The 50,608-nt window shown below is 69.9% G+C and carries 37 protein-coding genes, 3 pseudogenes and 1 CRISPR repeat array; of the genes and pseudogenes, 20 read left to right on the top strand and 20 right to left on the bottom strand.

Going from position 1 to position 50,608, the window contains the following annotated elements; all coding sequences use genetic code 11:
- Nucleotides 1-285: 285 nt before the first annotated feature.
- Both AC6EXY_RS25825 and AC6EXY_RS25820 read right to left on the bottom strand, forming a co-directional pair.
- Nucleotides 286-1,134 (bottom strand): helix-turn-helix domain-containing protein, encoded by an 849-nt coding sequence (locus AC6EXY_RS25825; RefSeq protein ID WP_499818315.1) that lies wholly within the window; start codon nucleotides 1,132-1,134, stop codon nucleotides 286-288.
- Nucleotides 1,122-1,628, bottom strand: a complete 507-nt coding sequence (locus AC6EXY_RS25820) for an SRPBCC family protein (RefSeq protein WP_101832526.1) — start codon at nucleotides 1,626-1,628, stop codon at nucleotides 1,122-1,124. Before AC6EXY_RS25820 ends, AC6EXY_RS25825 begins: the two co-directional genes overlap by 13 nt.
- Between AC6EXY_RS25820 and AC6EXY_RS25815 the strand changes: the two genes are divergently transcribed.
- Nucleotides 1,627-2,058 (top strand): transposase, encoded by a 432-nt coding sequence (locus AC6EXY_RS25815; RefSeq protein WP_341477236.1) that lies wholly within the window; start codon nucleotides 1,627-1,629, stop codon nucleotides 2,056-2,058. The two genes, AC6EXY_RS25820 and AC6EXY_RS25815, sit on opposite strands and share 2 nt — an antisense overlap.
- On the opposite strand, the gene AC6EXY_RS25810 is transcribed toward AC6EXY_RS25815, so the two are convergent.
- Nucleotides 1,957-2,229 (bottom strand): ATP-binding cassette domain-containing protein, encoded by a 273-nt coding sequence (locus AC6EXY_RS25810; protein ID WP_207770352.1) that lies wholly within the window; start codon nucleotides 2,227-2,229, stop codon nucleotides 1,957-1,959. The two genes, AC6EXY_RS25815 and AC6EXY_RS25810, sit on opposite strands and share 102 nt — an antisense overlap.
- A 133-nt stretch (nucleotides 2,230-2,362) precedes the next feature.
- On the opposite strand from AC6EXY_RS25810, the gene AC6EXY_RS25805 reads away from it, so the two are divergent.
- The 3 genes from AC6EXY_RS25805 to AC6EXY_RS25795 all read left to right on the top strand — a co-directional run bounded on the left by AC6EXY_RS25805 (nucleotide 2,363) and on the right by AC6EXY_RS25795 (nucleotide 4,882).
- A complete protein-coding gene (locus AC6EXY_RS25805) occupies nucleotides 2,363-3,505 on the top strand; it encodes a sensor histidine kinase (RefSeq protein ID WP_101832525.1) in 1,143 nt (380 codons plus the stop codon).
- Complete coding sequence (locus tag AC6EXY_RS25800; protein ID WP_101832524.1) at nucleotides 3,502-4,158, top strand: response regulator; 657 nt, start codon at nucleotides 3,502-3,504, stop codon at nucleotides 4,156-4,158. The genes AC6EXY_RS25805 and AC6EXY_RS25800 overlap by 4 nt, the downstream gene beginning before the upstream one ends.
- A 241-nt stretch (nucleotides 4,159-4,399) precedes the next feature.
- Nucleotides 4,400-4,882, top strand: coding sequence for a DUF6326 family protein (locus AC6EXY_RS25795; RefSeq protein WP_243407648.1), 483 nt, complete (start codon nucleotides 4,400-4,402; stop codon nucleotides 4,880-4,882).
- Between the two features lie 371 nt (nucleotides 4,883-5,253).
- On the opposite strand, the gene AC6EXY_RS25790 is transcribed toward AC6EXY_RS25795, so the two are convergent.
- Together AC6EXY_RS25790 and AC6EXY_RS25785 are read right to left on the bottom strand one after the other, a co-directional pair.
- Nucleotides 5,254-5,445 carry a transposase gene (locus tag AC6EXY_RS25790; RefSeq protein ID WP_243407651.1) on the bottom strand — a complete coding sequence of 64 codons (192 nt, stop codon included), beginning with the start codon at nucleotides 5,443-5,445 and terminating at the stop codon, nucleotides 5,254-5,256.
- Nucleotides 5,446-5,541: 96 nt separating this feature from the next.
- Nucleotides 5,542-5,739, bottom strand: coding sequence for a hypothetical protein (locus AC6EXY_RS25785; RefSeq protein ID WP_133150708.1), 198 nt, complete (start codon nucleotides 5,737-5,739; stop codon nucleotides 5,542-5,544).
- 444 nt (nucleotides 5,740-6,183) lie between these two features.
- Here AC6EXY_RS25785 and AC6EXY_RS25780 point away from each other — a divergent pair, with 444 nt between their 5' ends.
- Entirely contained in the window at nucleotides 6,184-6,507 is a 324-nt protein-coding gene (locus AC6EXY_RS25780; RefSeq protein WP_207770351.1) for an antibiotic biosynthesis monooxygenase family protein, read from the top strand.
- 109 nt (nucleotides 6,508-6,616) lie between these two features.
- Entirely contained in the window at nucleotides 6,617-6,925 is a 309-nt protein-coding gene (locus AC6EXY_RS25775; RefSeq protein ID WP_499818316.1) for a hypothetical protein, read from the top strand.
- 21 nt (nucleotides 6,926-6,946) lie between these two features.
- Here AC6EXY_RS25775 and AC6EXY_RS25770 read toward each other — a convergent pair.
- Nucleotides 6,947-7,027, bottom strand: a pseudogene (locus tag AC6EXY_RS25770) (acyl-CoA dehydrogenase family protein); the annotation flags it as partial.
- 689 nt (nucleotides 7,028-7,716) lie between these two features.
- On the opposite strand from AC6EXY_RS25770, the pseudogene AC6EXY_RS25765 reads away from it, so the two are divergent.
- The 4 genes and pseudogenes from AC6EXY_RS25765 to AC6EXY_RS25750 form a co-directional block, all read left to right on the top strand.
- A pseudogene (locus tag AC6EXY_RS25765) lies at nucleotides 7,717-8,469 on the top strand (hypothetical protein); the annotation flags it as partial.
- Nucleotides 8,470-8,987: 518 nt separating this feature from the next.
- Nucleotides 8,988-9,584, top strand: a complete 597-nt coding sequence (locus AC6EXY_RS25760) for a dienelactone hydrolase family protein (protein ID WP_101836280.1) — start codon at nucleotides 8,988-8,990, stop codon at nucleotides 9,582-9,584.
- Nucleotides 9,585-9,960: 376 nt separating this feature from the next.
- Entirely contained in the window at nucleotides 9,961-10,380 is a 420-nt protein-coding gene (locus AC6EXY_RS25755; RefSeq protein WP_243408151.1) for a transposase family protein, read from the top strand.
- Nucleotides 10,377-11,249: a hypothetical protein gene (locus AC6EXY_RS25750; protein WP_243408152.1), complete on the top strand. Its 873-nt coding sequence runs from the start codon at nucleotides 10,377-10,379 to the stop codon at nucleotides 11,247-11,249. The genes AC6EXY_RS25755 and AC6EXY_RS25750 overlap by 4 nt, the downstream gene beginning before the upstream one ends.
- Here AC6EXY_RS25750 and AC6EXY_RS25745 read toward each other — a convergent pair.
- Nucleotides 11,143-11,634 (bottom strand): flavin reductase family protein, encoded by a 492-nt coding sequence (locus AC6EXY_RS25745; RefSeq protein ID WP_499842419.1) that lies wholly within the window; start codon nucleotides 11,632-11,634, stop codon nucleotides 11,143-11,145. The two genes, AC6EXY_RS25750 and AC6EXY_RS25745, sit on opposite strands and share 107 nt — an antisense overlap.
- Before the next feature lie 184 nt (nucleotides 11,635-11,818).
- The gene (locus tag AC6EXY_RS25740; protein WP_101836282.1) at nucleotides 11,819-13,423 is read right to left on the bottom strand and encodes a tryptophan halogenase family protein; all 1,605 of its coding nucleotides are present in this window, start codon (nucleotides 13,421-13,423) and stop codon (nucleotides 11,819-11,821) included.
- Between the two features lie 682 nt (nucleotides 13,424-14,105).
- Here AC6EXY_RS25740 and AC6EXY_RS25735 point away from each other — a divergent pair.
- The 7 genes from AC6EXY_RS25735 (at nucleotide 14,106) to AC6EXY_RS25705 (ending at nucleotide 24,808) form a co-directional block, all read left to right on the top strand.
- A complete protein-coding gene (locus AC6EXY_RS25735; protein WP_165818687.1) occupies nucleotides 14,106-14,972 on the top strand; it encodes an AfsR/SARP family transcriptional regulator in 867 nt (288 codons plus the stop codon).
- Nucleotides 14,973-15,065: 93 nt separating this feature from the next.
- Nucleotides 15,066-16,550, top strand: coding sequence for an aldehyde dehydrogenase family protein (locus tag AC6EXY_RS25730; RefSeq protein ID WP_279354741.1), 1,485 nt, complete (start codon nucleotides 15,066-15,068; stop codon nucleotides 16,548-16,550).
- On the top strand, nucleotides 16,547-18,361 hold the full coding sequence (locus AC6EXY_RS25725; RefSeq protein ID WP_499818317.1) for a non-ribosomal peptide synthetase: 1,815 nt from the start codon (nucleotides 16,547-16,549) through the stop codon (nucleotides 18,359-18,361). The genes AC6EXY_RS25730 and AC6EXY_RS25725 overlap by 4 nt, the downstream gene beginning before the upstream one ends.
- Before the next feature lie 2 nt (nucleotides 18,362-18,363).
- Nucleotides 18,364-19,137: a thioesterase II family protein gene (locus tag AC6EXY_RS25720; protein ID WP_101836286.1), complete on the top strand. Its 774-nt coding sequence runs from the start codon at nucleotides 18,364-18,366 to the stop codon at nucleotides 19,135-19,137.
- A 14-nt stretch (nucleotides 19,138-19,151) separates the two neighbouring features.
- Nucleotides 19,152-19,373: an MbtH family protein gene (locus AC6EXY_RS25715; protein ID WP_101836287.1), complete on the top strand. Its 222-nt coding sequence runs from the start codon at nucleotides 19,152-19,154 to the stop codon at nucleotides 19,371-19,373.
- Nucleotide 19,374: 1 nt separating this feature from the next.
- Entirely contained in the window at nucleotides 19,375-20,580 is a 1,206-nt protein-coding gene (locus AC6EXY_RS25710) for a cytochrome P450 (RefSeq protein ID WP_101836288.1), read from the top strand.
- A gap of 82 nt (nucleotides 20,581-20,662) precedes the next feature.
- The gene (locus AC6EXY_RS25705; protein WP_499818318.1) at nucleotides 20,663-24,808 is read left to right on the top strand and encodes an amino acid adenylation domain-containing protein; all 4,146 of its coding nucleotides are present in this window, start codon (nucleotides 20,663-20,665) and stop codon (nucleotides 24,806-24,808) included.
- A 170-nt stretch (nucleotides 24,809-24,978) separates the two neighbouring features.
- Here the strand turns inward: AC6EXY_RS25705 and AC6EXY_RS25700 are convergent, their stop codons facing one another.
- Nucleotides 24,979-25,392: a hypothetical protein gene (locus tag AC6EXY_RS25700; RefSeq protein WP_101836290.1), complete on the bottom strand. Its 414-nt coding sequence runs from the start codon at nucleotides 25,390-25,392 to the stop codon at nucleotides 24,979-24,981.
- A gap of 81 nt (nucleotides 25,393-25,473) precedes the next feature.
- Between AC6EXY_RS25700 and AC6EXY_RS25695 the strand changes: the two genes are divergently transcribed.
- Nucleotides 25,474-26,298 (top strand): transposase, encoded by an 825-nt coding sequence (locus AC6EXY_RS25695; RefSeq protein ID WP_499818319.1) that lies wholly within the window; start codon nucleotides 25,474-25,476, stop codon nucleotides 26,296-26,298.
- A gap of 48 nt (nucleotides 26,299-26,346) precedes the next feature.
- Here the strand turns inward: AC6EXY_RS25695 and AC6EXY_RS25690 are convergent, their stop codons facing one another.
- The 11 genes from AC6EXY_RS25690 to AC6EXY_RS25640 form a co-directional block, all read right to left on the bottom strand.
- A complete protein-coding gene (locus tag AC6EXY_RS25690) occupies nucleotides 26,347-26,622 on the bottom strand; it encodes a hypothetical protein (RefSeq protein ID WP_101836292.1) in 276 nt (91 codons plus the stop codon).
- Between the two features lie 205 nt (nucleotides 26,623-26,827).
- A complete protein-coding gene (locus tag AC6EXY_RS25685; protein ID WP_243408154.1) occupies nucleotides 26,828-27,877 on the bottom strand; it encodes a threonine aldolase family protein in 1,050 nt (349 codons plus the stop codon).
- Nucleotides 27,874-28,530: a DUF2461 domain-containing protein gene (locus tag AC6EXY_RS25680; RefSeq protein ID WP_101836293.1), complete on the bottom strand. Its 657-nt coding sequence runs from the start codon at nucleotides 28,528-28,530 to the stop codon at nucleotides 27,874-27,876. The genes AC6EXY_RS25685 and AC6EXY_RS25680 overlap by 4 nt, the downstream gene beginning before the upstream one ends.
- Entirely contained in the window at nucleotides 28,527-29,945 is a 1,419-nt protein-coding gene (glyA, locus tag AC6EXY_RS25675) for a serine hydroxymethyltransferase (protein ID WP_101836294.1), read from the bottom strand. The genes AC6EXY_RS25680 and glyA overlap by 4 nt, the downstream gene beginning before the upstream one ends.
- Nucleotides 29,942-33,286 carry a non-ribosomal peptide synthetase gene (locus AC6EXY_RS25670; RefSeq protein WP_101836295.1) on the bottom strand — a complete coding sequence of 1,115 codons (3,345 nt, stop codon included), beginning with the start codon at nucleotides 33,284-33,286 and terminating at the stop codon, nucleotides 29,942-29,944. The genes glyA and AC6EXY_RS25670 overlap by 4 nt, the downstream gene beginning before the upstream one ends.
- Nucleotides 33,283-35,223 (bottom strand): AfsR/SARP family transcriptional regulator, encoded by a 1,941-nt coding sequence (locus AC6EXY_RS25665; RefSeq protein WP_499818320.1) that lies wholly within the window; start codon nucleotides 35,221-35,223, stop codon nucleotides 33,283-33,285. Before AC6EXY_RS25665 ends, AC6EXY_RS25670 begins: the two co-directional genes overlap by 4 nt.
- An 838-nt stretch (nucleotides 35,224-36,061) precedes the next feature.
- Nucleotides 36,062-39,478, bottom strand: a complete 3,417-nt coding sequence (locus tag AC6EXY_RS25660; protein WP_499818321.1) for a non-ribosomal peptide synthetase — start codon at nucleotides 39,476-39,478, stop codon at nucleotides 36,062-36,064.
- A 65-nt stretch (nucleotides 39,479-39,543) separates the two neighbouring features.
- On the bottom strand, nucleotides 39,544-41,022 hold the full coding sequence (locus tag AC6EXY_RS25655) for an MFS transporter (RefSeq protein ID WP_499818322.1): 1,479 nt from the start codon (nucleotides 41,020-41,022) through the stop codon (nucleotides 39,544-39,546).
- A 68-nt stretch (nucleotides 41,023-41,090) separates the two neighbouring features.
- Entirely contained in the window at nucleotides 41,091-43,667 is a 2,577-nt protein-coding gene (locus AC6EXY_RS25650) for a non-ribosomal peptide synthetase (RefSeq protein ID WP_207770599.1), read from the bottom strand.
- Nucleotides 43,664-46,876, bottom strand: coding sequence for an alpha/beta fold hydrolase (locus AC6EXY_RS25645; protein ID WP_165818689.1), 3,213 nt, complete (start codon nucleotides 46,874-46,876; stop codon nucleotides 43,664-43,666). Before AC6EXY_RS25645 ends, AC6EXY_RS25650 begins: the two co-directional genes overlap by 4 nt.
- Before the next feature lie 69 nt (nucleotides 46,877-46,945).
- The gene (locus tag AC6EXY_RS25640; RefSeq protein ID WP_101836300.1) at nucleotides 46,946-48,082 is read right to left on the bottom strand and encodes a winged helix DNA-binding domain-containing protein; all 1,137 of its coding nucleotides are present in this window, start codon (nucleotides 48,080-48,082) and stop codon (nucleotides 46,946-46,948) included.
- Nucleotides 48,083-48,630: 548 nt separating this feature from the next.
- Here AC6EXY_RS25640 and AC6EXY_RS25635 point away from each other — a divergent pair.
- Both AC6EXY_RS25635 and AC6EXY_RS25630 read left to right on the top strand, forming a co-directional pair.
- A pseudogene (locus AC6EXY_RS25635) lies at nucleotides 48,631-48,807 on the top strand (IS256 family transposase); the annotation flags it as partial.
- A 152-nt stretch (nucleotides 48,808-48,959) separates the two neighbouring features.
- Nucleotides 48,960-49,970 (top strand): IS5 family transposase, encoded by a 1,011-nt coding sequence (locus tag AC6EXY_RS25630; RefSeq protein ID WP_133150909.1) that lies wholly within the window; start codon nucleotides 48,960-48,962, stop codon nucleotides 49,968-49,970.
- 226 nt (nucleotides 49,971-50,196) lie between these two features.
- Nucleotides 50,197-50,469: a CRISPR direct-repeat array (repeat unit 29 nt; unit sequence GTCCTCCCCACGCCCGTGGGGGTGATCCG).
- Between the last annotated feature and the right edge of the window lie 139 nt (nucleotides 50,470-50,608).

The raw sequence follows: 50,608 nt of genomic DNA, 5'->3' as shown, positions 1-50,608 counted from the left end.
GGACACACCCGGACCCTACGGGCCGATCAACCACGCCACACCAACACCCCAGGACTGCCAAGCCATCAAAACGTCCCAGCCGGCCGGGGAACGAAAAACAAACGATCTACGAGACCTGACCAGTTACGTTCCGTGCTGCCCATTTGACTTCGAGTGCGTTTGTGGCGGACGCCGAGCTCGGGGCAGGCGTCGCACCAGGCGTGGGGAGCGGTCGTCGATCACGTCCGCACAGGATGTTGGTGGTGGACAGTCAGATGCCGAATGAGTTCCTCAGCGCCCCGATTGTCAGCGGGCTTCGCTGAGCCGGGACGCGCGCATGAGATCGAGTTGGTCGGCGCCGCGGGTCCCCGGGGCTGCCGTGTAGGTGACGATGCGCAGGTCGACGCCGGGCACGGTCAGCACGTCGCAGTCCAGGGTGACCTCACCCAGCTCGGGATGTCTGATCGTCTTCAGGTCCCCGGTCAGCTGCTCCATGCCCGCCACGGCCCACAGTTCACCGAAGAACGGCGAGACCGTGCGCAACCCGTCCACGAGCGCGGCCAGGTCCGGGTCGGCGGGGTAGCGCGCGACCGCTTCGCGCAGGTCCGCGACGATCGCGGTCTCGAACGCGTACGGTCCGGCCGCCGATGAGACGGGGCGCAGGTGCCAGCGACCCTCTCCCGTGCCGAAGAGGGCGCGGGCGAGGTTGCGTTCGGCGGGTGGCAGGCCGGCCGGGTCGCCGTGCAGAGCCGTCCACATGTCGTTCCACCACAGCAGGCTCCAGTCGGCGGCGAACACGCCGATCGGGAGGTCACTGAGGCGGTCGACGAGGCGGCGGATACTCGGCGGCACGTGGGTGCCGACGGTGTGGTCACGCGGGGCGAGCAGGCCGGCGGCGCGGAAGAGCTGGTCGCGTTCGGCCGCGGTGAGCCGCAGCGCGCGGGCGATGGCCGAGACCACCTGCGCGGACGGGTGGGTGGCCCGGCCCTGCTCCAAGCGCAGCACGTACTCGACGGACAGGCCGGCGAGCTCGGCGAGCTCCTCACGGCGCAGCCCGGGAGCGCGGCGGCGGGCCGACCGGGCGTAGCCGGCGTCGGCCGGGTCGAGGCGGTCACGCCAGCCGCGCAGCAAGGCCCCGAAGCTCAGGTCGCGCACTCCTCCATGGTGCCACCGGGCGTTTCCTGCACCACGGTCACCATCCGGGCGAGCGCGGCACGCATGTACCGGGTCCAGAGCAGCTTGAACGGCCCCGCGACGACCCAGCGGCGGCCAGGCAGCGGCCGGAAATCGTAGGTCCACCGGATCGACGTACCGGTGCCGTCGGGCAGGAACGACCACTCGCCACGCACCCCGGAGACCAGCTTGGCTAGCACGTTGGTGAACCCGCTCAGCTCATAGGCGAACCCGTGCCCCTCCACGACCTCGGCGAGCCGCTCGTCGGCCTTTGAGCCGTCGGTGAACCAGGTCTGGCGCGAGGTCCCCGGCCGGTCCCACGTACCGGTCTGGCCGCGCACCTCCGCCACACCGGGAAACGGCCCCCACGGCTTGAACACCTGAGCGAGATCGATCGGCACGATGACCCGGTAGGTGTGCGCGGGGCTGGACGTCGTATGGGCGAAGACAGTGATCGGAACACTCTTTTTCGTCATGCCACAAGCATCACGGGCCATGCCCGCCCGAGGCAGACACCTGCCAGTACATACCCTCGCGCAGCCCTCGACCCGAGTTCGCGTCCCAGCTTGTCGTTCAAGTGGGGAGTGTAAGAACAAACGGGGCTCACCTCAGTTCTACCTGGTCACCAGCCTGCCCGCCGAACAGGCCCACCCCCGCCACCTCGCCGCTCGGGCTCGTGGGCACTGGACGGTCGAGGCCGTCCACCACGTCCGCGACCGCGTGCTCGACGAGGACCGCCACGCCGTCCGCACCGGCAACGCCGCTCTCGCCTGGGCCATCGCCCGCGACACCGCGATCAACGCGCTACGCCTGACGGGCCACCAGAGCATCACCCAGGCCATGCGAGCCACCGCCCGCAGACCCGAACGCGTCCTCCAGATCATCAACCTGATCAGCGCAACCTGACTTTGACGGCGCCCTGGGGCTCAGGCCGACCATGATCCGCATGGTTGTCGACTTGCCGGGCCCGTTGGGGTCGAGGAAGCCAGTCACGCGGCCCGGTCGGGCGGTGAACGAGACGTCGTTGACGGCGGTCACGCCGCGATAGCTCTTGGTCAGGTGGTCAACAGTGATCATGACCGGAAGCCTCGCCGCGACCGGCCTTCCGGCACATCGGCGTCGAGGCCGGACCCGCCTCTGTCATTGGGGGGAGCGGCGTCTCGTTCTTTCGGTGGGTCTCCGACGCCTGGGTTGTCTCTAGGCTGGGTGTGTGTTCACTACCGGCCTGCGCTCGCTCTGGGACGAGCCCCGCGCCGCGGACGCGCCCGAACGGGTGTGGCTCGACCGGGTGCTGGTCGGCGTGGTGATGGTGGCGGCGTTGCTCGAAGGAACCCTCCGAGAGGAGGTCACCTGGCGGCCGGTCATGACGATCGTGACGGTCGGACTTGCGCCGGTGCTGCTATGGCGGCGTACTCACCCGTTGGTCTGCGTCGTGGTGGGCTTCGGCACCGGGATGGCGTTAGGACTGGCGAGCTGGCTGGGCGGGACCCCAGGCGTGGGCCTAGACACGATGATCTACATCCTGGTGCTCGTCTATTCGCTGGTCCGCTGGGGCTCAGGGCGTCAGATCGTGATCGGGCTGCTGGTGGTTGCGGTCGCCGCGGTGTTCAGCTTTGCGACCGACTACACCGGGCCAGCCGAGCTCTTCGGCGGGTTGGCGGTCCTGGCGGCGGCGGCGGCGGGCGGAGCGGCGTTCCGCTACCGCGCCGAGAGTCGGCGCCGGGCGCTCGACCAGGTCCGCAGCCAGGAGCGCGTCGGTCTCGCGCGCGAGCTGCACGACTCGGTCGCCCACCACGTCTCGGCGATCACTCTGCAAGCGCAGGCTGGCATGACGATGGCCGCGAAGCGACCTGAAGCGGCGCTCGAGGCGCTTGCGATCATCGAGGGGGAAGCGTCGCGGACGCTGGCGGAGATGCGAGCGATGGTCCGGGTGCTGCGTGACGGAGCGCCGGCGGAGTACGATCCCCAGCCCGGCGTCGCCGACCTGGTGTTCCTCGCCCGCCGCGAACCGGACCCCGTCGTCGACGTGGAGTTGGCGGGTGATCTGGCCGGACTTCGGCCCCAGGTCGACGCCGCCGTGTACCGGATGGCGCAGGAGGCGCTGACCAACGCGCTGCGGCACGCCCGAAACGCCTCGCGTGTGGAGATCAGGGTCGTCGAGGGCGCAGGAAGGCTGCGGCTCCGCGTGACCGACGACGGCCAGATCGACCCGGCGCGGCCAGCGACCCACGGTTTCGGGCTGCTGGGGATGACCGAGCGCGTGCAGCTGCTCGGCGGCACGCTACGCGCTGGGCCGGCGCCCGAGGGCGGGTGGGCGGTCGACGCCGAGTTGCCGATGGAGTTGCCCCTATGACGACGCGCGTGCTGGTGGCAGACGACCAGGATCTGGTGCGCACCGGCCTGTCGATGATCCTTGACGCCCAGCCCGACATCGAGGTCGTCGGCCAAGCCGCCGACGGCAACGCCGCCGTCGAGCTGGCGCATCGGCTCCGCCCCGACGTGTGCCTGGTCGACATTCGGATGCCCGGGCTGGACGGCATCGAGGTGACCGAGCTCCTCGCAGGGCGGGGCGTCGCGGACCCCATCGCGGTGGTGGTGATCACGACGTTCGACCTGGACGAGTACGTCCACGGCGCGCTTCGGGCCGGAGCCCGAGGATTTCTCCTCAAGGATGCCGGGCCAGAGTTGCTGGTGCAGGCTGTCCATGCCGCCGCCGTCGGCGATGCCCTGATCGCGCCGAACATCACCCGCAGGCTGCTAGCGACCCTTGCCGCGGGGGCCTCATCGAAACGCCGTACCCAACCGATCGAGCCGCTCACCCAACGCGAGGAGGAGGTGCTGAAACTGGTCGCTGTCGGCCGCACGAACGCGGAGATCGCCGCCGAGCTGTTCATCAGCTTGACGACCGCCAAGACCCACGTCGCGAGCCTGCTGGCCAAGATCGGCGCCCGGAACAGGGTCGAGATCGCGATGTGGGCCTACGACACCGGCCGGGTGGGGCACTGAACCGAACCTGACGTACATGCACGACGACTGGTCCCGGCCGGGGGCGACCGAGGCCCACAACGAGCGCAGCGCCTTCGTCACCTTCTGTCCAGTGTAGGGACAGCGCGGCAGCGGGGGGTCAGCCGAAAGCACGAGAGAGAGACCATCTCATCGGCCAGGCGAACTCCGGCCTCCGGGCCGGTGTGCCCGCCGCCGGGCTCAGCGATCGTGGACGTACCGATCCTCACCGACGACGGAGCCCATGATGAGAACGCGTCAACCCACCACCACACTGGAAGACCAGCCGATCCCGGTCAGAGCCAAGCTCGCCGCGGCGTGGACCAGCTTCATGTTCCTGTACGCCTACGTGGACATTCTTAACTTCTTCACGCCCGGCGTCATCGAAGACATCCTCGACGGCAAGGTCTTCGAGTTCGACCTCTCCCAGACCTTTTCGACCACGGCGCTGACCCTAGTGGCCATCCCGATCATCATGGTCGTGCTGTCGATGACGCTGCCCGCCCGGGCGACCCGCATCACGAACCTCATCGTGGCCTCGCTCTACGTTCCCGTCACGGCATTCAACGCGGTGGGCGAGTCCTGGCTGTACTTCTACGGCCTTGGCATCGTACTGGAACTGATCCTACTCGCCCTCATCGTGCGGTACGCCTGGACCTGGCCCCGCACCGCACCGTCGGCGACCAGCCCGGACCGTGAAACCGTTCGCGCCCAGCAGCAAGCGTGAACCCAAGAACGGTCCCCGTCCTGTTCGGAGCCATCTGCCTCGGTGCCGCGGTGTGGGCCGGGTGACCGGGGAATCGGCGCGGGGTTGAGCGCGGCCGTCAGGCCGCTCGACTCCTGATCTTTCTGGTTCGGGAATGCGGTTCCTCTCGGGTGGGGGTTGGTGCGGGTTTCGTCTCCATTTCCGTGTCCGTGCCGGTGGCAGGTTCGGCTGCCAGTCATCCCTTCGCCACTGGGGCATGGAGCGTTGCGACCGCGGTCGGCGGGGGTCAATCAGAACAACGACCACGTCACCGGGGTGGGAGTCATGACCTGCACGGCCACGCCGCCGACCGGGAGCGGACCGCTCACGCCGTCGGGCGCAGCGCGCGGACCTCACCGTCGCGCAGCGCGCAGTAGACCAGCGTGAGCAGCTTGCGGGCCGCGGCCACCTTGCCGATGTTCGTGCCCCGGCGCCTCGATGGCGGCCCAGCGGACCAGGGTGGAGCCCTGCTTGGTGATGTGGCCGCGGTGCACGGTGGTGTCGGACTCGCGGTGACGCGGGGTCAGCCCCGCCCAGCTGGCCAGATGTGCCGGGCTGGGGAACCGGCTGACGTCGCCCGTCGTTGTCAGGGCTGCTTCCTGCCCTCCCCGGCGCCTCCCGGATCAGACTGCCCTCAGCTTCTACCCGGCTGCTGCGACAGCCAGGCGGCGGGGTCCTTCCACCCCCGCACGGTCACTCAGCGCTTCGTGGCGCACCGTCATGTCCCAGTGCACCTGGGAGACATCCAGCCGGCGTAGGAAGTCACGGACGACCGGCAGCGCGCCGAGCATCTTCTCGACGCTCGGCGGCCCGTAATCCACCACGGCCGTCACAGCCACGAACCGTTCCAGGCCCGCCACTCCAGGACCCGGCAGGCCCGACACGGAACAACCAAAACATCACGCGACAGGCCCACCGCACGCACGTGGGAAACACGGGGCTAGTGTGTGCAAGCCAGGGATGGTACCCATCGTGCTCGCGCAGGATCAGGCTTCTCACCAGCGTCTTTTCGTGAGTGAGGCTGACCCCGGGTCCGTACCCGCGTTGCACACAGCGCAGGCTCGGACGCAAGTACGCCGGCCACCAGCCAACCCCGTGCCACGTCGGCTAAATGATCGATTCCAAGGGTCAGTGGTCGGCAATCAGGGATCGGGTGATGGTCCGCCGGTGGCGAAGGAGCCCCACCATGCGCAGGCGGGTCCTGGACATAGTTGCGTCGCTCGCCGGGTAGCGTGACCGGATCATCTTGACCTGAAGTGTGGTTGAGGTTTCACGATGGTGCGGTGACTGATAACGGAATCACCCTGATCGACGCGTGGGAACTGCCCGAGGACCGGATCGAGGAGTCCATCGCACGCTGGCGGGAGCGTGTCGGACTCATCCACGCCGCCCCCGGTTTCCGAGATGCGCGGCTGCACCGCAGACTGTTTCCGGAGTCCCGGTTCGGCCTGGTCAATGTGGCGCACTGGGACAGCATCGAAGCCCGGGACGAGGCGCTGGCGAATCCCAGCTTCACCGCGTCGGCAGCCACCGCGACCAGCTATGCCACCGTGCACGGCGGCTGGTATGAGGTGGCGGCCGAATTTCTGGACGCGGGAACGCGGTGAAGGCGACCCGCTACCTGCAGGTGTGGCGGGAGGCCCGCAAGGAGGCCCTGTCGCCGGCCGAGCAGGCATCACCGCTGGCCCGCGGCCCTACGACCTGCGGCACGCCGCGGTGTCGGGCTGGCTGAACGCCGGCGTCCCCGTCACCCAGGCAGCCGCGTGGGCAGGCCACTCGGTGCGCGTCCTGCTCCTCGTCTACGCCCGCTGCATCGTCGGTCAGGACACGATCGCCAAACAGCGCATCGACGCCGCCCTGGCCGCGACCAATGGCACGGAGAGGCCATCGGTGACCGTCGAGGCTTCCCGAACTCAGCCACCACTCAGCCACAGACCCCCGGACACCGATGGACCCAGCCGCTCCCAGCCGGACACCCCGACTCCGCCGACCGAGCCGTTATCAGCCCCCGATCTTGGCCTCTGACCTGCGAAAACACCTGCCTTGTCAGGGGCGGGCGAGGTGGCGGGCGATGACCATCCGCTGGATCTGATTGGTGCCCTCGAAGATCTGCATGGCCTTCGTCTGCAATGATCGACACGTGTCGTGAGCTGCGGTGATGTCGGTCTGCTGGTGATGGCGGTTGCGCGTAGCCACGCCCTGTCCACAGCGGCGTGGAGGGAACCGCGGAGCCCGCGTGCCCGATCCGTCGTGCACCTCGCCGGGGCCGGCAGGAGGGCCGACGCGGCGAACGCCGTCAGAGCCGGGTGAGGTCGATGCGGACGGGGAAGGGGGCGGCCGCGTCGATGACGCCGGTGAAGACGTCAAAGGGGCCGGTAGGTTCCGCTTGTCGGGTCGAGGACGTGGGTGTGGGTGACGGGGACGCCGGCGGCGGGCTGCTCAACTCGCCAAGTAGTTAGGTGATGCCGGCTTTGGCGTACTGCTCGGCCTTGACGATCCGGTCGGTGGCCAGGTGATACGACATATCGCGGACGGCGGCGCAGGCAGGAGATCAGGTTCGTGTTCGGTGCCGGAGATCCTGCGCGTCGAGTCGGCGCCGGCTGGCGTGGGATGAGTGTCCGAGGGGGGACTCGAACCATTACCCCACCACCGGTCACCCTCTCCGATGACCTCGTCCTCGCAGGTCAGCGGGGGTACGACCGATGAACACACCGGTCGGCGAGCACGTTTCCGATCATACCGAAAGCCGGGCTACGACGGGTGCACTTCCGTCGGCGGCAGAGCCGGGAGCGGCAGCTCGCGGGGTGACCGTGATCATGGGCGGGGTTGTCGGCCTGAGCTTCCTGTTCGCCTTCGGCAACGTATGGCTGCTGGCGCTACGGCTCGGGGTACCCGCCTATGTGGCTCCACTGGTCGCGCCGTCGGTGGACCTGTCGGTGGTCGGCCTGCTCCTCGGGATCCGGCACCTGTCCGCGCACGGAGCCCGTCCTGAGCAGCTGCGTCCAGCTCGAAGGCTGCTGGTGTTCGCCAGCATGGTCACCCTCGCGTTGAACGTCTCCGAACCGATCATCACCGCGGAGTACGGCAAGGCCGCGTTCGACAGCGTCGGATGCTGGCTCCTCATCGGCTGGGCCCACGTCGGACCACCTCCTGCAAGCCATGCACGAACTCGGACGGGCCGAGCCGGACACGATGGCAGAACGGCCCAGTGCAGCGGTGGACGCGGCGGCACTCGAGGAAATCGGCGGCCTGGACAACGGGGGCGTCCAGGATCCGGCTATGGCGCCGGGACTGGGGAGAGGACCCTCGACATCGGCGGCTGCAGGAGTGGAACGGCCACACTGCGACGGTGAGGGTGCCGCTGACGGGCTGTCATCTGTGCCCGCACAGCGCAGGACTGACCAGAATCTGCGGGCCGTCACGGACGGTGTCCTGCTGCAGCGTGCACGGCGGAGGACACCCTCTACTGGGAGCAGCACCATCGGCCGATCTCCGCCGAGGTTCTCCGGCAGCGCCTGAAAGTCGGCTCGAAACGGGCGCGGAGTCTCGTGGTGCAGCTACGTGCCGACGCACACCGGACACTGGAAGAACACGCTGTCGAGGCCGACCTTCCAGCAAGCGACCATGGCCCACTCGATTCGGCAGACGCGGGTCAGGACCCGGCTAACGCTGTCGACCAGGTGCGGGAGGTGAACCGGCTCGGGTCGCGTCCGTTGGCCCAAGCCAGCTGACCGCTACAGTCAGCGCGCCGAACCAGCCGAGCATCGACTGGCCCCTGGGCTTCTCGTTGGGGGCCAACGCAGGAGACGAACGGGTTGTATGCGCCCGTGTGGCCGATCGGCGCGGTCGTGCTCGATCCCGCGACCGAGGCAGCGGCGGCGACGTTCGCTGCCCAAATCTCTCCCCCGGGCGCCTAAACCAACATCAACCCGGTCCGAGCTGTATCGGGACCGGTTGGTCCCGTACGACTGCGGCGACCTCGTCGACGGGGCTGCTCGGAGCGCCGGCCACTTGCTTCTATGCCAAATGCGGCGGAGCCGTGAGGGTGTGCTCACGTGCAGGCAGGGCGAGCTGGTAGAAAGTTCCCATGGCAGAGATCGTTGTGTTTCACTCCGTGTTGGGCGTGCGGAGTGGTGTGACAGAGGTCAGCGAGCGCATGCGTTTCGCCGGACACGTAGTCCATGTCCCTGATTTGTACAACGGAAAGGTCTTCGACGACTACCCGTCCGCTTTTCAGTGGATCGAGTCGATCGGCGGTGTCCCGGAGCTTGTGAACCGCACCCAGGCGGCGGTCGCGGGGATGTCCCGGGAGCTCGTCTACGTCGGGTTCTCCAACGGCGGCCTGTCCGCGGAACTGCTGGCGGCGACCCGTCCGGGCGCACGGGGGGCGGTGCTGATGCACGCGGCGGCTCCGCTGGCGGCGTTCGGAGCGTCCGAGTGGCCTGTTACCGTGCCGGTTCAGGTGCACTACGCCGTCGAGGACCCGTTCCGCCACGAGGACGCCCTCGATGCGTTCGGCGCCGCCGTCCGCGCTTCGGGCGCCGGGTACGACTTCTTCGAGTACGACGTTTCCGGGCATCTTTTCACCGACCCGAGCCTGCCCGACGAATATGACAAGGAGGCCACCGAGCTGATCACCGAGCGCATACTGGCATACCTGGAGCGGATCGACAGGGTCGGCTGAGCGACCTCGTACGGCGGCCTCCCCCCGGTCGCGTCCAAGGTGGCTTCCGGTCCTGTCGGCCGATGAGGCGGCCTGAGGCGCGGCGTCGATCCTACCCCCGGCCCGTTTCCTCAGGCAGCTCGGGGTACGCATATCCTCGAAATCCCAGGTATCGGTGCCGGCGAAGCATCTCGATGCCCGGGCCGAGGAGTGCTTCCCCCGGTCATCCCCAGGGCTGCGACAGAGTCGTGATCGGCGTGTCGGCTGGCATCACGGGCTGGTAGCGGCTATAGGTGGCGGGGCGGAACGGGACGACAACAGGCGGACGCGGCGCCCATGGGATGATCGAGCTTCCTACACCATGATCGTCCAAGAGTGGGGCCGCGTCCGTGCTTCAGTGTCGCCTATCCGCGCCCTGCTTGCGGGCCGGGCCGTCGAACAGGCCGCAGCGCTGCTCGAGGTGCTGGGCGCGGTGCCGGATCGGCGGCGGGCGCGGGGGCGTCGCTATGGGCCAGCGTCGGTGCTGGCGCTGTGGTTCACCGGTGTTCTGGCTGGTCAGCAGACATTCACCGCGGTCTGGGAGTGGGCAGCGGACCTGCCGGCGGAATCGCTGGCCGGGTTCGGGCTGACCCGCGGGGTCCCGTCCGAGCGCACGATCCGCCGCCTGGTCGCCGGCTGCGACCCGGCCGGGCTGGACGAGGCGCTCTCGGGCTGGATCGCCCGGGCCGGGGACGACACGGCGCCGGGGCTTCGGGGGCTGGCCTTCGAGGCAAGACGCTCAGGGGCGCCCGGTCGTTCACGGAGACGGGCACGATGATCCAGGAGGCGGTGGTCGAGGCGGTCTGGCACAACACCGGTGTCGCCGCCGGCCACCAGCGGGTCGTCGGCGGCGACGAGATCGCCGCGGTCGAGGCGCTGGCTGGCCGGCTCGATGCGACCGACGTGCTCGTCACCGCGGACTCGCTCCACCCCCACGAACGCCTCGCCCGGAAGATCCGCGCCAGGAGCGGCCACTGGCTCCTCGTGATCAAGCTGAACCAGCCCACCGTCCACGCGAACCTCACCCGGCTGCCCTGGGAGCAGGCCCCGGACCTGGTCACGATCACCGAGAAGGCCCACGGCCGGGTCGAGGTCCGCTCGTTGAAGGTCCTGACCGTCACCACGCCGAGGCTCGTCGGTTTCTGGGGCACGAAACAGGTCGTCGAACTACGCCGACGTACCCGACGCAAGAAGACCGTCACGTCGAAGCCGGCCTACTCCGAGGAGGTGTTCTACCTGGTCACCAGCCTGCCGCCGAGCAGGCCCACCCCCGCGACCTCGCTGCCCGCGCCCGCGGGCACTGGACCGTCGAGGCCGTCCACCACGTCCGCGACCGGGTCCTCGACGAGGCCCGCCACACCGCCCGCACCGGCAACGCCCCCTGGACTGGGCCATCGCCCGCGACACCGCCATCAGCGCGCTACGCCTCACCGGCCACAAGAGCATCGCCAAAGCCATGCGATCCACCGCCCGCCAACCCGAACGCGTCCTCCAGATCATCGCCCTGATCAGCGAAAAGAGACTTTGACGGCACCCTGGGTCATCCCGACATCGCCCTGTGGGCGGGCACGGCTGCCGCGTCTGACCAGCGGGCGTAGCGTCGACGCCCGTACAGCAGTGGTTCCGCGGCGTCTTCGCGGATGGTGACCTGGTGCACCGTTCCGAAGATCACGGTGTGGTCGCCGACCGCCACGGTGTGATCGATCAGACAGTCAGCGGTGGCGTGGACATCTGCGGTCAGATGCGGACCGTGGGCGCCCAGAGGCAGTCGCCAGTCGACGTGGTCGAACCGGTCATGTGCGCCGGAAGCGAAGAGCTCGGATACCCGACCGGCCTGCTCGTGCAGCAGGTTCAGCGCGAAGCCGCCCCGCTCGAGCGCCGCCGAGAGGGTGGGTCCGACGGTCCGCAGACAGACCAGCAGGGTGGCCGGACGGAGCGCGATGCTACAGAGGGAGCTGCAGGTCATCCCGCGCGGGAGCCCGTCGGAACCGAGTGTGGTGAGCACGCCGACGCCGGTGGGGAATCCGGCCATTAGGCTGCGCAGATCCACCTCGGGCGCGGCGGTCTGGGAGGGAGTGGTCCCGGATGCGTCGGCATCCGGTGGGCAGGAGGCGGAGGGCAGGGGCGTGGATTGGTTCATCTCGGACTCCTGAGGAGCGGACATGGTGCGGGCTGGCCGTCGTATCGGGGGATGGGTGCCGCCGGCCCGCACCGGATCAGGCACCGTGCAGCTGTCGTAGGTAGTCGTAGGCGCTGGGCAGGGTCTCCAGAAGGTTCTGCTGCTGGCGCTTGACGGTCTCGAAGAGCGGTTCCGCGCCGGCGACGGATTCCGGTTGGTGGGCGAGAGCGGGCAGCGGCGCGTCCGGGTGCAGGCCGAGGCCGGAGAAGATGCAGTAGTAGCTGCCGTTGGTCCAGAAGTTGCGGAACTCGGCCTCGAAGTTCCCGTAGTAGGTGCTCTCGTCCGTGATCGGCGAGTTGATCGGAAGTCCGGCCCGGTAGGCGGAGATCTTCTTCTGGATGTTCTCCGGCAGTCTCAGGTTCTTGTTGGCCTGCCAGAAGGGTGTGTCGTTCCGCGGCGCATAGTAGAAGTGTGCCTGGATGAAATCGCGCGTGTCGTCGAACATCAGCTCGATCTCGTGGTTGAAGCTGTCTATCAGGCCCTGGCTGAAGTTCCGGTCCGGGAAGTGCTTGGCGAGCTGGTAGATCGCTGCGGTGATGAAGTAGATGCCCGTCGACTCCAAGGGCTCCAGGAAGCAGGAGGAGAGTCCGATGCCGACTACGTTCTTCACCCATGCCCGGCGATTGCGGCCGACCCGGAAACGGATGTGGTTGAACTTCGCCTGCTCGGGGTCGAGGTCCCAGAGGTTGCAGAATTCCTGGGTGGCGGATTCCTGGTCGGTGAACTTGCTGGAGTACACGTAGCCGGTGCCGAAGCGGCCCAGCATCGGGATCTTCCAGGTCCAGCCGGAGGACATCGCGATTGCCGAGGTGTACGGCTCGATGCCGTATCTTTTGTCGTCGTGCGGGACGGCAGTGGCCACCGCGCTGTCACACAGCAGGTGGTCGCCCATGTCGATGAAGGGCTCCTCCAGCGCCTGGTTGATCAGCAGTCCGCGGAAGCCGGAGCAGTCCACGAACAGATCGGCCTCCAGGGTAAGGCCGCCCTTGGTACGCAGGGCTGTCACGTATCCGTGGTCGTCCTGCTCGACGCGTACCATCGCGTCCTGTACGTGGTGCACGCCCTGCTTCTCGGTGGCGAAGCGGCGCAGGAAATCTGCCACCAGCTGTGCGTCGAAATGCCAGGCATAGCGGGTCGCCGGGCGGCCGTCCAGCCAACGGGGTGCCTTGAGGGCGTCCATCACCGGCGGTTCGCGGAAGCAGGCATAGTCGAATGGCTCGGTGGTTCTTCCCTCGTATTTGCGCTTGAACCAGAAGTGGGACAGCGGCGTCTGGCCGTAGTCCGGGAGCAGCCCGAACGGGTGGTAGAAGTGATCTGGCCCACCGTTCCGCAGCTCACGCGCCGTGGCCTGTGCGGGGCCCTCGGTCCGCCAGTTCACGAAGCGGACGGCCATCTTGAAGCTGGCATTGCACTCGCGCATCCAGTCGTCCTCGCTGATGCCGAGGAAGTCGAAGAAGGAGCGCTGGAGGTTGGGCACGGTGGCCTCGCCGACCCCGATTCGGGGAATAGTCGGTGCCTCGAGCACCGTGATACCGACGGTGCCCTGAAGAGCCTTGCCCAGATAGGCGGCCGTCATCCAGCCGGCTGTGCCTCCGCCCAGAATGACGACCTTCTGGATCCGGTTGTCGGGGTTGGCAGTCATGCGCAGGCCTCGTTTCTGGTCGGCGGAGCGGGAGGAACGACCGTCCGGAACAGTGTGGGCAACGCCCCTATGCCGGACCTACAAAGCCTGTATGTAAAGGCGGGGGCCTGTCGCCGGTGGTGTCTTCGTGGGTGGGCTGCCAGATGAGGAACTGTTCGAGTGCGGTGCCCTCGGGTGGTGGGGTGCGCCTCCGGTCTGGGCGCAGGCGTTCAGGCAGGCGGTGAGGTGGGCCAGGGGCTCGTGGCCGTTGCGTTCGGCGGTGGCGATGATCGTCCAGACCCGGGCAGCCAGGTGCGCGGTCGATGCGGCTTGCGCGCCGTAGTAATTTCTCCGGCCGACGACCGGGGTTCTCAGCGCCCTTTCCGGGGTTGTTGTCCAGGGCGAGGTCGGGGAAGTCGCGGTGGCGGGCCAGTCCGTCCCATTCCCGGTCCAGGGTGGCGAGGACCTTACGGGCGGGGCCGGGTGCAGGCCGGGGGCTGCGGCTGGCCATCCCAACACCCGCCACAGCCGCCACCCGCCACAGGACGGAACGAGCCGCCCCGCAGCATCACCGAATACTTACGCCTGTATAGAACCCTGATAGACGGCTGCCAGATGCTCTTCCATGGCGAATCAGCGGGCGTTCCGGCGCGGGCGCGAGGACGGGCGCGTCGCCGGACCGGACGGGAACCAGGAGGAAGCCATGACCGCGGTGGTGAACGATGGTGTGCGGCATGCGGTGGAAGTCCGCTTCCTGGGGGACTTCTCTTTGTTCATCAAGGGCAGCCCGGTCGAGCGATGGCGGGCCGGGAAAGCGCGAAACCTGTTTCAGTACCTCGCCCTCCGCTTGGGACAGACTCTCACCAAGGACCGGCTGTACGAAGCTCTGTGGCCTGATTCCCCGTGGCCCGCGGGTCGCAGCTCGCTCAAGGTCGCCGTACATGCGCTGCGCCGTGTCGTGGGCGCCCATCCGGACCACCCCGGAGACTCCGGGATCCAGCTGGTCTCCCGTGACTTCGGGTATGCGCTGCAGATCGCGGACCTGTGGGCGGATGTCGACGAGTTCGAGGAGTTGGTGTACGCCGGCCTCCGGGTGTCCGGAGAGGACGGCGAGGTGGCCCGCGCCCGGCTGCGTGCCGCACTCGAGCTCTACCGCGGTGATTTCCTCCAAGGCGAGACCGCCGACTGGATCGTCGAACAGCGTGAGTACCTCAAGTCGTTGGCCCTGAGAGCCCTGGCGGCCCTCCGAGCCGATGCAATGGGCCGGCAGGGCTTCGCCGACCTGATCGACATCTGCCGGCGGACGCTGGAGATCGACCGGCACCATGAGGAGAGCTACCGGGCCCTGATGGCCGCGCATGGCAGCAGGGGTGAACTCGGGTGCGTCCGTAGCTGGTACGAACTGTGCGCCCGCCGCCTGCGTACCGAGCTCGCCGTGGAGCCCGCCCGCGAGACCGAGCGGCTGCTGCACTCCCTGCTGTCGCGCGCCGAAGCACCGGCGTCGCCGGACGGGCCGAGCATGGTGCGTCCCCGCCCGCACCTTTCCCTCCCCGCCACGATCGCCAGTTAGCGAGGACTCGACATGACCGTATTGACCACACCGCACCAGCCCGGTGGGCCAGGGGGGGAACTTGGTCGGCCACCGCATCACGGCGATCAGTGGATCGGTGGCCGTTGGGTCCTCTCCGACGCCACCGAAGGCCTGGAGGTGACCGACCCCAGCACGGAGGAGGTACTCGCGACGGTCCCCGCGGGCACCGCGGGGGACGCGGACCGGGCTGCACGCGCCGCGGCCCAGGCCTTCCCTGGCTGGTCGACGACACCCGCACCGCAACGGGCTGCCGTGCTCCGCAGGATGATCGCCGGGCTGGAGAGCCGGGCTGCTCGCTTCGCCGAGCTCATCACCGCCGAGGTGGGGACGCCGGTCCAGGTGTCGCGCGCCACCCAGGTCGGACTGGCGTTGGGCATGGCTGCCCACTGTGCCGAGGTGCTGGAGGCCTATGCGTTCGAGCAGCGCGTGGGGCATTCGCTGGTGATGCGCGAACCGTCCGGTGTGGCTGCGTGCATCACCCCCTGGAACGTGCCGCTGCTGCTGACCGTGCAGAAGGTGCTGCCCGCCCTGGCCGCGGGCTGCACCGTCATTCACAAGCCCAGCGAGGTCACTCCGCTGCACGCTCGGCTGCTCGCCGAGGTGATGGCCGAGGCCGACCTTCCGCCAGGGGTGTTCAACATGGTCGTCGGAACCGGCGAGGTGGTCGGTGCGGCGCTCTCCGTGCACCCCGACGTCGACCTGGTCTCGCTGACCGGGTCGACCCGGGCCGGGCGTCACGTGCTCGCCCTCGGCGCGGAGCACATCAAGCGCGTCCATCTCGAGCTCGGCGGCAAGAACGCCAGCCTGGTGCTCGACGACGCCGACCTCGACGCCGCGGTGCGGGCCACGGTCGACCAGGCGCTCTTCAACTCCGGCCAGGCCTGCCTACAGTGGGGTCGGCTGCTCGTGCCCCGCGACCGCCAAGACGAAGCGGTGGGCGTCGCGGACGAGGCGATGTCCGGCTATGTGGTGGGGGACCCTCGCGACCCGGCGACGGACCTGGGTCCCCTGGTCTCGGCGGCCGCACGCGGACGGGTCAACACGCACATCCGGCGCGGGGTCGCGGGCGGCGCCCGGCTGGTGCGCGGCGGCCCGGACCAGCCCGTGGGGCTGGACGTCGGGTACTACGTGCGGCCCACGATCTTCGCCGATGTCGATCCCCGGTCCGCGCTCGGCCAGGAGGAGATCTTCGGCCCGGTGCTGTGCATCATGCCGTACGACAGTGAGGACGAAGCGATACGGATCGTCAATGACACGCGCTACGGGCTGCACGGCGCGGTCTGGTCCGGCGACGGCGCGCGGGCTGAGCGGGTCGCCCGGCGCTTTCGCACCGGGCTGGTTGACATCAACGGCGGACCGTTCAACCCCGCGGCCCCCTTCGGGGGTTTCAAGCAGTCCGGGATCGGGCGCGAGTGCGGGACCGCTGGGCTGGACGGCTTCCTGGAGACCAAGTCACTGCAGCTGCCCCGGCCATCGACCGGGCAGACCGTCGGCCCGCGGCTGAAGGGGCTGGAGACAGCCACCCCTGACCGGCCCGCGGAGAGGGACGAACGATGACTGGACCGTCGCGGCGGCCGAGCGTGCTCGAGGTCGTGGACCGCTGGGCGCGCGAGCGGCCCCAGGAGACGGCGGTGAGCGCACCGGACGGCGTCTTGACCTACGCCGGACTCGCGGCCCATGCGGTGCGGTTCGCCTCCGCTCTCGCCGCCGTGGGCGTCGGGCGGGACGAGGCTGTCGGTCTGCTGCTCGGCCGGTCCCGGGAGAGCCTGCCCGCTCTGCTCGCGGTCTGGCGGATCGGTGCCGTCGCCGTGCCCCTGGACACCGGGCATCCGGTCGAGCGACTGCGCTACATTCTGCGGGACGCCGACGCCACCGTGCTCATCGCCGGACGGATGCCGGAGGGGCTCGACCTCACCGGGGTGCGCACCGTCCACCCTGAACAGGCCGACGGCGCGGCCTTCACGCTGCTGCCCGAGACCGACGCCGCGCCGGACGCCTGCGCCTATCTCGTCTACACCTCCGGAACCACCGGTCGCCCCAAGGGGGTCGAGGTCACCTACCGCGGCCTGGACACGTTCGTCGACGCCATAGCGGGGATCGGGCTCACCGCGGGCGGGCTGGGCCTCAACGCGGTCTCCCCGGCCTTCGACGGCTGGCTGTGGTGCTCGCTGCTCTACCTGGTCCACGGGCAGGGCGTCGCCTTGGTCGATCTGTCTCTCGAGGGGCTGCGCGAGGCTGCCGCCGGCGGTGGCGAGATCCTCCCCGCCGGACTGCGCACCGCTTCGCTCACCCCGTCGCTGCTGGCCGCCCACGGAGACGCACTCGGCGACGCCGAAGTCGTCGTGGTGGCCGGCGAACCATGCCCACCCACCCTGGCCGACCGGTTCGTGGCCGGGCGCCGCTTCCTTAACGTCTACGGACCGACGGAGACGACCATCGCCGCCACCTGGGCGGACAGCGCGCGGGGCGACGATGTGCGGGGCATCGGCCGTCCTCTGCCGGGATATCGCGCCTATGTCCTGGACGACTCCCTGCGTCCGGTGCCGTCAGGCGCCCAGGGCGAGCTCTACGTCGGTGGCCCGGCGGTCGCCCGTGGCTACCGCGGTCAACCGGGCCTGACCGCGGCCCGTTTCGTACCCGACCTGTTCGCGGGTTACGGGGCGCGTATGTACCGGACCGGCGACATGGTCCGCTTGGGTACGAACGGCGAACTGGAGTACCGCGGCCGCCGTGACGATCAGGTGAAGATCCGCGGCCACCGAGTGGAACTGGGCGAGGTGGAGCGGATCGCGAGCGAACTGCCCGAGGTGGTGGCCGCGGTCTGCTACCTGGTTCCCTCGGGTGACGCCCTGGGCCTCGCCGTCGTGACCGCGGACGGAGCCGACGCGGGTCTAGTGGTGGCCAGGGTCGAGGACCGCTGCGCCGCTCTGCTGCCCGACGCCGCGGTACCGCAGACGGTCCATGTGGTGCACACGCTCCCCACCCTGGCCACGGGCAAGGCCGACCGGGCGGCGCTGGCCCGTGGCCTGGCCACGGCGGGAGTCTCCGCGGCGACAGGGGTGGGGATGGCCGCGGCCGAGCTGCTCGCGGCGGACGACGGCCCCGTTGCGGGTGTCCGCCGCACCACCCTGCGGGAACGTGAGCTGCTGGCCCTGTGGACCGAGCTGCTCGGACGCGACGTGGTGGACGTCCGAGCCGACTTCTTCGACCTGGGCGGGCATTCCTTGCTGGCCGCCCGTGCGGTCGCCGAACTTCGGCAGCGGACCGGCCTGCGGGTCACTCTGTCGCAGCTGCTGGCCAATCCGACGGCGGAGGCGTTCGCCGCGGAACTCGACCGGATGGCCACGCGCCAGAGCAGAGAAGCGTGAGCATGGGCGGCTCCTGGATCGTCGGCTGGCGGGCCGGGAACCATGTCGACGACGGCCTGCCGGTGCTGCTGTGCCTGCCGCCGGCCGGCGCCGGTTGCCACCAGTTCCGTGCGTGGCAGGAACCGTTCTCCGGCGTCGCGCAGGTACTGGGCGTGCAACTCCCCGGCCGTGAGAACCGCTGGCGCGAGGCCATGCCGCCGACCTTCGAGGAGGCGGTCGAGGTCATCGCGCGCGAGCTGGTGGAACGGCTGCGACCCGGCCGGCCGTTGGTGCTCTTCGGTCACAGCTTCGGCGGCCTCATCGCCTATGAACTAGCCCGCCGGGTCACCCCGCTGGCCCTGGTGGTGAGCGCCTGCCGGCCGCCCCGTTACTGGGACGGAGCCGGGCGCGGCATCGTCGACGACGAGGACGAGCTCGACAAGCTCTTCGATACCGACGCCACGGACCGCGCACTGCTCGACACGGAGACCCGGGAGCTGATGCTCGAAGTACTTCGCCGCGACGCCCGGCTCTCACTCAGCTACGCCCACACCCCGGGTGCGCTCCTGCCCATTCCCGTCCACGCCTGGGGGGCGACTGGCGACGAGACGGTCACCTCCGACCAGCTGGCCGGCTGGGCGGAGACGACCACCGCCGTCTTCCGCCGCCACTGGACCGACGGCGGACACCACGCGGTGATGCGCCGCCCTGAACCGCTATTCGGACTTCTCACCGATCTCCTCGTGGGATTCGCTCCCGTGGGATCCGGTCGCCCCGATCCGCCCCGCAACGCCTGAGCCAGGAGGACGTCATGCCCGCCACCGGCGCGGCCACCACCACCGAACACGAGCAGCGCTACCAGGTCCTGATCAATCAGGAGGAGCAGTACGCCCTCTTCCCGGAGGGACTGCCCGCACCTAGGAGCTGGGTACCGGCCGGCTTCTCGGGCACCGAGGACGAGTGCATCGCCCATGTCGACGCGCACTGGGCCGACACCCGCCCGCTGAGCCTGCGACGACGGCAGGAAACCTGACATGCGGATCGATCTGCTCGACCCCGGCCCCTTCGGGCGTAACGACTTCTGGCCCACCTTCGCCTGGCTGCGGGCCAACTCCCCGGTTCACTGGCATCCCGAGCCCGGCGGCACCGGCTTCTGGGTGCTCAGCCGGCACCGCGACATCGTACGGACCTACGCCGACAGCGACACCTTCAGCTCCGCTCGGGGCATGCGCCTCGGCAGCGATCCCGCCGCCGTCGCGGCGGTATCCCAGCGGATGCTGATCGTCTCCGACGCCCCCCACCACACCGATCTCAAACGCGCCCTGGCCCAGGCCTTCGGCCCGGACCGCATGCCCCGGCTCGAGAAGCTGGTCGAGCATGTGGTGGCCGACCTGGCCGAGGAGGCGGTCGAGCAGGGCGAGCTGGACTTCATCGACATCGCCAAGGCGTTGCCCAACCGGGTGGTGTGCGCCCTGATGGGTATTCCGCACGCCGACTGGGCCTGGATTGGGGACCTCACCACCGACGCCTTCGACTCTCCGGACGAGGCGACACGGAGTAGTGCGCACTCGGAGATCTTCCTCTACTTCATCGAGCTCCTCCGGCAGCGTCGCGCTCGCCCGGGCGACGACCTGATCAGCGAGATCGCCCATGACACGGAGGTGAGCGAGAGGGGCGGCGAACAACACCGGCCGCTGACCGACGAGGAGATCGTCTTCAACTGCAACGGTGTACTCTCTGGCGCGAACGAGACCACGCGCTATTCCTCCGCCGGCGCGGTACACATGTTCGCCCGGCACCCCGACCAGTGGGACCTGCTGCGTCACCGCGGCCCCTCGGGAACCACCTCCGCGGTCGAGGAGATCCTGCGCTGGACCACCCCCGGCGTGCATGCGCTGCGCACCGCCACCCGCGACACCGAGATCGCGGGAGTTCCCGTCGCCGAGGGTGACCGGGTGACCTTGTGGAACGTGTCGGCGAACCGGGACGAGGAGATCTTCGCCGAGCCGGACCGATTCCTGGTTGACAGGGCACCCAACCGACATGTCGCCTTCGGTCACGGCCGCCATCTCTGCCTGGGCGCCCGGCTGGCCCGTTTCGAGCTCGGTGCCCTCCTCACCGAGCTGCTGGCCCGGGTGGACGGCTTCGAGCAGACCGGCCCCGCCCTCTTCAACTCGTCCAACTTCACCTGGGGGATCAGGAGCCTCCCGGTGAGGGTACTGCCGCGCGCGCACCGCTGACCGCCGGCGCGGCGTCGACCCGGGCCGGAACACGGAACCGCCGTGACACCCGCGCCGAACTTCCAGCAGAAAGGGTGCTGTTGTGTCCACTGAGCTCGCTCCGGAACTGCGGTCGGAAGCTGGGGCTACCCACGGACAGAGCCACCACCAGGACCTACGGGGGACATCGCCGGAGGCCGACGCCCTGGCACGGCCGCTCACCGCGGCCGAGCGCCGGCGGCTCCTCGTCGACGGGAACCGGACGGAGGCGGCCTTCCCCGACACCGGCTACCCGGAGTTGCTCGCCGCCCAGGCCGTCCGTACCCCGCACGCCCCGGCCCTGGTACAGGGCGGCCGTTCGCTGACCTTCGCCGAACTCGAGGTCGAAACCAATCGCCTGGCTCACTACCTGATCTCGCGTGGCGCCGGTCCCGGCCAGCGCGTCGGTCTATGCTATCCGCGCTCCGCCGACTATGTGCTGGGCTCCCTGGCAATTCTCAAGACCGGCGCGGCGATCGTCGCCCTCGATCCCGTCAACCCCGACGACCGCCTCGCCATCATGATCGAGGACGCCGCCCCGCTGCTGCTGCTCGTACCGGAGGAGCTGACCGCGCGGACGCCCGTCGGCCTGCCCCGGGCGGAGGTGGCTACCGCCGGCCGGGGTCTGCCGGCCACACCAACAGGAACGCCCACGGACAAGGACACGGTCAGCCATCTCATCTACACCTCCGGCTCCACCGGCACACCCAAGGCGGTGCTCGAACGCCACGGCGCCATCACCAACCTGGTCCACTGGACCGAACGCGCCTACGGGGTGCGCCCTGGAGACCGGGCATCGTGGATGTCGACCCCCGGCTTCGCGGTCCAGATCATGGAGTGGCTGCCGTATCTGCCTCTCGGCGCCGCCGTGCACATCCCCGAGGCGGGCCAGGCCCAGACCCCGCAGCAGATCCGAGACTGGCTCGTCGACCAGAAGATCAGCCACACCATGCTGGTCGCCGCCCTCGCCGAGCCGGTCTGGGGCCTGGAGTGGCCCGACGACGCCGCGCTGCGGATCATGGTCACCACCGCCGAGCGCGTGAACAGCTGGCCGCCGGTGGACACCTCGTTCCAAGTAGTGATGACGTACGGAACCACCGAGACGACCAATGTGCTGTCGTGTCTCGACCTCGGCGCCGGCATCGACTACACCAGCCAAGCCACTCCGGAGGAGATACAGCGCACCCGCCCCGTCCCGGTCGGTCGGCCCATCGCCAACCTCCGGGTCTATCTGCTCGACGACGCCGACCGACCGGTGCCGCTTGGTGAGGTCGGGCGGCTCCACGTGGCAGGGGCGGGACTCGCCGCCGGATACCACGGGCACCCCGAGCTGACCGCGGCCGCGTTCCGGCCCAACCCGCTGCCGGAGGAGCCGGAGCCGATTCTCTACGACACCGGTGACCTTGCCCGGAGGCGTGACGACGGAGCCGTCGAGATACTCGGCCGGGCCGACTCGCAGGTGAAGATCCGCGGCTTCCGCGTCGAACTGGGCGAGGTCGAGACGCACATCGCCCGGCTCACCGGTGTCGTCGAGGCCGTGGTCGTCGCGCATGAGCGCGGCCCGAACGACAAACGGCTGGTCGCCTATGTCTCGCCCGCCCCCGACGCCGACCTGGACGCTGGTACGGTCCGTGCCGAGGTGGCCAGCGGACTGCCCTACTACATGGTGCCCAGCGCCGTCGTCGTTCTCCCCGAGCTGCCGCGACTGCCCAACGGCAAGGTGGACCGCAGGCGGCTGCCCGCCCCGCCCGAGGGGCGTGAGGGTACCGATGCCGGCTACGCGGCGCCCCGCACCGAGGTGGAGGACGGCCTGGCCCGCCTGTGGGCCACGGCCTTCCGCACCCAGAGCATCGGCATCCACGACAACTTCTTCGAGATCGGCGGGCATTCGCTGCTGGCGTTCCAGCTGATCGACGCGATCCGCCACAGCTATGCTGTCGAGCTCAGCCTCTCCGACCTCTCCCGTCGCCCGACCGTCGCCGAACTCGCTGAGCTGATCACCGCTGAACGGGTCGGCAGGCGAGGCGACTTCGGCGGGCTGCCCGCGATCGTTCCCGACCCGGATCGGCGTTTCGAACCCTTCCCGCTGACCGAGAGCCAGCAGGCGCTGTGGATCGGCCGCGGCGGGCTGGTCGAGCTGGGCAACGTCGGCTGTCACGGGTACTTCGAGTGGCAGAGCCCGGACCTGGATGTTGCCCGCTTCGAGCGGGCCTGGCTGCGTCTGGTGGAGCGCCATGACGCACTCCGTACGGTGATCCTGCCCGATGGCACCCAGCAGGTGCTCCAGGAGATACCGGCCTACGACATTCCCGTACGGGATCTGCGCACGCTCGATGGTCCTCGGCTGGAGGAGGAACTGGGCGCGCTGCGCGATCGCCTCTCCCACCAGGTGCTGGACGCAGCGCGCTGGCCGCTGTTCGACGTACGGATCACCCTGCTGCCGCCGGGCGCGGCGGGCGGCCGCCGCGCCCGGATTCACCTGTCGCTGGACTTCCTGATCGCCGATGCCTGGAGCTACTTCCAGGTGCTCGTCCCCGACTTGGCGGCCTTCTATGCCGATCCCGACGCCACCCGAGAGACCCTCACACTCACTTTCCGTGACTATGTGACTGCGATCAACGACTCTCTGGGTGACAGTGAGCTCTACCTCCGCTCCGAGTGGTACTGGCGCGATCGGCTCGCGACGCTGCCTCCCGCCCCCGCCCTTCCCGGACGTCCCGCCGACGCGCCGGCTCTGCCGGTCCGCTTCGAACGGCGTAACCACCAGGTGGACGCCGAGCTCTGGAGCCGAATCCAGGCGCTCGGCCACGCGCGCGAGGTGACCCCCTCCGGCATCCTCGCCGCCGCGTTCGCCGAGGTGCTCGGCGCCTGGAGCGGACAGCCACGCTTCACCGTGAACTTCCCGCTGTTCAACCGACTTCCGCTGCACCCCCAGGTCAACCAGCTGCTCGCGGACACCACCACCACCCTGCTGCTCGCCGTCGAGCAGCGGGCTGGCACCTTCGTCGGACGCGCCCAGGATCTCCAACGCCGCCTCTGGGCCGATCTGGAGCACCGCTACTTCAGCGGGGTCAGGGTGCTGCGAGAGCTCACGAAGCTCCGCGGCTCACTCGCGCCCGCGATGCCTGTCGTGATGACCAGCCTGGTAGGACACCCGCCGCAGGATCAGGAGACGGCACTGGGCGTCCCGGTGTACGGGATATCCCAGACTCCGCAGGTGTCGCTGGACTTCCAGATCTTCGAGAGGGCGCACGGGCTCGCCTTCAACTGGGACTTCCTGCCAGCGGTGTACCCGGACGGCCTGATCGACGAGATGTTCGACGCGTTCCGCGGCCTGCTGGAATCCCTGGGGAAGGCGCAGAACTGGGAGAAGCCCGCCTTCGCGCTGCGGTCCTCCGCGACGGATCAGCGGGCACCTGAGATCGCCGTTCCCGCACAGGCCGCGGAGCGCGACACCGCGGATGCCTGGGAGCGCTACTGGGCAGGCATCGAGCGCACCGGTCGCGGCGGCGACGTAATCTGGGACGCGGACAGCGGCGAGGAGTTCGCATGGCTTCTCGGCCAGGCCCGGCGGCATTTCCCCCCCAACCTGCCGGTGATCGACCTGGGCTGCGGCAACGGCCGGTACAGTCGCGAACTCGCGGCACACTTCCCGCACGTCACCGGCGTCGACGTCGCCGCCAGCGCCATCGAGCACGCCACGGCGGAGGCGGCGAGTGCCGGGGTGCGTAACGCCGACTACCGGGCGCTGGACATGACGGACGCCGAACAGGCGGGGACGCTGGGCGAGGGCCCTTACAACATCTTCGTCCGCGGCGTCTTCCACATCCTGCGCGGCGCGGCCCGAGCCAGGCTGGCCACTGTGGTCGACCGGCTGCTGGGATCAGAAGGGGTGCTGATCCTCCATGAACCTGACTACTCCGCCGGCTCCTTCGGCTATCTCGGCTTCGTCGGTGGCAAGAAGGGGCGCGCCGAGGGCCTGGTCGGCCCGCTGGAGGCCGCCGGCGTCCGGCACTCCCGGCGCTTCGACCGCCCGGAGCTGACCGACGTCTTCCCGGCGGAGCGGTGGGAGCTCGTCGATGACGACGCCGTCAACCTGCACGTCATCGACCCGGAGAGCGACGCCGGTGCGCTGGGCCTGCCGGGCTACTACGCCGTGCTGCGGCGTCGGCCGGCCGAGAGGAGCGCGCCGGAGAACGGCAGGCGTTGACGGGGATGATGATGCCGGCGGGTCGCGGGGCCGTCCGCGAACGAGGGCCCCGGGCTCGTCGACCGGCGGTGGTGACATTCGCGAGTAGTGCGGGCGAGCGCCACCATCGCCGTGCGCCCAGCTGGCTGTGACGCCGGAAGTCGCCGCAGGCGCATTCGTGCCAGGAGCGTTCAGTCTGGAGGCCGTGTATCGCAGTTTCGCGGTCTTGGTCGTGCGGTCGGGTGGGGCTGAGCGCTGTCCTGAGAGCTGGGACCCGCGTAGAGGATGAAGGTGTGATCGATGCGCTGTTCCGGGGTGCCGGTTTTGGGCCCGAGGGAGGCAGGTAGTTCGGACTCGGTGTACCGGTCGTCGCTGGCCAGGTAGATCGCGATGGCCCAGTGGTCGGCGGATCCCTGGCAGCGCAGGCGCAGGATCGGTGCGGGGTCGCGATGGCCGGGCAGGACCGCGCTGACGTAGCAGAACGGTCCGCGGTAGCGCACGACTGGGTCGCCGAGCTGCGGCCAGCCGCGGGTGACGTGGGCGATGATCCGCTCGGTGACGGCGGTGCGGGTGCGCGGGCTGGGTGTGTCGGGCACGTCGTTCATGATGGGTCCCCGGGGCGCGTCACGTACGGGTGCGGCGTGTCGCATACGTCGAGGAGACGACCGGTTTCATAGGGTCCGGCGGTGACCTTGCCGGCGCCCTGGGCCGCGTTGCTGGAGATGTTCCGTCCGGGGTTTCGCCGCCGGGGCACGTTCACGCTGTTCACCGTGCTGGCAACCGGGATGGTGGCGCAGACCGGACGGCGCAGCGTGGTGGGGATGCTGTCCGGGGCGCGGATGGCCGGCGTGATCTCGTTTCATGCCGCGTGCCGGTTCTTCTCCCACGCGATGTGGGACGTCGACCAACTAGGGCTGATCGCCGCGCGGCGGTTGCTCGACGACGACGCGCCGGTCACGGTGGTGGTCGACGACACGCTGTTCAAACGGTGGGGCCGCAAGGTACATCATGCGTTCTGGACCTATGACGGCGCGGCCCAGGGCGGCCGGAAGATCGCCCGGGGGAATCGGTGGGTGGTGGCCGGGATCGTGGTCCGGCTTCCGTTTTGCACTGCCCCGGTGTGCCTGCCGGTGTTGTTCCGGCTGTGCGCGGGTAAAGGCACCGCCGGCCCGGTCGAGCTGGCCGGGCAGCTGCTGGGGCTGATCGCGGCCGAGTTCCCGGGCCGTCGCCTGCACGGAGTTGGCGACGCCGCCTATCACGGCAGGCCGCTGCTGGTGGCCAGGACCACGTGGACGACCCGGTTGCCGGCCAACGCCGCGCTGTACTACCTGGCGCCACCGCGCACCGGCAGGTGCGGGCGGCCCGCGCTCAAAGGCGCCAAACTCGGCAGGCCGGCCGACGTGGCCGTGGGGGTAGCCGACTGGGCGAATGCCACGGTTGTCCGGTACGGCTGCACCCGAATCGGTCCTTCTCGCCGAGGTGCCCTGCATCTGGTACGGCAGCTTCGGTAACGCGGTGGGCCGGCGTGTCCTGGTCCGGGAAGAAGACCCGACCAGGCACTATGATCCGGCGCTGTTCACCGTCGATACGACCGCCACCGCCGCTGGGTAGTAGGGCGCTACGCGGTGCGATGGCCGATCGAGCGAGCCTGTCAACGCCACCAGCGAGCAGCAGACCAGTGTCGGGCAGGCCCGCAACCGGGTGCCCAAAGCCATCGAGCGGACCGTGCCGTTCGGCATGCTGGTGCAGACCTTGGTCATCGTCTGGTACACCTGCACGGCCACCAACCCGAGGACGTACTCGCCCGCCGGCTCACTGAGGTGGTCCGACAGCAAGACCGAACCATCCTTCGAAGACATGATCGTCAAGCTGCGCAGGACCTTGATCGCAGCCAGATTTACCGCGGTTCGCCCAGGTCACGTCGACCCCGATCTATTACGGGACTACTCCCTGGCCTGCGCCGCAGCCGTCGCATAGGTGCGAAACACGAGCTGGAGGGCTTCCGCCCGATACGGGAGCCCTCCAGCAGTTGCCAGCTCGTCAGCCGGCGGACTGCCCGTGGATCGCCTTCGCCAGCACCCGCACGGCCTGTTCACAGCCCGCCTTGTCCACATCGAGGTGGGTGACCAGCCGCAGCAGCCCCGGAGCCGGGGAGGTGACCCGCACGCCGTGCCGGGACGCCTGTTCCACGACTGCCTCGGCAGCGGGCGTGCGGGCCAGCACGATGTTCGTCTCCGGAGCGCTCACGGCGCAGCCCGCCTCCCGGAGTCCGTCGGCGAGCAGGGCCGCGTTGCTGTGGTCGTCGCCGATGCGCGCCAGGTTGTGCTCCAGCGCGTACAGGCCGGCCGCCGCGAGTACCCCGGCCTGGCGCATGCCGCCGCCCAGCCGGTGCCTGATCTTCCGAGCCTGCCCGAGGAGTTCGCCGTCGCACAACAGCACCGACCCCACAGGCGCGCCCAGCCCCTTGGACAGGCACACGGAGAGGGTGTCGGCGACCGGAGCCCCGAACTCGGCGAGGGGAACCCCGGTGGCGGCGTGCGCGTTCCAGATCCGAGCCCCATCCAGATGTACCGCGATCCCGGCGGCATCGGCCACCGCACGTATGCCGCGCAGTGTCTCCAGCGGATGGACGTTGCCGCCCGAGCGGGTGTGCGTCTGCTCCACCGCGACCGCCCGGGTGCCGACCGTGTACGAGTTGCCGCGGCGTACGAAGGCCGCGAGCGCCCGCGGGTCGATCAGCCCGGACTCGGACGTCAGGGTGCGGGTCTGTATTCCGCCGTGCAGGGCGGGCGCCCCGTCCTCATGAGCGAGGATGTGCGCTTCCGCGTCGCAGACCAGCTCCTCGCCGGGGCCGACCAGCAGCCGCAGCCCGATCTGGTTGGCCATCACCCCCGACGGTGCAAACAGCGCGCCGGAGAAACCGAAGAGCCCGCAGAGCCGCTCCTCCAGCGCCCGGACGGTCGGGTCCTCCCCGAACATGTCATCGCCGAGCTCGGCCTCGGCCATCGCGGCCCGCATCCCTGGTGACGGCAGGGCCACCGTGTCGCTCCGCAGATCGACAGGTGCGCCGGTCACCGGTGCGTCGGTCACCGGGACGGCTCCGCCGTGCGGGCTGGCGCCTGGTCGGCCACCCAGGACAGCAGCGGGCGCACCAGCCGCCAGGTCTCCCGCACCTGGTGCGCTGCCCGTCCCGAGTGCAGCTCGGGCCCCGGGCCGTAACGCCGCCCGACGTCGAGCGTGCGGTGGCGCAGCAACTCCAGCCGTGGATGGTCCTGGCTGAAGCCGCGGGGATGCGTCCTGAGCTGGTCCCCGCCGATCGCGAAGCCGCTCTCCCGCAGCCGCTCGACGATCGAGGCCAGCTCCGCGCCACTGCCGTCCTCGGCCACCGCGGTCCGGTAGCGGGCGATGTGCTCCGCGGCGCGCGGGTAGTAGCGGCCCGAGGCGTACAGGCCCTCCGCGTCCAGGTGCAGCCAGAAGCCCAGGAACGGCTCAAGGTCAAGATAGGCTCCCTGATAGGTCTTGTACGGGGACTTGTCGTGCGACAGCCGAGTGTCCCGCACGGGACCCAGCACGCGGATATCGCCGAACTCGTCGGACAACTCCCGGGCCAGGGCGGTCATCGGCGCGAGCACCTGCCGCTCGTAGACCCGGCGGTAGCGCTGCTGCCAGGATTCCCTGGAGTTGTCGGCCTTCAGGGCGGCGTACAGGTGGAGCGCCGCCGGGGGGAAGCCGGTGAAATTCATGGCGCGGATCCCTCCCCGCTCCGGTGCCGGGGTGCATAGGCGGGCAGAGGATAGCGGGCGCAGAGCTCAGCGACCGCGGCGCGGACCCGGGCCTGAACAGCGGGGGCGAGGACATGGCCGCTCTGTTCGTCCGGGCGAACGGCTTCTAGCACATCGGCGACGAGGTCGGCGCACGCGGCGGCCTCGTCCCGGTCCATGCCGCGTGCGGCCAGGGTGTTGCTGCCGATGCGCAGCCCGCCGGTGACCCGGGCGGGAGTGGTGTCTCCCGGGACGCGGTTGCGGTTGACCACGATTCCACACGACTCCAGGGCCTGCTCGGCGATGTCTCCGGTCAGCCCGGTGCCGCGCAGATCGAGCAGCACCATGTGGGTGTCGGTGCCGCCGGTGACCACGCGCAGACCGCGGGCGGCCAGCCGCTCGGCGATGGCCTGGGCGCCGGCCGCCAGTCGCTGGGCGAGCTCCGCGAAGCCGGGCCCGGCGACGAAGTCCAGCGCCCGCGCCTTGGCGGCGATCGACGCCAGGTCAGGAGTGCCCTGGGTGAAGGGGAAGACGGCGCGGCGCAGCGTTGCCGCGAGCGATCCTCGGCCCGGCCCGGGCCGGTGCGCGTCGCGTCCCAGCAGAATGAGGCCGCCGCGCGGACCATAGAGCTGCTTGTACGTGCTGGTGGTGGTCACGTGCGCGTGGTCGATGGGGCTCGGGTGCAGCCCGGTCGCCACCAGGCCCGCGATATGGGAGATGTCGGCGAGGAGGAACGCGTTCGCCTCGTCGGCGATCTCCCGGAAGCGGGCGAAGTCGACGGTCCGCGGGTAGGCGCTCGCTCCGCACACCAGCAGCTTCGGGCGGTGTGCCAAAGCCAGCTCCCGGATCTGCCCGTAGTCCAGGAAGCCGTCTGGGGTGACGCGGTAGCCCTTGGCGTTGTAGTAGCGGCCGGTCAGCGATGCGGGGGAGCCGTGTGTGAGGTGGCCGCCGCAGTCGAGGTCGAGGCCCAGCAGTGTGTCGCCCGGATTCAGCAGAGCGGTGATCACCGCCAGGTTGGCCGAGGAGCCGGAATGCGGCTGGACGATCGCCTCCCGGGCACCGAAGACACTGCAGGCGCGGTCGGCGGCGAGCCGTTCGACCTCGTCGGCCACCTCGCAGCCCGCGTGGTAGCGGGCACCCGGGTAGCCTTCCGCGGTGAGGTTGCTGAGCGAGGTGCCACTGCAGGCCAGCACGGAGGGATCGGCGACGCTGGAGGCCGCGACCATCATCAGTGTCTCGTTCTGCCGGGCGGCCTCCCGGGCCAGCAGTTTGTACAGCGGGGCGTCGGCCTCCCGGAGCCTGGCCGCAGCGTGACGGGCGAAGCCGATTAGGTCGAGCCCGTCGGGGGTGTCCGGCGGCCGCGCCGTGGGCGCGGGCGCGGGGAGGGCGAGACTCATGCCTGTCCCTTCTCGGAGGCGGCGGTGGCGGCGACCTCGGGCTGGTCCCCTTCCAACAGGCTCAGCGCCTCGGCGGCAAGCTGGGCGGCGTAGCCGTGCCGCTCGTCCGCGGCGATTGTGGCGGCCAGCTCGGACAGCAGAGGGGTGTTGAAGACGGTCCTGACCGGTACCGGCACCGCGAGCAGTTCGGTGAGCAGGGCTGCCAGCCGGGTACCGCTGAGCGAATCTCCGCCCAGCCGGAAGAAGTTGTCATCGAGAGCGGCCCGGTCGAGGCCGAGGATCTCGGCGACGGCCGCGCACAGCAGCCGCTCCAGCGGGTTCTCTGGGTGTTGAGCCCGCTCCCGGACCTCGTCCTGGGCGGTGCTCTGCTGCCCTGCCGCGGTGGCGAGCGTCAGCCGGTCCACCTTGCCGTTCCGGGTGAGTGGCAGCTCGTCCAGCACGGTCAGCGCTGAGGGGACGAGGTGTGAGGGGAGCCGCTCGGCCAGCCGTCCGCGTACCGTGTCGGCCAGTGCCGAAGGGGGCACCGTGGCGCCGTCGAGCGCACCATCCGATGGCACCACGAAGCCGTGCAGCCGCCGCACGCCGTGCGCGCTCGTCGGCGCCACCACCACGGCCGCCCGGACCGCGGCGTCCTGGCGCAGCGCGGCCTCGATCTCGCCCAGCTCGATTCGGTGTCCCTGGATCTTCACCTGGAAGTCGTTCCGACCCAGTATCTCGATGTTGCCGTCGGGCAGGTACCGGCCCAGGTCGCCGGTGAGGTAGGCGCGTTCCCCGCTTTCCGGCAGGGTGACGAAGCGCGCCGTGGTGCGCTCGACGTCCTTCCAGTAACCGATTGCCAGGCCCACCTCGCTGGCCACCGCCATCTCCCCGACGACCCCCACGGGTCGCTCACGGCGGGCGTCGTCGACGATGTAGTAGCGCTGGTTGGTGATCGGCTTGCCGTAGGGGATGCTGGTCCAGGACGGGTCGACCTTGCCGATCGGGTAGAACAGCGACCAGCAGATCGTCTCGGTCGGCCCACCGGACCCCACGACCTGGATTCCCGGGCTCTGCGCCCGCAGCCGGTCGGGCAGGGTCAGCGGAATCCAGTCGCCGGAGAGCACGGCGAGCCGCAGCGACTCCAGCGGTCTGCCGGCGCCGAGGCGCTCCCGCACCTCTGCCGTACCGACGAGCAGCTCCATCAGCACGGGTACCGAGTTCCACAAGGTCACCGACTCGGCGGCCACCAACTCGGCCCAGACATCCGGCTCCGCGTGCTCGAAGGGCGGCGGCAGCACCACCGTGCCGCCGTGGAGGAGCACTCCGAACACGTCGTAGATCGAGGCGTCGAAGTGCAGCCCGGAGACGGCGAGCAGTCGATCCTCGGCGGTGACGTCGAAGCGGTCGGCGACATCGTCGACGAGGTTGACCACCCCGAGGTGGTCGACCATCACGCCCTTGGGCTCACCGGTGCTACCCGAGGTGAAAATGGTGTACGCGAGATCCGACGGAGTCTGGGCGGTGGGCAGCGGTGTCGCGTCCCCGATCTCGAAATCCACGTCGACCCGGAAGCGTCTCACCTGCGGCGGCCAGCTCAGCCGAGCGTCCAGACGCGCCTGGGTGAGAACCGTGTCGACCTCGCCCTCAGCGAGCAGCCGCCGCAGCCGCTCTGCTGGTACGGACGGATCCAGCGGCAGGTAGGCGGCACCGGAGGTGAGGATGCCGTACACCGCCGCGTACTGCTCCCAGCCCTTCTCCATGACGACCGCGACGAGGTCACCGGGGGCGGCCCCGCGCTGGCGTAGCCGGCGTCCGATCCGGTTGGCGTAGGTGGAGAGCTCGGCGTAGGTGAGACGGCGCCGGGCGTCAACGACGGCCTCAGCGTCGGGCGTGGCTGTCGCCTGGGCGGCGAAGAGCTCGTGGAGGGTGGCGGGCCGGACCGGCCCCGCGGTGTCGTTCACCACGCGGCGCAGTTCCCGCTGCGCCAGCGGGATCAGTTCGAAGCGCGTGTCGTGCCAGCGGTCCGGGTCGTCCGCGAGCAGGTGCAGCAGCCGCACGTAGGCGTTGAAGGCATCGTCGATGAACCCAGGAGCGAAGGCGCCGTCCACGAAGTCCCAGATGACCCGGAGCTCACCGTCCAGCTCGCGCAGCTGGACGTCCAGGGAGACCTGCGGGGTCTGGGAAATCGAGTAGACCTCCCGCCCCAGGTCGGAGACGGGGCGTCGGACAGGGTAATCGAGCAGGCTGGTGACGACGATCGGCATCCCGGCCTGAGCTCCCGCGCCGTGCCGGCGGGTCAGCTCGCGCATTACCCGGACCCCGTTGAACGCGGTGTGCTCGAGATCCCGGTCGAGCTGGTCACGCAGAGCGAGAGCTCGGTCCAGGAAGGTCTCCCCGGCGCCGTCCACCGCCAAGAGCACGGCGTTGGTGAAGTCGCCGAGGACCGAGCCGATCCCGGGGTGCATGTCGGGCCGGTGGAAGACCGGATAGTTGAGGGTGAAATCGGGGGCCCCGGACCAGCACCGCACCACCTCGGCGAACGCCGCGGTCAGCAGCACCGACGGGGTGAGGCCGGCCTGCCGCGCGCCCCCGGCCAGCCGCTGCCAGCGCTCGGCGGGCAGTCTGTGTTCCCGGCGGTCGAAGCGCACGTCGCCGGTCCGCGGGCCGCCGGACGGCAGGTCGGGGGCGGCGGGCAGGTCGGGCACCCGCCCGAGCCAGTAGTCCCGAGCCGTGCGGAACTCCTCGGTCTCGGGCAGGGCCAGCGCACGCCAGCGCGCGTAGTCCGCGAAGGTGATCCCTGGCCTGGGTGGGTGTGCGTCCGGGTCGTCGTAGAGGTCGATCAGATCGGGGAAGAGCACCTGGAACGCGCTGGAGGCGTCCAGCACCTGAAGGTCGATGCCCAGGTGCACCCGGCAGACGTCCCCGGGCAGCCTGACGATCCGCAGGTCGAACAGCGGCCAGCCGCCCACGGGAAAAACCACGTGGCTCATCTCCTCACGGAGGGCGGCGAGTTCCCCTTCGACCTGACCGTGAGAGGCGGCGCGCAGATCGCGCACGGGAATCCCGTACGGTGGCAGCTCCCGCAACACCACCTGGGTGCCGTCGGGACGGCCGACGGCGCGCAACATGTCGTGACGCTCGACGACACGTCGCCACGCGGTGGCCAGCCGAGCCGGGTCGAGGCCCGCGCGCTCCCACTCGAAATAGCCGTAGCAGCCGATACCGCCCAGCTCGACGGCATCACCACGCCCGATCATCAGCGCCTGCTGGGTTTCGGTCATGGGGAAGGGCGTGGGGGGCGCGGCGACGCCCGGAGCCGCTGCCGCGCTGTCGCTGGTGCGGGTCCGCTCAAGGTCGGTCATGCACTACTCCGCTCGCTGTGACGGGACGGGACGCCGGGAGGGCATGGGACCCCTAGGCCGACGGCCACCACAGGCAGAGCCTGGTGATCGGGGGTTAGCCACCAGTTATGCCCGGGTCCCGGCTGCTCGCCCCGACCACACAGCGACCGGGCGAAGAGCAGCGTCAGGGGGTGGAAGACATAGTGCGGGCGGCCCTGCTCGTCGGCCTCGCTGACCTCCAGCAGGGCCGCGTCGACCAGGGCCTCCAGCAGTAGCTCGGCGTACGTCTCCGGTTCGGCCAGCTGGGCGGCGGCCCGGGCCGCGGGGAAGGGGGACTGGCCGAGCGGGGCCAGCCGCGGGAAGGCGGCCCGGGCCGGGCCGTCGAGTCCATGCCAGGAGGGCATCAGGGCCTTGCTGACGTCCAGTTCGCCGAACCGCAGTTCCCGTAGACGGGTGGCCGGGTCGGCGAGCCGCCCGGCGAGCACTGCCGGGTCACTGTGCGGCCGTGCGGCCGTGCGGGCACCGGCGATCCGCAGCGCCAGCGGCAGCCCGGCGCAGTAGGAGACGAGGGCTGCCGCCGCCTCCGGTACGGCGGCGATCCGCTCTGGCCCCGCGGCCGCGGCCAGCAGCTGCAGCGAGGCGACGCCGTCCAGCGGCCTGAGCGCGATGGTGCGGGAGCCGGTCACGGTGGGCAGCACCGTATGGCTGGTGATCAGCACGGCCGGCTCCGGCGTGTTGGGTAGCAGCGGGACGAGCTGGGTGTCACTCGCCGCGTCGTCCAGCAGGATCAGCAGCTGCTTGTTGGATATCCGTGCCCGGTAGAGATGGACCAGGGCGTCGAGGTCGTCGGCGGCGTAGCCGGATACTGGGGCGCCGAGCGCGCGCAGCAGACGGACCAGGATTTCGCGGGGGTCCTTGGGGGTGCCGTCCGGGTGCCGGAGGTCGGCATGGAGCTGGCCGTCGGGGAAGTGCTGGAGGCTGGAATGGGCGGCGCGCACGGCGAGCGCCGTCTTGCCCATGCCTGCCATCCCGGTGACCAGGACGCGGCGGGACGATGGCGCTCCCGCGTCCCGCCGTGGTTCCAGCAAGCGGCACAGGGATGTCAGCTCGCTCTGTCTGCCGGCGAAGTCGATGCTGTCGGGGGGCAGCATCGCCGGCACGGCGTCCCCGGGCGCGACCGGTGAATCAACAGACCAGCTGTTGGTGCGCGAGGCGCGGCTGCCATGCAGTACCGCCTGATAGGCGGCCATCAGTTCCTCCCCGGGCTCCACTCCCAACTCCTCGGCCAGCGTCCGCCGCCCCTCATGGAAAAGGCCCAGGGCATCGGCCTGCCGACCGGAGCGGTACAGAGCGGTCATCGCCTGCGCCCGCAGACGCTCACGCAGCGGGAATTCCGTCAGAAGCCCGGCGAGCTCGGGGGTGAGCTGGTGATGTCGACCGAGCTCGAGGTCTGCCGTGATGCGATTCTCCAGGGCCACCGCCCGGGACTCGGCGAGCGGCGGGCCTTCGATCTCCGCGAGGAACTCCGTGACGTTGGAGAAGGCCGGGCCACTCCACTCGGCCAGGGCGCCGCCGAGAAGTGTGCTCGCCTTCTCGCTGTCTCCGCGCAGTAACGCCTCCCGGCCGCTCCGTTCCAGCCGCTCGAACTCGATGAGGTCCAGCCTGGATTCACCGATATCGAGGACGTATCCGGGGAAACGCCGGTCGATGCTGACGTCCTTACCCAGGAGCTTCCGCAGCCGCGAGATGTACGTGTACAGCTGCGCGTACATGGTGACAGGCGGGCCCCAGCCCCAGAGCAGACTGGTGAGTCGCTGATCGGACACCACATGGCCCCGGGCGAGCAGCAGGGCTGCGAGCACCGTGCGCAGTTTTGCCCCGGCGAGGTCGATCCGCCGGCCGGAGCGGCAGGCCTCGACCGGTCCGAGTACGCGGAATTCCATAAGTACCCCGTCCACGGTTCCTCCGGATGGAATCGAACAGGATCAGCGCTCCGCTGTATTTACCGTTAATGAACTGATTTCGTCTCTCCCGCGGGCGGTGAAATCGCTGGGAACGGAATCCAGGGGGCGCTCCTGGTCTTGCTCGGGACTCGGCATCGCCGATGCCGAGTCCCGATGACGGCCTCGCCCCGTAACCTCCACCGGGTGCCGGTCCGGCTCCGGCTGGGCCAGAAATTCCAGCAGGCGCATCTCATTGCCGGAGTCTCCGATGCAATGAAACCCCTCCGAACCTTCAGCGGGAGTCAACCCTCGTAGTATCCACAGAACTCGGGGTGACTCAGCGGCGGGCGTCGTTGTATTCTTGCTGACCGTGGGGGTTGCATGACGTGGGTCACGGTCTTTTCGTCGCCATGTTCGACGATAGAACTCAACCTACCTCGCCACCGTGCATGTGTCTGCAACTCTTACAAAGTTTGTGAAGATAGGACGATCTTTCGCGTCTCGGGTTCGTGGTCGGCAACGTTGAGCTGCTGCTTTTGAAAACTTCGAATTCGGATGTCGGATCCACGACACTTCCGCCGCCTCGGTCGGAGTGATCCTGCATGCACGGAATATGCTGATGATGTTGCGCATTCGGAACGGTGAACGCGACGACGTCGGGGTGCTGCGCGAGGGGATCGCTCGGGCTCTGGCCGTTGACCTGCAAGGAAGACAGTCTGGCGGGCAGGTTCCGTGGAGACCTGTCGCGCTGGGAGTCGCACGGAGGAAAGCGGCCTGAGGTAACGGCCCGGGAACAACCCCGACCGTGCTCAGGCTGACTCGCCGACCCCAGGGGTCCCATCGGCTGTCGCCGTCAACCGTCGATCTCCCCCTGCGAGAGCAGCGCGGCGACTTCCTCGTCGGTCATCGTGTCGACCTGGCGCTCCAGCGCGGCCATCACGTCCGGGCTCAGCACCTCGTCGACCTGGCCCGCCAGGCCCGCGATGGTCGGGGCCGAGAGGAAGGAGTCGAGGGCGACCTCGACTCCGCGGTCCTCCCGGACCCGGTGGAGCAGCTTGATGGCAAGCAGGGAGTGGCCCCCGGCCGCGAAGAAGTCCTCGTCCACCCCGACCCGATCGCGGCTCAGCAGCTCACTCCACAGGTCCGCCAGCCACTGCTGGGTGGATGTCTCCGGAGCTTGGTACAGCTCCGACGGATCCGCCTCGGCCAGTGGCAGGCCGTCCAGCGCCCGCCGGTCCACCTTGCCGCTGTTGTTGAGCGGGAAGCCGGGCAGACAGATCACTCGGGACGGCACCATGTACGAGGGCAGGGACGTTCTCGCCAGCGCCTTCAGCTCGGCCTCCGGGACAGCCGTGGTCTCGGCCCTGGGCCGGACGTAGGCCAGCAGTCGCTGGTCGTTCGCGGCGAACTCCCTGAGCATGACGACCGCTTCGCGAATCGCCGGGTGGCGGGCCAGCGCTGTCTCGACCTCACCCAGCTCGATCCGGTGGCCGCGCAGTTTGACCTGGTGGTCGCGTCGGCCGTGGAACGTGAGGGACCCGTCGTCGTGGTGGCGGAAGAGGTCACCGGTGCGGTAGAGCCGCTCGCCGGTCACCGGATGGGTGATGAACCGCTCCGCGGTCAGCTCGGGCAGGTTCAGATACTCCCGGGCCAGCCCGGCCCCGCCCAGGTAGAGCTCTCCGAGGACACCCGGCGGCACGGGGCGTAGCCACTCGTCGAGGACGTGCGCGGTGGTACCGGCGATCGGCCGGCCGATCAGCGGAGTCGTGTCGGAGGTGAGGAGCTGGGCGAGCGAGTAGACGGTGGTCTCGGCGGGCCCGTACAGGTTCCACACCTCGGGCACGCGCGTCCGCAACTCGCGCGCCAGGCCGGCAGGCAGCGCCTCTCCTCCAGAGAGCGCTCTGCGCAGCGGGCCCAGGCGGCCACGTGCCGCCTCCGGGCCGTGCTCCGCGTCCGACGATCCCAGACCTCCCGCACCCGCGTCCAGCAGCAGCCGCCAGGTCGACGGCGTCCCGTGCAGGACCGTCACCTGGTGCTCGGCGAGCAGGCGGAGCAGCCGGGAGCCGTCCTTGGCGTCGGCCCGCTGGCCCACCACGACCGTCGCGCCGACCGCCAGTGGCAGGAACAGCTCGATCACCGAGCCGTCGAAGGGCAGACTGGCCAGCGCGACGGTGACGTCCCCGGGAGCCATCATCCCCAGGTCGGCCATCGAACCGAGAAAGTTCGCCAGGGCACGATGCTGGACGGCCACGCCCTTGGGACGCCCGGTCGATCCCGACGTGTACATCACGTACACCAGCCTGTCCAGGTCCGGCGGGACGTCCGCCGGACCGGTCGCCGCCGGCAGCTGGTCGAGGCGCAGCACCGCACGCTCTGGACCGGCCGGCTCGGATGGTCCGGGCAGCGGGGGCAGCGATTCCGTACCGATGATCAGCAGCTCGGCTCCGCTGTCGTCGAGCATGTAGGCCAGCCGCTCCGGCGGATGCTCCAGCTCGAGGGGGAGGTAGGTGCCGCCGGCCTTGAGGATGCCGAGGATCGCTGGCAGCAGGTCCGGCGTCCGCCCGGTGCCGACCGCGACGACGGGCTCGGGGCCTCTGGTACGCGCCAGGACAGCGTGCGCAATCCGGTCGGACAGGGCGTCCAGCTCGCGGTAACTGAGATGGTGGTTGCCGCAGCGCACCGCGATCTCATCCGGCCTTCTGCCCACCTGCCGCGCGAACAGGTCGAGGAAGCCGGTAGCCAGGGCCGGCCGATCGGCGCGCGCCCTGCGTTCCAGGGCACGCCGCTGCTCGTGCTCGGCCAACAGCGGGTACCGGGAGACCGGGCGGTCGGGATTGGTCGTGATGGCCGCCAGCAGGGTTCGGAACTGATCGACGAGCCGCTGCGCGGTGTTCCGTTCGAAGAGGTCGGTGTTGTAGTCGAGCCGACCGGAAAGCGTATCCCCGGTCTGTTCCATGGTGAACTCCAGGTCCAGCCGCGACGTCCCGTTCGGCAGGCCGACCGGCCGGAGGCTCAGCCCCGGGGCCAGGCGGACGTCACCTGTGCCCAACGGAAGGCTGCCCATGCTGAACAGCACCTGATACAGCGGGTTGCGGCTGATGTCCCGGCTGTGCCCGAGCTCCTTCACGAGGCGCCCGAAGGGGAGCCCCTGGTCGGCGAGCCCGTCCAGGACGGCCTCCTTGACCTGTGCGAGCAGCTCGGAGAACGCCGGGTCCGCGGAAGCGTCGACACGCAGCGGCAGAGTGTTGGCGAACGGGCCGATCAGCGGCTCCGTCTCGCGCAGTACCCGTCCAGTCAGCACCACGCCCGTTACTGCGTCGGGCTCGCCGCTGTGCCGCGCCACCAGGACGTGCAGCGCCGAGAGCAGGACGGAGAAGAGTGTCGCGGCCGAACGGCTGCTGAGCGCGGTCAGACCGGCCGTGACCTCGGCCGGCAGGGCGAAGGTCAACGTCGAGCCACGGAAGGTCTGCACCGCGGGCCGGACGCGGTCGGTCGGCACCGCCGCGGCCGGCGCGTTCGACAGCCGGTCGCGCCAGCGGTTCACGAGTTCCGCGAGCCGCGGGCCGGCCAGCCGCTCCCGCTGCCACTCCGCGAAGTCGCCGAACTGCAGAGGCAACGGGGGGAGGTCGAGGGGCTGGCCCGCGAGACGTGCCCGGTACGCCGCGCCCAGGTCCTCGATCAACACACCCACCGACCAGCCGTCGGCCACGGCGTGATGGGCTATCCACAGCAGAACGTGATTTTCCGGCTCGAGCTCCAGGAGCTCGGTGCGCAGCAGCGGGCCTGTCCGCAGGTCGAATCTGGCGTGGGCTAGCTCCGCCCCGTGGTCCTCGGCGGCGCGCTCCCGCTCCGGCAGCGTCGTACCCCCGGCGGTGCGCACCCGCAGAACCGGTCGCCAGTCAGGATCCACCACCTGGACGGGTACGCCGTCCTCGAAGACGAAGTGGCTGCGCAGCACGTCGTGCCGGCCGACGACATCCCGCATCGCCTCCCTCAACGCGTCGACGGACAGCGGGCCCCGCAACCGGAGGGCGAACGGCACCAGGTAGGCGGTGCTGCCGGACCACAGATGGTCGAGGAAGAGGTGCTGCTCCTGGGCGAAGGAGACCGCGGAACGGCCGTCCTGCCGGACTCGGACCGAGGGACCGGTGTCATTCGTTGGCACGGACCTGGCCGCGCTCGTCGGACCAGCCGCCGGCCGTGCCCTGGCGAGGAAGTCCGCACGCTCCTGCTCGGTCATGGTCGCCAGCCGCGCCAGAACCTCACGCATCTGTCCGCTCCTCCGGGTCGGGGTGTCTCGTCGTCACTCGTCGTCAACGGAGAGGCAGCCTTGCATTACGTCGCGGCGCTCACGGCCGTGGCACTCGGCTTCCTCATCAGGGCGAAGATGCTGATGCCCCCGACGAGCAGGACCGCGGCGGCGATCCGCAGAGCGAGTTCATGCCCTTGGATGACGGCCGAGGCCGCCGGAGTGCCACCGGCGACCAGGGAGCGCTGATGGCTCAGCCCGATGGCCACGATCACCGAGAGCCCGAGGGCCTGGCTGACCTGCTGGACCGTGGCCAGCACGCCCGAGCCAAGCCCGGCGTCCTGCTGCGAGACGCTGTCCAGAGCGGCTATCTGCATGGCCGGTGCGGTGACGCCGCTACCGAACGCGGTGAGCAGCATCGCGGGCAGCAGACCGGCGGCGAAGCTGCTCTCGGGGCCCAGCCTGCTGAACAGGAAGATCCCGGCGGAGATCAGGATCAGACCGGAGGTCAGCACAGCCCGGTGACCGACCTGCAGCAGCAGCCTGGTAGATGCCACCAGGCCGGGCATGAAGGCCACCGTGAACGGCAGCCAGGCCAGGCCGCACTCGAGCGGCGAGTAACGCAACGTCTCCTGCATGTACAGCACGATCAGGAAGAACATCGCGGCGGTGGCGATGGCCATGAACATCTGGGCGGCGTAACCGGCCAGGCGCGTGCGGTTGGTGAAGAACCCGAGCGGAATCAGCGGTGCGGCCGCCCGGCGCTGGAACGCGAGGAAGCCCGTCAGAACAGCAAGGCCGCCGACCACCGGACCAAGTACGGAAACGCTGCCCCAGGACGTGTCCGCGGCGGCCAGCAGGCCCTTGATGACCGCGATCAGACCTCCGGTCAACAGCACGGCGCTCAGCCAGCTCGGGCGCCGTGCCGCGGGCCCCCGGCTGTCCGGCACCAGGCGGTAGGTAATGATCAGTGAGGCCACGCACGGCGGAATGGCGATATAGAAGATCCAGCGCCAGCTCGCCAGGTCGGTGAGCACACCGGACAGCAGCACGCCGCTGGTGGCTCCGAGCCCGGCCAGGCCGCCCCAGATGCCGAGTGCCTTGGTCCGCTCCTTCTCGTCGGTGAACAGCAGCACCACCATGGACAGCGCGGCGGGCGCGGCGAGGGCCTCCGCCATGCCCTGGGCGAAGCGACTGGCGATCAGCATCGCCGGGGACTGGGCCAGCGCGGCGGTGAGCGAGGCCACCGCGAACAGCCCGGCCCCGAGTCCGAAGATCCGGCGCCGTCCGAAGAGGTCCGACAGCCGTCCGCAGAGCAGGAGCAGCCCGCCGGCGGCCAGAAGATAGCCGCTGACGACCCACGTCAGGCCCGCCGAGGTGAAGCCCAGGTCGCGCCGGATCGAAGGCAGGGCCACGTTCACGATCGTCGCGTCGAGGAAGATGATGAACTGCACGAGTGCGAGCCCGGTGAGCGCCAGCCAGCGGTGTGGGTGGTGCTCCGGTGGCGGTGCCGTCCCGGTGGTGCTTTCCTGCTTTTCCTGCCCGGCTTCGGTGATCTCGGTCATGTCTCCCAAGCTCCTCGCCCGTTGCGGTAACCGGTTGCGAGGCGACGCTAGGGCTCCGTGGTTATGCGCTAGTTATGAGGTTTTTCTTCGAATTCGCGCAACTTTTCCAGAAGTCCGGCTGTCTGGCGGATCGTTGGATTGAGATAGGCCTGACGCAAAGAAAGTCGCGGCAGGCCCATCTGTTCCAGTTCCCTCACGAGGCGACCGATCAGGATCGAGTTGCCACCGACGTCGAAGAAGTTGTCGTCGAGGCCCGCCGGGATTCCGACGATCGACATCCAGGCCCTGCGCACCGTCCCCACCGGGGACGCGGCGCACGGCTGGCTTCCCTCTGCTGTCTCCGGCTCCTTGAGCCCGTCGGGTTCCGGCGCAGGACGCGGAAGTCGGCCGCCGTCCAGCTTCCCGTTGGGCGTCAGTGGCAGCGCTGGCAGGATCGTCACCGTCGACGGGACCATGTAGTCGGGCAGCACCCGCCGCGCCCGGGCCCGGATGGCCGCTCCGGATTCGCCGGCCGGGGCCGGGTCAACGCCGTCGAGCACCGCGTAGGCATCCAGGCGTGCTGTGGCCGGATCGTCCGGATCTCTCCGGTTCACCACCACGGCCGCCGCGAGCACCCGCGGATCCTCCAGCAACACGGCGCGGATCTCGTCCAGCTCGATGCGGTAACCGCGCAGCTTGACCTGGCTGTCGAGCCTGCCCAGGTGCTCCAGCACGCCGCTGGGCAGCAGTCGACCCCTGTCGCCGCTGCGGTACATCCGACCGCCGCGGTCGGGATCGGGCAGGAACCGCTCCGCGGTCAGCTCGGGCCGGTTTAGATAGCCTAGGGCGACCCCCACTCCGCCCACATTGATCTCGCCGGCCACCCCCGGCGGCAGCAGCCGGCCCGCGGAGTCCCGCACGGACAGGTACTCGCCCGGTAGGGCCGTGCCCACCTGCCGCGACGCGGCTGCGGCCGCGTCGCGCGTGATTGTCGTCCACGTGCTGTGCACGGTTGTCTCGGTGATGCCGTACAGGTTCACCATCCGGCACTCGGCTTCCGGATGTCGATCGAACCACGGCAGCAGCATCCGGGTGTCCAGCGGCTCACCTCCGAAGGTCACCAGCCGCGGCGTGAGCGGCCCGGGCTCGGTGCGTTCAGCCTCGAGCAGCTGCGCGAACGCCGAGGGGGTCTGGTTGAGCACGGACACCCGCTCGGCCGTGAGCAGGGCGTGGAGCTCCCTCGGGGAGCGGCAGACGAGGTGCGGCAGGACGACCAGCCGGCCACCGGTGGTCAGTGCTCCCCAGATCTCCCACACCGACATGTCGAAGGCCACCGAGTGGAACAGCGCCCAGACGTCCGAGGGGCTGAAGCGGAAATCCTGATCCGTGCCCGAGATCAGGGCGGTGACGTTGCGGTGGGTGACAACCACCCCCTTCGGGCGGCCCGTCGATCCCGATGTGTAGATCACGTACGCGGGGTCGTCCGCCGAGCGCTCGGCCGGCGGCGAGGCGGTGTGCCGCCCGGTGGCCGCTCGGAGCTCCTCGGGTCGTATCACCCTGGCGGGGCCGGCCGGGAACTCCTTGAGATCGGTCACCACGAGCACGACCTCCGCGTCCTCAACGGTGTAGCCGAGCCGCTCGGCGGGGTAGCCCGGGTCCATCGGAACGTACGCCGCACCGGCCCGCAGCACGGCCAGCAGCGTGGCGATCAGCTCGGGCGAGCGGTCCATGCAGACCCCGACCCGGCTGCCGGAGCGGACGCCGTGGGCCCGCAGCGCGCGGGCGAGCCGGTCGGCGCTTTCGTCCAGCTGACGGTAGGTGAGATGATCACGCCCATGACTCACGGCCACGGCCACGGGGCAGGCCGCGGCCCGCGCCGCGACCAGCTCGTCGATCCGGCGTGGCTCGTCCGGGACTGTACGCCCCGGGTCGCCGAGGGCAGCGACCCGCTTCCGCTCCTCCTGGTCGAGCAGCTCGATCGAGGACAGCTCCGCCCCGGGCGCCGCGGCCGCGAGCTGCCGCCCCACGGCCGCGACGTGCCTGGCGAACTGCGCGACCATGTCCGGGTGGAACAGCTCCCGCCGGAAGGAGCACGTCGATGAGAGTGAACCGAGGTCCGTTCGGCTCACGGTGAGGGTCAGCGGGAACGGCGGTGGCACGGCCTGAGGTTCCGCTGCCGGACGTCCCGTCCTCGTCCCTGTTCCAGCGGCCCGACCGAACCGGACGGCGACGGATACCTCACCGCCTCCGTCCGACTGGGACAGCCTGGCCGCCAGCTCCTGGTCGTACCAGGGCCAGGGCCTGGTCAGCAGGTCGGCGGCCCTCTCCAGCAGGTCTACCACCCTCGTGCGGTCGGAGACTGGCAGAGCCGCCAGCGCCACCGGGGAGGTGTCTGGTCCCACCCCCCCGGCGCCCAGGATCACCCGGTCGAGGCGGTCGTAATGGGACAGCACCAAGGCGACCGCGGCGAACACCGTGGCCTCGTCCGTGATACCGAGGTCCTCACGGTGGGTGTCAGTGCCCTGGCTGCCGGGTACGCCAAGGCCCCAGTCCGGGCGAACGTACTCGGCGGCGAGCAGGTCCGCCAGGCGGGACTCCTTCTCGTCCGACGTGACCGGCCGCCCCGCGGTGCCCGGCGGCCGGGAGCCGGTGGACGCGGTCGTCATGACAGGCCTCTCGCCATCAGCTCCAGCACCTGGCCAGCGAGCTCTGTGTGGTACATGTGCCCGCCCGTGAACTCGGCGAGTTCCAGCTCCCGCGTGGTCGTAACCTGCCACTGTCCGATCTCCTCGCCGTCGACCAGGGTGTCCCGCTCTCCGCGCAGCGCGGTGACCGGCAGGTCCAACGGCTCGACGGACGTCCGCCGGTAGCTTTCGTACATCTCCTGGTCGGCGCGCAGGATGGGGAGCAGCAGCTCCGCCGTCTCCGGGTCCTCCAGGGCCGGATGCCGGTAGCCGGCCAGCTCCTCCAGCCGGGCCAGGAACTCGTCGTCGGGCAACCCGGCGGCCCTGCGCTCTCGGGGCACCAGGGGGCCCGGGGCACCGCTGACCACCAGGTGCCGCACCGTGACCTCGGTGGTGGTCGCGAGCCGGTACGCCAGCTCGTAGGCGATCACGCCTCCGAGGCAGTGGCCGAACAGCACCACCTCGGACCGGTCGCCAACGGCCCGCAGCACCTCGGGAAGCAGGATCTCCACCGCCTCGCCAACGCTTTGGCACAGATCCTCGGCGAAGCGCTTCTCGTGCCCGGGCAGCTCCACCGGGATGAGCTCCAGCCGGTCGCCGGCCAGCTCCCGCCACGAATGGAAGAACGACGCCCCGGCCCCGGCGTGTGCCAGGCAGACCACGGGAGTGCGGGAATCCGCCGAACTCGCCGGGAACAGACGCCGTTCGATGACGGCGGCGAGGTCGGCGGCCCGGTCGCGGATGAAGTAGTGGCCCGCTCCCGGCAGGACGTCGAGCGAGACCGAGTCCGCGAACACCTGCCAGCCCCGGTACCGCGTCGCGAAGTCCGGGGTCGCCGGATCGGCGTCACCCAGGACACAGTGCAGGGGCGCCCGAAGCCGGCGCGGCGGCTGGGCGTGGCAGGCCATCTGGAAGCGTGTCGCATCCGCCATGTCGTGCCGCAGCGCCCGCAGCAGGTGCTGGAGATCGGTGGGATCCAGCGGGCCGTCGAAGCCGCCGATGGCCCGGATGTGACCGTACAGCTCGTCGTCCTCGCTGTCGGTGACCCGGGTCAGGTTCGCCGCCGCGTCCGGGTCGGTCAGGCTTCCGCCCAGGTACGTCGCCCTGACCGCCACCCCGCGCTCCTCGAGCTCCCGGGCGAGGTCGACCGCCTGCGAGGCGCCGGCGCAGTGACCGTAGACCACCACTGGTCCGCTGATCCGTTCCTGGACCTCGTCCGCGATCCGCGCGGTGGCCTCGGCCAGCGGGATCAGCTGGACGTCCGGACCGCCGCTCTCGTGGCCCGGCAGGCCCACGGCCCACAGGGCGAACCGAGCGGGCAGCTCGCCAGCGAGCGCCTCGTAGGCGACGGCGTGTCCGCCGGCGTACGGGACGCACACCAAGGTGACCTCCGGCGTCCGACCGGCCGGGGTCAGCTGGTGGAGCAGCCGCTCCGGGGTGTCGTCCGCCAGGGAGCGGCCGCTGAGGTACGCGGCGAGGGACAGGATCGTACGGTGCCGAAACAGCTCCACCATCGGTACCCGTCCGCCCAGCAGGCGACGGACCTTGGTGGCCAGGAAGGAGTTGCCGCCCAGATCGAAGAAGTCGACGTGCAGCCCGATCTCGTCGCGGCCAAGCACCTCGCGCCAGACCTCCAGGACCTGGGTGATCGCCTCTGCTCCGGCGGCGGAGAGCACGGCGGCCTGCTGAGGCTGCCGGATCCGCGGGCTCTCCCGGGACTCCTGGGCCGCGCCGCGGGGCAGTTCGGGGAGCGGCAGGGCAGCGACGCTCAGGTCGGGCTCCGCCACCAGGGCCGCCACGACGGCCCGGACCTGCTCCAACAACCGTTCCGCGGTGCTGTCGTCGAAGAGGTCCGTGCTGTAGACGAGGTCGACCACCGAGCCGTCCTCGGCGGCACGGACCGTGAAGCTCAGGTCGAACTTGGCGGTCACGAACTCGGGCACCAGTCCTTCGGCCCGAAGCGCGTGGTACGCGGGCAGCTCCTCGTAGCCGGTCAGAGTTCCCGTGCTTTCCTCGACCTGGAAGTGCACTCGGAAGAGGGGAGTGCGGTTTCCGCGCCTGGGCGGCTGGAGCCGGTCCACGAGGAGGTCGAACGGCAGTTCGCTGTGGGCGTAGTCGGCGACCAGCGCGTCTCTGGTGCGGCGAAGCAGCTCGCGGAAGGTCGGTGCGCCGGAGAGGTCGGCGCGCAGCACCAGGGTGTTGTTGAAGAAACCGATGAGGCCCTGGAGCTCGGAACGATCCCGTCCGGCCGAGGTGGTGCCGAACACCAGGTCCTGCTGTCCCGTGTGCCGGGAGAACAGCACGCCGAGCACGGCGGACATGGTCATGAACAACGATGTGCTCTCGGCCCTTGCGATCTCCCCCAACTGGCTCATCAGAGCGGACGAGAGCCGGACACTCCTGGTCCCGCCACGCGTTGACGTGACGTCCGACATCGGCCGGTCGGTGGGCAGCTCCATCGGGACGACACCGGCCAGCCGCTCCTCCCAGTAGCTGAGCAGCTCGTCCAGCCGCGCACCGCTGAGCCGTTGACGCTGCCAGACCGCATAGTCCGCATACTGCAGCGGGGGCTCGGGCACCTGCGGCGTCTCGCCGCGCACCCGCGCGTTGTAACCACCGGCCAGCTCACTGTGAAGCAGCGGGACCGACCAGCCGTCGAAGCCGAGGTGGTGAACGGTGATCAGCAGCAGGTGGTCGTCTTGAGCCAACCGCAGCAGCCGGGCCCGCAGCAACGGTGCGCTCGCCAGGTCGAAGGGTCGAGTCTGCTCGTCTGTCAGCTGCCGCTGGACGGCCTCGCCCTGCTCGCGCCCGACCAGGCCGCTCAGGTCGGTCACCGGGAGGATGACTGCTTCGGCGGACTCGACGACCTGCAGCAGCCCAAGGCTGTCGTCCTCCCGCAATGTCGTGCGCAGCGCCTCGTGCCGCCGGACGATGCCGGACAGGCTGTCGGCTAGCGCACCCGTGTCCAGGGGGCCGCGGAAACGGAGCGGCAGCGGCACATGGTAGGCCGAGGCTCCCTGCTCCAGCGCACCGACCAGCCAGAGCCGGGTCTGGGCGTACGAGGCGGGTACGGGACCGCTGTCTCTCCGGCGGGGGATCCGGGCCTGTGTCGCGCGGCGCCGAGCGAGTTCGCGGAGCAGCGCCTGACGTTGCGGAGAACGCGGTGAACTGAGGTCCTGCAGCTCGGTCATCCTGGTCGCTCCTCGGTTGTCCGGGCAGCGCGCCATCGCCAGGGACAAGGCGCACCGTCGGCCGGGAAGCTAGAGCCGCTCGGTTAGCCGGTGGTTATGCTCCCGGTCTCCTCCGTATGGCCCCGTGCCGAGGAACCGGGCGATGTCCGCTTCCTCGGCGGCGATGCCGGTGAGGACGTCGTCCGGCAAGTCACCGAAGGGGGTGAGGAGCACCGTTCGACCCCCGTTCCGCCTGCTCCAGGTCGCACAGGCCAGGCCGTCCACTGTGACCGTCGGCCGGATCTGCCCGCCGCCGGGCCAGACCCGCCGTTCGTGGGGCGCGGCCACGGAAAGCGCGCGGGTCCGATAGCCGACCAGATAGTTGTCATAGGCCGGCAGCAGCCGTACGTCCAGCGATGGTTCGGGGGTCTCCGCGGCGCGCTCCGTGGGCAGCGCGCAGGGCTGCCCGGCCACCTCGCACTCCACGGTCTCCTCCGCGTCAGCGAGCGCCTTCCACGCCCTGTGGGCCATCGCGGCAGGCAGCCCCGACCACGTCGTGAAGTCCTCCAGGGCGGCGGGCGCGTGGGCGGCCAGGTAGCGGCGGGCCAGCTCGACGGCGGCCGACCCCGCCTCAAGGGTCGGCCTGTCGTCCGCCGGTAGCCAGTCGTCGAGGAGGACGAACGTGGCCTCTCCGTCATCCCTGGTGGGGCCGTGGCAGATCTGCCCCAGCAGAGCGCAGCGCCGCACGAGGTGGAACGGCACCTGGCCACGGGGATCGAGACCGGCCCCCGCCAGCCGTTCGGCTAGCTCGGCACGGGTCAGCGGGCCCTCGGTGGCCAACGCGGAGGTGATCAGGTGTTCGGCGTGGGCGAGGGCGCCGTCGTCTAGGCCGAGCTCGCGGTAGCGACGGACGCTGAGCTTCAGGAAGATAGGGCCCAGCAGCCGGGTCAGCCAGCGCAGATCGGAGGCGGACACCAGATACAGAGTTCCGCGCATGAACCAGCCGCGTACGACGCTCCGCTCGACGTCGGCCGCCCTGGTCACCGCCTCGGCCGTGAGGCCGGCGGCCCGAGCTCTGAGCCCGAGCGCCGCGGCCGACGCGTCCTGCGCCTGCACGGCGAAGGCGCGGTCCATCACGTCCGCCACTGAGGCGCCGCGCAGCCCGCCGCCGATGCCCTGCGTGCGGGCGCGCATCAGCCGGGCCTGCTCCGCATCTATTGTCCGCATGTCGACCGACTCTAACCCCAGGCTTTCCCCGGGGATCGTCTGCTGGGTGGCGGGAGAGGAGAAATTCCTCCTGAGATGAGGACCTCGGTGTGGGTCGGATCGATTCCAGGGCGCGGCTGATCGTTCCCAGCATGGGATCTGAGTACCGGACTCGGCGACGGTGATCCAGGTTGTTATGCGGCAGGATTTCGAAGGCTCTACGGCTACTTTTGGTCCCGTTCTGCTACGCGCTGTTCATGGGCCTGGAGGCCTACTGGATCTGGTCGGTGATCCAGCACGGCACCAACCGCCGGTCGTTCTTCCTCATGTTCGCCGCGTGTGACGTGAGTGATTGGCATCATGGAGCACCCGGTTGTGATCATGGGGGTTTACGAGTACTATTGGGCGCTGTTGCATCGGCGGAGTCGGCTGTCCCGCGGCCGTCGAACTCCCTGACCGGGAGGGTGGGCGGGCTTCAGGCCGGCTGAGACCCGGTCAGCCTGACGGCGACTGGTACCCGCTCGGGCACGACAGGTACGGACGCCCGCCCGCCGCGACGCTCTGGTCTCGGCCCATCACGTGCCGCCGGGCTGGCCATGGCGTTCAAGCTCATCGAGGCCGCCCAGGTCCGCTGGCGGGCGGTCAACGCACCCCACCTCGTCGCCCTCGTCCGCGCCGGCGCCGTCTTCGAAGCAGGCCAGCTCGTCGAACGACCCACCACCACATCCGTCAACCAAGCAGCCTAACGATCAACATCCACAAGTCTTGACTATTTCTCGCTGAGAAGGTGTTTGAGAACGTCTGCTGATGACGGTGTGTGACTTTCAGGGGTGTGCGATGGGGGTGCAGTCGGCGGATCATGGCCTGCCGCGGGCGGTGATCGGCTGATCGTGTGTGGATGTCGTCTGCTGGCCGTCATCGGTATCCGTCGGATCTGTCGGACTCGCAGTGGGCTCTCATCGAGCCGTTACTCCCGCCGCCGGCGGCGGTGGGCCGGCCGGAGAAGCATGATCGGCGTGATCTGGTCGACGCGATCCTGTACGTGGTGCGCTCGGGGTGCGCGTGGCGGGCGCTACCGTCGGACTATCCACCGTGGCAGACCGTGTACTACTACTTCGCCCTGTGGCACGACCTGGGTGTCACCGAACGTGTCCACGACGCGCTACGGGAGCAGGCCCGCCGGGCGGAAGGACGCGACCCGGAACCGTCGGCAGGGATCATCGATTCCCAGTCGGTGAAGGGCGCCGACACCGTGCCCGCCTCCTCCCGCGGCTACGACGCCGGCAAGAAAATCAACGGCCGCAAGCGGTTCATCGCCGTCGACACGATGGGCCTGCTGCTGGCCGTCCTCGTCGTCCCAGCCAGTACCCACGACACCGCCGGCGGACGGCAGCTCCTGCTCGACAGCTACGTCGCCGGCCGGCGGCTACGGCTCGTGTTCGCCGACGCCGGGTTCGCCGGCGTCTTCGTCGACGTGGTGTGCCTGCGGGAAGGACGTCAGGGATTCGATTTTCTCGGCTGGCACCATCACAAGGTGCGGTCGTGGAAAGGGCCTCGACGTTTCTACCTGATGCGGTGGCCGTCGGCGGCGGCGACGCGGTCGGTCCGGGCGGGGATACGTGACAGCACGGCCCGTCGCTTCGTCGGGAAGTCGCTGGCGGAGCGGGTGGAGAATCTCAACCGACTCCTTCGGGGGTGGGCGGCGTACTTCGCCGCGGGGAACTCCTCCCGGGTGTTCTCGTCATTGGACAGCTACGTCCATCTGCGGCTTGCCATCTTCGCCAGCAACAAGCACGGCCGGTCCGGTCGGGGATGGTCCGGGCGTCACAACGCCGTCTGGCTTTCCCGGCTAGGTGTGTTCCGTCTCTCCGGAAGGACCCGGCGGGTGACCGCGCATGCCTCGCGGTGAACGGTGTCGGAGAGCCGTGTGTGGGAGAACCACATGCACGGATCGAAAGGGGGCCGCTGGCGAAGCCGACACTCGTGGCAGCACGGCGTTCACACGCCGCCGGGCGGCAAAAGTGCCCGACGGGAGCCCCGCGGGCCCCGTCCCGGCCACGAGCAAAGGACCAGCCAGCGGCCTACCTCACTCTCAGTGATCCGAGAGCTACCGATTATGACGACTGGCAGTGGTAGTCCTCCCCACGCCCGTGGGGGTGATCCGGCGTCGGCGCAGTTGGCGGTGGCGTGATGAGTGTCCTCCCCACGCCCGTGGGGGTGATCCGCCGAGCCGGCTTGGTGTTGCGTTTCGTTTCGTGTCCTCCCCACGCCCGTGGGGGTGATCCGCCTCCACCAGGTCCACGCGCCGACCGTCGTCCGTCCTCCCCACGCCCGTGGGGGTGATCCGTACAGGGCGCCTTCGCATGTGTCGTCATGCCGGTTCTCCCCACGCCCGTGGGGGTGATCCGGGCGGAGGCCGGAGTGGCGTCCAGCCGAGTGGTGTACGAAGAGCAACGATCTAGCGACTCGCCGGAGTGGCGGTCCGTGACGTAGAGCGACCACCGCGTGATCCTTCGAGAACGTGTGAAGCACTCGAGAAGGAGCAAC

It is taken from the genome of Frankia sp. RB5 (genome assembly GCF_059816245.1).
The sequence above is the reverse complement of the archived record's forward strand: the minus strand, read 5'-3'. Positions and strand labels throughout refer to the sequence as shown.

Coding starts and splice junctions, on each gene's coding strand:
- AC6EXY_RS25815 (WP_341477236.1), top strand. CDS start 1,627: ATGCCACAAGCATCACGGGCCATGCCCGCCCGAGGCAGACACCTGCCA.
- AC6EXY_RS25820 (WP_101832526.1), bottom strand. CDS start 1,628: ATGACGAAAAAGAGTGTTCCGATCACTGTCTTCGCCCATACGACGTCC.
- AC6EXY_RS25810 (WP_207770352.1), bottom strand. CDS start 2,229: ATGATCACTGTTGACCACCTGACCAAGAGCTATCGCGGCGTGACCGCC.
- AC6EXY_RS25800 (WP_101832524.1), top strand. CDS start 3,502: ATGACGACGCGCGTGCTGGTGGCAGACGACCAGGATCTGGTGCGCACC.
- AC6EXY_RS25795 (WP_243407648.1), top strand. CDS start 4,400: ATGATGAGAACGCGTCAACCCACCACCACACTGGAAGACCAGCCGATC.
- AC6EXY_RS25760 (WP_101836280.1), top strand. CDS start 8,988: ATGGCAGAGATCGTTGTGTTTCACTCCGTGTTGGGCGTGCGGAGTGGT.
- AC6EXY_RS25750 (WP_243408152.1), top strand. CDS start 10,377: ATGATCCAGGAGGCGGTGGTCGAGGCGGTCTGGCACAACACCGGTGTC.
- AC6EXY_RS25745 (WP_499842419.1), bottom strand. CDS start 11,634: ATGGCCGGATTCCCCACCGGCGTCGGCGTGCTCACCACACTCGGTTCC.
- AC6EXY_RS25740 (WP_101836282.1), bottom strand. CDS start 13,423: ATGACTGCCAACCCCGACAACCGGATCCAGAAGGTCGTCATTCTGGGC.
- AC6EXY_RS25735 (WP_165818687.1), top strand. CDS start 14,106: ATGACCGCGGTGGTGAACGATGGTGTGCGGCATGCGGTGGAAGTCCGC.
- AC6EXY_RS25725 (WP_499818317.1), top strand. CDS start 16,547: ATGACTGGACCGTCGCGGCGGCCGAGCGTGCTCGAGGTCGTGGACCGC.
- AC6EXY_RS25720 (WP_101836286.1), top strand. CDS start 18,364: ATGGGCGGCTCCTGGATCGTCGGCTGGCGGGCCGGGAACCATGTCGAC.
- AC6EXY_RS25715 (WP_101836287.1), top strand. CDS start 19,152: ATGCCCGCCACCGGCGCGGCCACCACCACCGAACACGAGCAGCGCTAC.
- AC6EXY_RS25710 (WP_101836288.1), top strand. CDS start 19,375: ATGCGGATCGATCTGCTCGACCCCGGCCCCTTCGGGCGTAACGACTTC.
- AC6EXY_RS25700 (WP_101836290.1), bottom strand. CDS start 25,392: ATGAACGACGTGCCCGACACACCCAGCCCGCGCACCCGCACCGCCGTC.
- AC6EXY_RS25680 (WP_101836293.1), bottom strand. CDS start 28,530: ATGAATTTCACCGGCTTCCCCCCGGCGGCGCTCCACCTGTACGCCGCC.
- glyA (WP_101836294.1), bottom strand. CDS start 29,945: ATGAGTCTCGCCCTCCCCGCGCCCGCGCCCACGGCGCGGCCGCCGGAC.
- AC6EXY_RS25670 (WP_101836295.1), bottom strand. CDS start 33,286: ATGACCGACCTTGAGCGGACCCGCACCAGCGACAGCGCGGCAGCGGCT.
- AC6EXY_RS25660 (WP_499818321.1), bottom strand. CDS start 39,478: ATGCGTGAGGTTCTGGCGCGGCTGGCGACCATGACCGAGCAGGAGCGT.
- AC6EXY_RS25655 (WP_499818322.1), bottom strand. CDS start 41,022: ATGACCGAGATCACCGAAGCCGGGCAGGAAAAGCAGGAAAGCACCACC.
- AC6EXY_RS25650 (WP_207770599.1), bottom strand. CDS start 43,667: ATGACGACCGCGTCCACCGGCTCCCGGCCGCCGGGCACCGCGGGGCGG.
- AC6EXY_RS25645 (WP_165818689.1), bottom strand. CDS start 46,876: ATGACCGAGCTGCAGGACCTCAGTTCACCGCGTTCTCCGCAACGTCAG.
- AC6EXY_RS25640 (WP_101836300.1), bottom strand. CDS start 48,082: ATGCGGACAATAGATGCGGAGCAGGCCCGGCTGATGCGCGCCCGCACG.
- AC6EXY_RS25630 (WP_133150909.1), top strand. CDS start 48,960: ATGTCGTCTGCTGGCCGTCATCGGTATCCGTCGGATCTGTCGGACTCG.